General features: G+C 73.2%; 50 protein-coding genes and 1 pseudogene (1 of these 51 only partly in view). 32 read left to right on the top strand and 19 right to left on the bottom strand.

Features of this window, described 5'->3' with window-relative positions:
• Together hrpB and ACZ60W_RS20340 are read right to left on the bottom strand one after the other, a co-directional pair.
• Positions 1-967, bottom strand: the 5' portion of a protein-coding gene (hrpB, locus tag ACZ60W_RS20345) for an ATP-dependent helicase HrpB (RefSeq protein WP_469756719.1). It extends 1643 nt beyond the left edge of the window; only the first 967 of its 2610 coding nucleotides appear in the window; its start codon is at positions 965-967; the stop codon falls past the left edge of the window.
• 97 nt (positions 968-1064) lie between these two features.
• Complete coding sequence (locus ACZ60W_RS20340; protein WP_469756718.1) at positions 1065-1904, bottom strand: class I SAM-dependent methyltransferase; 840 nt, start codon at positions 1902-1904, stop codon at positions 1065-1067.
• A 343-nt stretch (positions 1905-2247) separates the two neighbouring features.
• On the opposite strand from ACZ60W_RS20340, the gene rpsA reads away from it, so the two are divergent.
• Entirely contained in the window at positions 2248-3759 is a 1512-nt protein-coding gene (gene rpsA / locus ACZ60W_RS20335) for a 30S ribosomal protein S1 (RefSeq protein ID WP_015032828.1), read from the top strand.
• 100 nt (positions 3760-3859) lie between these two features.
• On the opposite strand, the gene ACZ60W_RS20330 is transcribed toward rpsA, so the two are convergent.
• A complete protein-coding gene (locus tag ACZ60W_RS20330) occupies positions 3860-4807 on the bottom strand; it encodes a right-handed parallel beta-helix repeat-containing protein (protein WP_469756717.1) in 948 nt (315 codons plus the stop codon).
• A 232-nt stretch (positions 4808-5039) separates the two neighbouring features.
• Here ACZ60W_RS20330 and ACZ60W_RS20325 point away from each other — a divergent pair, with 232 nt between their 5' ends.
• The 3 genes from ACZ60W_RS20325 (at position 5040) to ACZ60W_RS20315 (ending at position 7062) form a co-directional block, all read left to right on the top strand.
• Positions 5040-5978: a PAC2 family protein gene (locus ACZ60W_RS20325; RefSeq protein WP_469756716.1), complete on the top strand. Its 939-nt coding sequence runs from the start codon at positions 5040-5042 to the stop codon at positions 5976-5978.
• Positions 5979-6009: 31 nt separating this feature from the next.
• A complete protein-coding gene (coaE, locus tag ACZ60W_RS20320; protein ID WP_469756715.1) occupies positions 6010-6624 on the top strand; it encodes a dephospho-CoA kinase in 615 nt (204 codons plus the stop codon).
• A gap of 69 nt (positions 6625-6693) precedes the next feature.
• Positions 6694-7062, top strand: coding sequence for a tetratricopeptide repeat protein (locus ACZ60W_RS20315; protein WP_190157040.1), 369 nt, complete (start codon positions 6694-6696; stop codon positions 7060-7062).
• Positions 7063-7105: 43 nt separating this feature from the next.
• On the opposite strand, the gene ACZ60W_RS20310 is transcribed toward ACZ60W_RS20315, so the two are convergent.
• Positions 7106-7375, bottom strand: a complete 270-nt coding sequence (locus tag ACZ60W_RS20310; RefSeq protein WP_469756714.1) for a DUF6343 family protein — start codon at positions 7373-7375, stop codon at positions 7106-7108.
• 129 nt (positions 7376-7504) lie between these two features.
• Complete coding sequence (locus ACZ60W_RS20305; protein WP_469756713.1) at positions 7505-7840, bottom strand: hypothetical protein; 336 nt, start codon at positions 7838-7840, stop codon at positions 7505-7507.
• A gap of 355 nt (positions 7841-8195) precedes the next feature.
• Here ACZ60W_RS20305 and ACZ60W_RS20300 point away from each other — a divergent pair, with 355 nt between their 5' ends.
• The 3 genes from ACZ60W_RS20300 (at position 8196) to ACZ60W_RS20290 (ending at position 13203) form a co-directional block, all read left to right on the top strand.
• A complete protein-coding gene (locus ACZ60W_RS20300) occupies positions 8196-11033 on the top strand; it encodes a DEAD/DEAH box helicase (protein WP_469756712.1) in 2838 nt (945 codons plus the stop codon).
• Positions 11030-12301, top strand: coding sequence for an SWIM zinc finger family protein (locus ACZ60W_RS20295; protein ID WP_469756711.1), 1272 nt, complete (start codon positions 11030-11032; stop codon positions 12299-12301). The genes ACZ60W_RS20300 and ACZ60W_RS20295 overlap by 4 nt, the downstream gene beginning before the upstream one ends.
• 128 nt (positions 12302-12429) lie before the next feature.
• The gene (locus ACZ60W_RS20290; protein WP_469756710.1) at positions 12430-13203 is read left to right on the top strand and encodes a chaplin; all 774 of its coding nucleotides are present in this window, start codon (positions 12430-12432) and stop codon (positions 13201-13203) included.
• Positions 13204-13250: 47 nt separating this feature from the next.
• On the opposite strand, the gene ACZ60W_RS20285 is transcribed toward ACZ60W_RS20290, so the two are convergent.
• The 3 genes from ACZ60W_RS20285 to ACZ60W_RS20275 all read right to left on the bottom strand — a co-directional run bounded on the left by ACZ60W_RS20285 (position 13251) and on the right by ACZ60W_RS20275 (position 15752).
• Positions 13251-13940, bottom strand: a complete 690-nt coding sequence (locus ACZ60W_RS20285) for a DUF2293 domain-containing protein (protein WP_469756709.1) — start codon at positions 13938-13940, stop codon at positions 13251-13253.
• 25 nt (positions 13941-13965) lie between these two features.
• On the bottom strand, positions 13966-14424 hold the full coding sequence (locus ACZ60W_RS20280; protein WP_469756708.1) for a hypothetical protein: 459 nt from the start codon (positions 14422-14424) through the stop codon (positions 13966-13968).
• Between the two features lie 116 nt (positions 14425-14540).
• Positions 14541-15752 carry a pyridoxal phosphate-dependent aminotransferase gene (locus ACZ60W_RS20275; protein WP_469756707.1) on the bottom strand — a complete coding sequence of 404 codons (1212 nt, stop codon included), beginning with the start codon at positions 15750-15752 and terminating at the stop codon, positions 14541-14543.
• A gap of 91 nt (positions 15753-15843) precedes the next feature.
• On the opposite strand from ACZ60W_RS20275, the gene ACZ60W_RS20270 reads away from it, so the two are divergent.
• Positions 15844-16482: a winged helix-turn-helix transcriptional regulator gene (locus ACZ60W_RS20270; protein ID WP_469756706.1), complete on the top strand. Its 639-nt coding sequence runs from the start codon at positions 15844-15846 to the stop codon at positions 16480-16482.
• A gap of 29 nt (positions 16483-16511) precedes the next feature.
• Here ACZ60W_RS20270 and ACZ60W_RS20265 read toward each other — a convergent pair whose 3' ends face one another.
• A complete protein-coding gene (locus ACZ60W_RS20265; protein ID WP_469756705.1) occupies positions 16512-16880 on the bottom strand; it encodes a MerR family transcriptional regulator in 369 nt (122 codons plus the stop codon).
• Positions 16881-16906: 26 nt separating this feature from the next.
• Positions 16907-17659 carry an SDR family NAD(P)-dependent oxidoreductase gene (locus ACZ60W_RS20260; protein WP_469756704.1) on the bottom strand — a complete coding sequence of 251 codons (753 nt, stop codon included), beginning with the start codon at positions 17657-17659 and terminating at the stop codon, positions 16907-16909.
• A 74-nt stretch (positions 17660-17733) separates the two neighbouring features.
• Here ACZ60W_RS20260 and ACZ60W_RS20255 point away from each other — a divergent pair, with 74 nt between their 5' ends.
• On the top strand, positions 17734-18384 hold the full coding sequence (locus ACZ60W_RS20255) for a nucleoside/nucleotide kinase family protein (protein ID WP_469756748.1): 651 nt from the start codon (positions 17734-17736) through the stop codon (positions 18382-18384).
• A 13-nt stretch (positions 18385-18397) separates the two neighbouring features.
• On the opposite strand, the gene ACZ60W_RS20250 is transcribed toward ACZ60W_RS20255, so the two are convergent.
• Together ACZ60W_RS20250 and ACZ60W_RS20245 are read right to left on the bottom strand one after the other, a co-directional pair.
• A complete protein-coding gene (locus ACZ60W_RS20250) occupies positions 18398-19360 on the bottom strand; it encodes a carbohydrate kinase family protein (protein WP_469756747.1) in 963 nt (320 codons plus the stop codon).
• Between the two features lie 5 nt (positions 19361-19365).
• Positions 19366-20382: a pseudouridine-5'-phosphate glycosidase gene (locus tag ACZ60W_RS20245; RefSeq protein WP_469756703.1), complete on the bottom strand. Its 1017-nt coding sequence runs from the start codon at positions 20380-20382 to the stop codon at positions 19366-19368.
• Positions 20383-20657: 275 nt separating this feature from the next.
• Between ACZ60W_RS20245 and ACZ60W_RS20240 the strand changes: the two genes are divergently transcribed.
• The 4 genes from ACZ60W_RS20240 to ACZ60W_RS20225 all read left to right on the top strand — a co-directional run bounded on the left by ACZ60W_RS20240 (position 20658) and on the right by ACZ60W_RS20225 (position 24930).
• Complete coding sequence (locus ACZ60W_RS20240; protein ID WP_469756702.1) at positions 20658-21014, top strand: cupin domain-containing protein; 357 nt, start codon at positions 20658-20660, stop codon at positions 21012-21014.
• A gap of 288 nt (positions 21015-21302) precedes the next feature.
• Positions 21303-22646 (top strand): discoidin domain-containing protein, encoded by a 1344-nt coding sequence (locus ACZ60W_RS20235; RefSeq protein WP_469756701.1) that lies wholly within the window; start codon positions 21303-21305, stop codon positions 22644-22646.
• Positions 22646-23938 carry an MFS transporter gene (locus ACZ60W_RS20230; protein ID WP_469756700.1) on the top strand — a complete coding sequence of 431 codons (1293 nt, stop codon included), beginning with the start codon at positions 22646-22648 and terminating at the stop codon, positions 23936-23938. Before ACZ60W_RS20235 ends, ACZ60W_RS20230 begins: the two co-directional genes overlap by 1 nt.
• A 5-nt stretch (positions 23939-23943) precedes the next feature.
• Positions 23944-24930 carry a hypothetical protein gene (locus ACZ60W_RS20225; RefSeq protein ID WP_469756699.1) on the top strand — a complete coding sequence of 329 codons (987 nt, stop codon included), beginning with the start codon at positions 23944-23946 and terminating at the stop codon, positions 24928-24930.
• A gap of 30 nt (positions 24931-24960) precedes the next feature.
• Here the strand turns inward: ACZ60W_RS20225 and ACZ60W_RS20220 are convergent, their stop codons facing one another.
• Together ACZ60W_RS20220 and ACZ60W_RS20215 are read right to left on the bottom strand one after the other, a co-directional pair.
• Positions 24961-26247 carry an MFS transporter gene (locus tag ACZ60W_RS20220; RefSeq protein WP_469756698.1) on the bottom strand — a complete coding sequence of 429 codons (1287 nt, stop codon included), beginning with the start codon at positions 26245-26247 and terminating at the stop codon, positions 24961-24963.
• Between the two features lie 79 nt (positions 26248-26326).
• Positions 26327-26893, bottom strand: coding sequence for a methylated-DNA--[protein]-cysteine S-methyltransferase (locus ACZ60W_RS20215; RefSeq protein WP_469756697.1), 567 nt, complete (start codon positions 26891-26893; stop codon positions 26327-26329).
• A 237-nt stretch (positions 26894-27130) separates the two neighbouring features.
• Between ACZ60W_RS20215 and ACZ60W_RS20210 the strand changes: the two genes are divergently transcribed.
• The 5 genes from ACZ60W_RS20210 (at position 27131) to ACZ60W_RS20190 (ending at position 34224) form a co-directional block, all read left to right on the top strand.
• Positions 27131-28030, top strand: coding sequence for an MHYT domain-containing protein (locus ACZ60W_RS20210; RefSeq protein WP_469756696.1), 900 nt, complete (start codon positions 27131-27133; stop codon positions 28028-28030).
• Positions 28031-28101: 71 nt separating this feature from the next.
• The gene (gene uvrB / locus ACZ60W_RS20205; protein ID WP_469756695.1) at positions 28102-30231 is read left to right on the top strand and encodes an excinuclease ABC subunit UvrB; all 2130 of its coding nucleotides are present in this window, start codon (positions 28102-28104) and stop codon (positions 30229-30231) included.
• Positions 30232-30373: 142 nt separating this feature from the next.
• Positions 30374-30952, top strand: a complete 579-nt coding sequence (locus ACZ60W_RS20200) for a TerD family protein (RefSeq protein ID WP_366302121.1) — start codon at positions 30374-30376, stop codon at positions 30950-30952.
• A 114-nt stretch (positions 30953-31066) separates the two neighbouring features.
• Entirely contained in the window at positions 31067-32983 is a 1917-nt protein-coding gene (locus ACZ60W_RS20195; RefSeq protein WP_469756694.1) for a TerD family protein, read from the top strand.
• Between the two features lie 233 nt (positions 32984-33216).
• Positions 33217-34224 (top strand): TerC family protein, encoded by a 1008-nt coding sequence (locus ACZ60W_RS20190; RefSeq protein ID WP_469756693.1) that lies wholly within the window; start codon positions 33217-33219, stop codon positions 34222-34224.
• 84 nt (positions 34225-34308) lie between these two features.
• On the opposite strand, the gene ACZ60W_RS20185 is transcribed toward ACZ60W_RS20190, so the two are convergent.
• The 3 genes from ACZ60W_RS20185 to ACZ60W_RS20175 form a co-directional block, all read right to left on the bottom strand.
• A complete protein-coding gene (locus ACZ60W_RS20185; protein WP_469756692.1) occupies positions 34309-35616 on the bottom strand; it encodes an MFS transporter in 1308 nt (435 codons plus the stop codon).
• Positions 35617-35737: 121 nt separating this feature from the next.
• Positions 35738-36394, bottom strand: coding sequence for an MBL fold metallo-hydrolase (locus ACZ60W_RS20180; protein WP_469756691.1), 657 nt, complete (start codon positions 36392-36394; stop codon positions 35738-35740).
• A 35-nt stretch (positions 36395-36429) separates the two neighbouring features.
• Positions 36430-37113: a maleylpyruvate isomerase family mycothiol-dependent enzyme gene (locus ACZ60W_RS20175; protein ID WP_469756690.1), complete on the bottom strand. Its 684-nt coding sequence runs from the start codon at positions 37111-37113 to the stop codon at positions 36430-36432.
• Between the two features lie 156 nt (positions 37114-37269).
• Between ACZ60W_RS20175 and uvrA the strand changes: the two genes are divergently transcribed.
• Both uvrA and ACZ60W_RS20165 read left to right on the top strand, forming a co-directional pair.
• Positions 37270-40314 carry an excinuclease ABC subunit UvrA gene (gene uvrA / locus ACZ60W_RS20170; protein WP_469756689.1) on the top strand — a complete coding sequence of 1015 codons (3045 nt, stop codon included), beginning with the start codon at positions 37270-37272 and terminating at the stop codon, positions 40312-40314.
• A gap of 136 nt (positions 40315-40450) precedes the next feature.
• Positions 40451-40897, top strand: coding sequence for a Rieske (2Fe-2S) protein (locus ACZ60W_RS20165; protein WP_469756688.1), 447 nt, complete (start codon positions 40451-40453; stop codon positions 40895-40897).
• Between the two features lie 57 nt (positions 40898-40954).
• On the opposite strand, the gene ACZ60W_RS20160 is transcribed toward ACZ60W_RS20165, so the two are convergent.
• Positions 40955-41884 carry a hypothetical protein gene (locus tag ACZ60W_RS20160; protein ID WP_469756687.1) on the bottom strand — a complete coding sequence of 310 codons (930 nt, stop codon included), beginning with the start codon at positions 41882-41884 and terminating at the stop codon, positions 40955-40957.
• Positions 41885-42118: 234 nt separating this feature from the next.
• On the opposite strand from ACZ60W_RS20160, the gene ACZ60W_RS20155 reads away from it, so the two are divergent.
• Both ACZ60W_RS20155 and ACZ60W_RS20150 read left to right on the top strand, forming a co-directional pair.
• The gene (locus tag ACZ60W_RS20155; protein ID WP_469756686.1) at positions 42119-42751 is read left to right on the top strand and encodes a papain-like cysteine protease family protein; all 633 of its coding nucleotides are present in this window, start codon (positions 42119-42121) and stop codon (positions 42749-42751) included.
• A gap of 5 nt (positions 42752-42756) precedes the next feature.
• Positions 42757-43524 carry a hypothetical protein gene (locus ACZ60W_RS20150; RefSeq protein ID WP_469756685.1) on the top strand — a complete coding sequence of 256 codons (768 nt, stop codon included), beginning with the start codon at positions 42757-42759 and terminating at the stop codon, positions 43522-43524.
• Positions 43525-44026: 502 nt separating this feature from the next.
• On the opposite strand, the gene ACZ60W_RS20145 is transcribed toward ACZ60W_RS20150, so the two are convergent.
• Positions 44027-44791, bottom strand: coding sequence for an SDR family NAD(P)-dependent oxidoreductase (locus ACZ60W_RS20145; RefSeq protein ID WP_469756684.1), 765 nt, complete (start codon positions 44789-44791; stop codon positions 44027-44029).
• Positions 44792-44849: 58 nt separating this feature from the next.
• Between ACZ60W_RS20145 and uvrC the strand changes: the two genes are divergently transcribed.
• The 10 genes and pseudogenes from uvrC to ACZ60W_RS20095 form a co-directional block, all read left to right on the top strand.
• Positions 44850-46835, top strand: coding sequence for an excinuclease ABC subunit UvrC (gene uvrC / locus ACZ60W_RS20140; protein WP_469756683.1), 1986 nt, complete (start codon positions 44850-44852; stop codon positions 46833-46835).
• Positions 46832-47809, top strand: a complete 978-nt coding sequence (gene rapZ / locus ACZ60W_RS20135; protein ID WP_469756682.1) for an RNase adapter RapZ — start codon at positions 46832-46834, stop codon at positions 47807-47809. Before uvrC ends, rapZ begins: the two co-directional genes overlap by 4 nt.
• Positions 47806-48831 carry a gluconeogenesis factor YvcK family protein gene (locus ACZ60W_RS20130; protein WP_469756681.1) on the top strand — a complete coding sequence of 342 codons (1026 nt, stop codon included), beginning with the start codon at positions 47806-47808 and terminating at the stop codon, positions 48829-48831. The genes rapZ and ACZ60W_RS20130 overlap by 4 nt, the downstream gene beginning before the upstream one ends.
• Positions 48822-49811, top strand: coding sequence for a DNA-binding protein WhiA (gene whiA, locus ACZ60W_RS20125; RefSeq protein ID WP_469756680.1), 990 nt, complete (start codon positions 48822-48824; stop codon positions 49809-49811). The genes ACZ60W_RS20130 and whiA overlap by 10 nt, the downstream gene beginning before the upstream one ends.
• A 164-nt stretch (positions 49812-49975) precedes the next feature.
• Entirely contained in the window at positions 49976-52927 is a 2952-nt protein-coding gene (locus tag ACZ60W_RS20120; protein WP_469756679.1) for a M14 family metallopeptidase, read from the top strand.
• A 218-nt stretch (positions 52928-53145) separates the two neighbouring features.
• Positions 53146-54156, top strand: a complete 1011-nt coding sequence (gene gap / locus ACZ60W_RS20115; protein ID WP_469756678.1) for a type I glyceraldehyde-3-phosphate dehydrogenase — start codon at positions 53146-53148, stop codon at positions 54154-54156.
• 104 nt (positions 54157-54260) lie between these two features.
• The gene (locus tag ACZ60W_RS20110; RefSeq protein WP_469756677.1) at positions 54261-55472 is read left to right on the top strand and encodes a phosphoglycerate kinase; all 1212 of its coding nucleotides are present in this window, start codon (positions 54261-54263) and stop codon (positions 55470-55472) included.
• A gap of 7 nt (positions 55473-55479) precedes the next feature.
• On the top strand, positions 55480-56256 hold the full coding sequence (gene tpiA / locus ACZ60W_RS20105) for a triose-phosphate isomerase (RefSeq protein ID WP_469756676.1): 777 nt from the start codon (positions 55480-55482) through the stop codon (positions 56254-56256).
• Between the two features lie 97 nt (positions 56257-56353).
• A complete protein-coding gene (secG, locus tag ACZ60W_RS20100) occupies positions 56354-56584 on the top strand; it encodes a preprotein translocase subunit SecG (RefSeq protein WP_376480544.1) in 231 nt (76 codons plus the stop codon).
• A gap of 77 nt (positions 56585-56661) precedes the next feature.
• Positions 56662-56742 (top strand): annotated as a pseudogene (locus ACZ60W_RS20095) (RNA polymerase-binding protein RbpA); the annotation flags it as partial.

The raw sequence follows: 56742 nt of genomic DNA, 5'->3' as shown, positions 1-56742 counted from the left end.
CGTGGTCCGTCCGGGGCTCGCGGGCCAGCCCCGAGTCCACGACGACCCGCACCCCCGGCACCGTCAGGCTGGACTCCGCCACCGACGTCGAGAGCACCACCCGCCGCCGCCCGCCGGGCTCGGTGCCCCGCAGCACCGCGTCCTGCACCGCCGCGGGGGCCCGGCCGTGCAGCTGGAGCACCTCGGCGTCCAGCCCGGCGAGCAGCCCCGCGGTCCGCGCGATCTCCCCGGTGCCGGGCAGGAAACAGAGGACGTCGCCCTCGTTCCGCTCCAGTGCCTCCCGCACGGTGGCCGCCACGTGGCGCAGCAGCGCCGGGTCCACCCACGTGCCGTGCGCGGGCCTGATCCCGGCGGGAGGCGCGGCGAACCGGACCTCGTACCCGTGTCCCGTGCCCTCGCTCCACACGACCGGCGCCGGCTCCCCGCCCTCCGCGGCCGTGAGCAGCCGCGCCCACGCCTCCGCGTCACCGGTCGCCGAGGCCGCGACCAGGCTCAGCTCCGGCCGCAGGGCCGCCCGCACGTCCACGAGGAAGGCCATGGCGGTGTCGGCGTCCAGATGCCTCTCGTGGCACTCGTCGAGCAGGATCACGTCCACGCCCGCCAGCTCCGGGTCGCGCTGCAGCCGCTGGAGCAGGATGCCGGTGGTGACGACCTCGATCCGGGTCGTCGGGCCGGTCCGCCGCTCGCCGCGCACCGAGAAGCCGACCGCGCCCCCGACCTCCTCGCCGAGCAGCCACGCCATCCGCCGGGCCGCCGCCCGCACCGCCATCCGGCGCGGCTCGGCCACCAGCACCCGGCGCTCCGGTCCGTCCCCTGTGAGCCCGGCCAGCGCCAGCGGCACCAGCGTCGTCTTGCCGGTGCCGGGCGGGGCGGACAGCACCGCCGTGCCGCGCTCCGCGAGCGCGGTGAGCAGCTCGGGGACGGCATGGCGGACGGGGAGACGGTCGAGTGCGTCGTATCGGATCACGCGTTCAGTCTCGTACGCGGAGAAGACGAGGTGGGCCCCGTCATCCACAGGGCCCACCGTTCGTACGACTGATATGACCGCCCGGTTCTACTCCGCTCTACTCCGCGCGCTCGCACACGAAGACGGCCGTGCCGGGGATCAGGTTCCCGCGCAGCGGCGACCAGCCGCCCCACTCCTGGGCGTTCCACGCCGGCCACTCCGGCTCCACGAGGTCCACCAGCCGGAACCCGCCGGCCACCACGTCGCGCACCCGGTCGCCGATCGTGCGGTGGTGCTCGACGTACACGGCCCTGCCCTGCTCGTCCTGCTCGACGTAGGGAGTGCGGTCGAAGTAGGACGCCGCCACGGAGAGGCCCTCCGGCCCCGGCTCGTCCGGGAACGCCCAGCGGATCGGGTGCGTCACCGAGAAGACCCACCGGCCGCCGGGCCGCAGCACCCGCCGCACCTCGCGGAAGACCCGCACCGGGTCGGCGACGAACGGCACCGCGCCGTACGCCGAGCAGGCCACGTCGAAGGAGCCGTCCCGGAACGGCAGCGCCCCCGCGTCCGCCTCCACCAGCGGCACGTCGCCCCCGATGCGCAGGGCGTGCTGGAGCTGGCGGTGGGAGAGGTCGAGCGCCACCGGACGGGCCCCCTGGCCGGCCAGCCACCGGGAGCACTGCGCGGCGCCCGCGCCGATCTCCAGGACGTCCAGCCCCTTCAGCGAGCCGGCCGGACCCAGCAGCGCGGCGTCGGCCTCGTCGAGCCCCTCGGGGCCCCAGACGAAGCGGTCGTCGCCGAGGAAGGCGCCGTGGTCGCTCTGGTACTCGTCGGCGTTCCGGTCCCACCATCCGCGGCTGGCCCGGCTGCTCTCCGCGTCCCCCGCGTCACGCCGGGTGGCCTCGGCCTCGTCCTCGCCCGCGTCGCCCGCGTCTTCGTGTTCGTACTCTTGGTTCATCTCGCCCGCCGATGTAGTTTGCGCTCAGTGCCGCGGTGCCGGCCGACGCCGCCGATGCGGCGTGGGAGGCATGAGTGGTGCCGGAATTGCGGTGTTGTGCCCCGGGTGCGCGCTTCGCGCATTGACCCTGTCCGGCTGCCCCCGTATGCTAAAGGTTGCGCTGCGGGCCTGCGCGCCTCAGACGGAGCAGGCCGCGCTCGCACCTGTTGTATGTCCCCTCGGTTTTCGAGGCTTCCCCCGTCAGGGAGGGTGCCTCATTGGCTGTCCGGCTTCTTGGTGCGATACGGGCTCTCGGCGTAGCAGTACCTACGACTTTCTGTCCGTAACCGGAGCCCTTTCCCACATGACGAGCAGCACCGAGACCACCGCCACCAGCACCACCCCGCAGGTTGCGGTCAACGACATCGGTAACGAGGAAGCCTTCCTCGCCGCGATCGACGAGACGATCAAGTACTTCAACGACGGCGACATCGTCGACGGCGTCATCGTGAAGGTCGACCGGGACGAGGTCCTGCTCGACATCGGTTACAAGACCGAAGGTGTCATCCCGAGCCGCGAGCTCTCGATCAAGCACGACGTCGACCCGAACGAGGTCGTCAAGGTCGGCGACGAGATCGAGGCCCTGGTTCTCCAGAAGGAGGACAAGGAAGGCCGCCTGATCCTCTCGAAGAAGCGTGCCCAGTACGAGCGCGCCTGGGGCACCATCGAGAAGATCAAGGAAGAGGACGGCATCGTCACCGGTACCGTCATCGAGGTCGTCAAGGGTGGTCTCATCCTCGACATCGGCCTCCGCGGCTTCCTCCCGGCCTCCCTGGTCGAGATGCGTCGCGTCCGCGACCTCCAGCCCTACGTGGGCAAGGAGCTCGAGGCGAAGATCATCGAGCTGGACAAGAACCGCAACAACGTGGTCCTGTCCCGCCGCGCCTGGCTCGAGCAGACCCAGTCCGAGGTCCGCCAGACCTTCCTCACGACCCTCCAGAAGGGTCAGGTCCGCTCCGGCGTCGTGTCCTCGATCGTCAACTTCGGTGCCTTCGTGGACCTGGGTGGCGTCGACGGCCTCGTGCACGTCTCCGAGCTGTCCTGGAAGCACATCGACCACCCCTCCGAGGTTGTCGAGGTCGGCCAGGAGGTCACCGTCGAGGTTCTCGACGTCGACATGGACCGCGAGCGTGTCTCCCTGTCGCTGAAGGCGACGCAGGAGGACCCGTGGCAGCAGTTCGCCCGGACCCACCAGATCGGTCAGGTCGTCCCGGGTAAGGTCACCAAGCTGGTTCCGTTCGGTGCGTTCGTCCGCGTGGACGAGGGCATCGAGGGTCTGGTCCACATCTCCGAGCTGGCCGAGCGCCACGTGGAGATCCCGGAGCAGGTCGTCCAGGTCAACGACGAGATCTTCGTCAAGGTCATCGACATCGACCTCGAGCGTCGTCGCATCAGCCTCTCGCTGAAGCAGGCCAACGAGTCCTTCGGTGCCGACCCGGCCTCGGTCGAGTTCGACCCGACCCTGTACGGCATGGCCGCGTCCTACGACGACCAGGGCAACTACATCTACCCCGAGGGCTTCGACCCCGAGACCAACGACTGGCTCGAGGGCTTCGAGACCCAGCGCGAGGCCTGGGAGACCCAGTACGCCGAGGCGCAGGCTCGCTTCGAGCAGCACCAGGCTCAGGTCATCAAGTCCCGCGAGGCCGACGAGGCCGCCGCTGCCGAGGGCGCTGCCGCCCCGGCCGCCGGCAACGCCGGTGCGGGCATCTCGGGTGGTTCGTACTCCTCGGAGTCGGACGACAACTCCGGCGCCCTGGCGTCGGACGAGGCGCTCGCCGCCCTGCGCGAGAAGCTGGCCGGCGGCCAGAGCTGAACAGGCTCTCCGCTGAGCGCTAGCCGCTAGCGAAACCGAGGCCCGTTCCCCTCCGGGGGAGCGGGCCTCGGTCGTTCTCCGGCCCGCCCGGTGCCGATGCTCAGGGCGTGACGGGGACGTTCGTCAGGCCGTTCCCGCCGGTCACCGTGTTCGAGGCGTACACCGTGGTCGGGCAGGCGGCGCTGCGGTTGGTCACGTTGATCGCGAGCCGCTGGGGGCCGGTGGCGCCCGTGAGGTCGGAGCGGTTGCCGCGGAAGACCGTGCCGCAGCCCCAGCCGCTCTGCTGGCTGTGGGTCTCGAAGCCGTTGTTCGTCGTGTTCACGCCGGTGTTGTCCGCCACGAGGACGCCGTTGCCCTTCACGTCCACCCACGAGTCGTCGTAGTTGGCGCCGGTCAGTCCGCGCCCGTCGAAGGTGTTGCCGACGATCCGCGCCCCCGTGGTGCCCTCCTTGATGTCGACGCTCTCGCCGCCGACGTCCGGTCCGATGACGTTGTTCAGGATCTGCGCGTCGTCGCTCCGGTCCGTGAGGGTGTTGGCGGTGCCGACGTACACGCCCTCTCCCATGCCCCGGCCGTCGTTGCCCGTGTCGTAGATCCGCGAGTTCCGCAGCACGCCGTTCCGGCTGGAGTTGCGGAAGTGCACGCCCTCCATGTCCAGGTCGTAGACGGTCACGCCGTCGATGACCACGTCGTTCGCGGCGTCCGCCATGATCCCCTTCTGGCCGCCGGTCACGGTGACCCCCGTGACCGTCCAGTACGAGGCGCCGTTCAGGTGGAGCCCGTAGCCGCCGCCGGCCTTCAGCACCGCGCGCGGGGAGCCGGTCAGGGTGATCCGGGCCGCCGCGGTGCCCGGCACGGTGGCCTTGAAGTTGCCGGTGTACGTGCCGTCCGCGAGATGGATCGTGTCGCCGGGGCGGGCCGCCGCGAGGGCCGCCTTCAGCTGGGCGGCGGTCGCCACCTCGACCGTGGCCGCCGCGGCCGGCGTGGTGACGAGGGGGACGGCGAGCAGGGCCGGCAGCAGGGGGAGGAGCAGCGTTCGAGTGCGCATGGGATGCCTTCCGGACGGGAACGAGGGGGAGTTCCTGTATGTGCACAGTGGTCGGGATACTGAACGCGCGGCTGTCCCGGAGACGGTAGGGAGCGGCCGTGGCCATGTCAAGGTCTGGACCAGTGGCCCCCGGGGGCGTCGCTCGGGAGACTCCGCGGGAAGATCGCCCGGCGCGGGAATGGCCGTGCCGGGCGAGACGTTCCCAGAGAGAACGCGAGGAGGAGCGGTAATCGTGCTTGATCCCCAGGATTTGTACGAATGGGACGCGAAGGGCCTGGCCGTCGTCGACGTGGCCCTGGCGCAGGAGTCGGCCGGGCTGGTCATGCTGTACCACTTCGACGGCTACATCGACGCGGGCGAGACCGGTGAGCAGATCGTCGACGGCCTGCTCGACACCCTTCCGCACCAGCTGGTGGCCCGCTTCGACCACGACCGGCTCGTGGACTACCGCGCGCGCCGGCCGCTGCTCACGTTCCGGCGCGACCGCTGGACCGCCTACGAGACGCCGTCCATCGAGGTCCGCCTCGTCCAGGACGCCACCGGCGCCCCCTTCCTCGTCCTCTCGGGCCCCGAGCCCGACGTGGAGTGGGAGCGGTTCGCCGCCGCCGTCGGCCAGGTCGTGGAGCGCCTCGGCGTCCGCCTCGCCGTCAACTTCCACGGCATCCCCATGGGCGTGCCGCACACCCGCCCGGTCGGCCTCACCCCGCACGGCAGCCGCACCGACCTCATGCCCGGACACCGCAGCCCCTTCGACGAGGCCCAGGTCCCCGGCAGCGCCGAGTCCCTCGTCGAGTACCGCCTCACCGAGGCCGGCCACGACACCCTCGGTGTCGCCGCGCACGTCCCGCACTACGTGGCCCGCTCCCCGTACCCGGACGCGGCCCTGACCGTCCTGGAGGCCGTCACCGCCGCCACCGGCCTCGTCCTGCCCGGCGTCGCGCACGCGCTGCGGACCGAGGCCCGCCGCACCCAGACCGAGATCGACCGGCAGATCGGGGAGGGCGACGAGGAGCTCGTCGCGCTCGTGCAGGGGCTTGAGCACCAGTACGACGCGGTGGCCGGCGCCGAGACCCGGGGCAGCCTGGTCGCCGAGCCGGTCGACCTGCCGTCCGCCGACGAGCTGGGCCGCGAGTTCGAACGCTTCCTCGCCGAGCGGGAGGGCGACGCATAGCCCCGCGGAGGCAGGCCCTAAGCTGCCGCTCATGCTGAAGGTGGGCCTGACCGGCGGGATCGGCGCCGGCAAGAGCGAAGTGTCGCGGCTGCTCGTCTCGTACGGAGCCGTGCTGATCGACGCGGACCGGATCGCCCGCGAGGTCGTCGAACCCGGCACCCCGGGCCTCGCTGCCGTCGTGGAGACCTTCGGGGACGGCGTCCTGACCGCGGAGGGCACGCTCGACCGGCCCAAGCTCGGGTCCATCGTGTTCGCCGACCCCGACCGGCTCGCCGCCCTCAACGCGATCGTCCACCCTCTCGTCGGGGCCCGGTCGGCCGAGCTGGAGAGCCGGGCCGCAACCGGCGACGTCGTCGTCCACGACGTCCCCCTGCTCACCGAGAACGGCCTCGCCCCCCTCTACGACCTGGTCGTGGTCGTCGACGCGGCGCCCGGCACCCAGCTGGACCGGCTGGTACGGCTCCGGGGCATGGCCGAGCCCGAGGCCAGGGCCCGGATGGCCGCCCAGGCCACCCGGGAGAACCGCCTGGCCGTCGCCGACCTCGTGATCGACAACGACGGGCCGCTCGACGCCCTGGAACCGCAGGTCCGCAGGGTCTGGGACGAGCTGGAGCGCCGCGCGGCGGCCCCCGCCCAGGACGGTTAGGCGCGGCCCGGGCGGAATGCGGTCACCGTGTCCGGTGTTCAACCACCGGACGAGGGGAAGGATGCCATCGTGGCCGACAGGAACCCGGAAACGCACGTCATCGACTTCCGCGCCGCCGAGCACCTCCTGGCCGCGCGGGATCCGCGCGGTGCCGTCAAGCTGCTGGACTCGGTGATCGCCGCCCATCCCGAGAACACGGCGGCGCGCCTGCTGCGCGCCCGGGCGTTCTTCGCGGCCGCCCAGCTCCGGCCGGCCCAGCTGGAGTTCGAGCTGGTCCTGGAGCGCGAGCCGGACAACGCGTTCGCCCACTTCGCCCTGGCCCGCACCTTCGAGCGCTCCGGACAGACCGCCCAGGCCACCCGGCACTTCCGCCTCGCCGCCGCCCTCGACCCCAAGCCCGAGTACCTCCAGGCCGCGGGGTTCGACACCAGGAACTGACCCGTTCGCGCCGAGAGGCGACGGGCCGCGAGCACAGCACGGCTCAGCGCTTCGGTGTGCCGTGATCGGGTTCGTACGGCGGGATGTTCCGGCCCGGCTGCCAGTGCGCGCCCTGGTGGAGATGGCGCGCCACCATCGTCAGGTCGACCGCGACCACCACGAACAGCACGCCACAGGCCGCGGCCCAGCCGGGGCGGTCCAGCAGGGCGAACACGGTCGTGCCGAAGGCGGCCCACAGCAGCCCCCACACGCTCAGCCAGAACCGCAGCCGCAAGGCGCTGCGCGCGGTCGCCGGCTCGTTGCCACTCCGCATGACACGTCACCCGTCCGGATTCCCGAGGGATACCCCCAGCATGTACCCGGATCAGGGGAAAGGGAACGGGGCGCCCGCCCTTACGGCGACGACCCGTTCCCCGGGAACGACCCGTTCCCCGGAGACGGCCTAGTGGACGACGGTGTAGCTGCGCCACGGCAGGGTGCCCGGCGCGATCTCGTCGCCCAGGGTGGTGGGCAGGTACGTGGGCATGGGGCCCTGGCAGTCGCGGGTGCGGTAGAGCACGATGTCGTTCAGGGTGTTGTTCTCGATCCTGCGCACCCCCGCAGGCGCCAGCCGGTGGCAGCCGTTGACCGACGGGCTGGTGATCTTCACCAGCACGTCCCGTTCCGTCTCGTACTCGAGGGTGCCCACGGCCGAGCGGCCGAGGCCCGAGCAGCCGGCGACGGCGAGAGTGAGCAGCACGGCCCCGGTGGCGGTCGTGAGACGCCGGCGAACGGACATGGCGGTTCCTCTTCTGTCGTGACGGGTCTGTCGTGACGGGTCTGTCGTGAGGGCTCCGGACGGCGGGTCCGGGCGTCGGGTCCGTCGTGGCGGGTCTGCGGGCCGGTTCGGACCGGCTTCTGTCGGGTCGGCTCGGGCGGGGACGGGTCGACCGGGGCGGGCGGAGGAGCCGCGGATCCGCGTGGACGCGGACACCTCGGGCCGACCCCGGTCAAGGCCACCCTGCCGCCCGCGGAACCCCCTGTCATCCGCTGCTGGGCCGCCCGGGGGAACGGCCTGGCGGCCGTTGTCAGACCCCACCCGTAAGGTCGGGAGTCCAGTCGGATCCGCGTCGCGGGGGGAGGAGGGCAGAGCCGTGACACACACCTGGGCGACCAGCGCCGCCGTCTTCCTGCCGGCCGCCCTACCCCGGGAGGGGCGGGTCGCCTTCTGGGCGCCGGACGGCGGGCCGCTGCCGGAGCCCCAGGGGAGCGGCGCGGAGCGGGTCGAGCTGACCGTCGCCCGGCGGCACGGCAGCGGGGCCCGGGGGCGTGCCGTGCCCGCGGTCACCCTCCCGGTGGAGACCGCTCTGCCCCACCTCGTCGCGGCCCGCCACCACCCCGCGGCGCACCCCGCCACCGCCGGCTGGGGCGCCGCCGCCCTGCACGCCCTGCACCTGACCGCCCGCGGACGGCTGCTGCCCGGCCTCACCGCGGACGACCTGGACGCCTGGCGGGCCGGGCCCCTGGACGCGGACGACATCGCCCATCTGCGGGCCGTCGCCGCCGCCCTGCCCTACGAGGCGTACGCGGTGCCCGTGCCCGGGCGCGGCGCGCTGCGGCTGCCCGAGCCCGAGGCCCTCGTTCGGGCCTTCCTCGACGCGGTCGCGGACACCCTGCCCCGCAGCCCCGCCGCCGCCCACGCGGTCGGGGCGCCGTTCGCGGCCCGCGCGCCCCAGCACCTGCCCCGCGCGCGTGCCTGGGCTGCCGAGGCCGCGGCCGGGATGGACGCGGGCGTGCGGGTCTCGCTCCGCCTGGACCTCTCGGGGTACGAGCTCTTCGACATCGACCGGGACGGGGACGGCGACGAGCGCCACGCCGCCGCCGCGGTCCTCCAGATCCACAGCCTCGCCGACCCGACCCTCGTCATCGACGCCACGGACCTGTGGGCGGGCGAGGGCGACGTGTTCGGCCCCCGGGCCCGCGTCGACGCCGTCCTGGCGCTGCGCCGCGCGGCCCGCGTCTGGCCGCCGCTCACCCGGCTCCTGGAGCGGGACGTGCCCGACGTCCTCGCCGTCACGGAGAACGAGCTGTACGAACTCCTCGGACCCGCCGCCGCCCGGCTCGCCGACGCGGGGGTCGCCGTCCACTGGCCGCGCGAACTCGCCCGTTCCCTCAGCGCCTCCGCCGTCGTCAGGCCCGCGCTCGCGGCGCCCGGCTCCGCGACGGACGGCACCTCCTTCTTCGACAGCGAGGAGCTGCTGCGGTTCAACTGGCAGCTCGCCCTCGACGGCGACCCGCTGACCGAGCGCGAGATGGACCTCCTGGCCGAGTCCCACCGGCCCATCGTGCGCCTGCGCGACCAGTGGGTCGTCATCGACCCCGCCCTCGTCCGCAAGGCGCGCAAGCGGGAACTGGGCCTCCTCTCACCGGTCGACGCCCTCTCCGCCGCCCTCACCGGCACCGCCGAGGTGGACGGCGAGACGGTGCCCGCCGTCCCCGTCGGGGCGCTCGCCGCCTTGCGCGACCGGCTCCTGTCCGGACCCGAGGACGTGCAGGCCCCGTCCGGCCTCACTGCCACCCTGCGCGACTACCAGCTGCGCGGCCTCGCCTGGCTGGACCTGATGACCTCCCTCGGACTCGGCGGCTGCCTCGCCGACGACATGGGCCTCGGCAAGACCGTCACGCTCATCGCCCTCCACCTGCGCCGCGCCCGCCGCGCCCCCACCCTCGTCGTCTGCCCGGCGTCCCTCCTGGGCAACTGGCAGCGGGAGGTGAGGAAGTTCGCCCCCGACGTGCCCGTCCGCAGGTTCCACGGGACGGAGCGCGACCTGACCGGCACCGAGGGCGGCTTCGTCCTCACCACCTACGGCACGCTGCGCACCAGCGCGGCCGAACTGTCGGGGCGGGAGTGGGGGATGGTCGTCGCCGACGAGGCGCAGCACGTCAAGAACCCGTTCTCCGCGACGGCCAGGGCGCTGCGCGAGATCCCCGCCCCCGCGCGGGTCGCCCTGACCGGCACCCCCGTGGAGAACAACCTCTCCGAGCTGTGGGCGCTCCTCGACTGGACCACCCCCGGACTGCTCGGTCCCCTCAAGGCGTTCCGCGCCCGCCACGCCAGGGCCGTCGAGAACCACGAGGAGATCGAGCACCAGGAGGCCGTGGAGCGGCTCGCCCGGCTCGTGCGGCCCTTCCTGCTGCGCCGGCGCAAGTCGGACCCCGGCATCGTGCCCGAGCTGCCGCCCAAGACGGAGTCCGACCACCCGGTCGCCCTCACCCGGGAACAGGCCTCGCTGTACGAGGCGGTGGTCCGCGAGACCATGGCGCAGATCGAGGAGGCCGAGGGCATGGCCCGCCGGGGCCTGGTCATGAAGCTGCTGACCTCCCTCAAGCAGATCTGCAACCACCCCGCCCAGTACCTCAAGGAGCAGGCTCCGCGCGGCACCGGCACCGCCCGCCTCGCCGGCCGCTCGGGGAAGCTCGCCCTCCTCGACGAACTCCTCGACACGATCCTCGCCGAGGACGGCTCCGTGCTCGTCTTCACCCAGTACGTGTCGATGGCGCGGCTTCTTGCCGACCACCTGGCCGCGCGCGGCATCCCGGCCCAACTCCTCCACGGCGGAACGCCGGTGGCCGAGCGGGAGCGGATGGTCGACCGCTTCCAGGCCGGCGAGGTCCCCGTCTTCCTGCTCTCCCTCAAGGCGGCGGGCACCGGCCTCAACCTCACCCGGGCCGGCCACGTCGTGCACTACGACCGCTGGTGGAACCCCGCCGTCGAGGAGCAGGCGACCGACCGGGCCTACCGCATCGGGCAGACCCAGCCGGTGCAGGTGCACCGGCTCGTCGCCGAGGGCACGGTCGAGGACGGCATCGCCGAGATGCTGCGCGCCAAGCAGGCCCTCGCGGACGCCGTCCTCGGCTCCGGCGAGGCGGCCCTGACCGAACTCACGGACCGCGAACTGGCCGACCTGGTGTCCCTGAGGAGGCCCGCGTGAACCACGCCAGGGGCGCGCGCGGAGCCGCCCCCCGTCACGACGACCGCCGTCGCAGCTTCCCGCCGGTCGCGCCTCGGGAGGCGCCCGACGGCCGGTTCGCCGCGACCTGGTGGGGAAACGCCTGGGTGGACGCCCTGGAGGACACCGCGCTCGACCCGGCCCGGCTCGCCCGCGGCAAGGCGTACGCCGGGCGCGGGCACGTCGACGCGATCACGGTCAGCCCCGGCCGGGTCGTCGCCTACGTCCACGGCACCCGGCCCCGCCCGTACCGCACCGAGATCCGGATGCGGACGCTCGGGGACGACGGCTGGGAGCGGTTCCTCGACAGGGCCGCCGCCCGCCCCGACCACATCGCGGCCCTCCTCGACAAGGACGTGCCGCACGCCCTGGAGGCGGTCACCGGACTGCTGCCGGCGCCGGGCGACCTCGTCCCCGACTGTTCCTGCCCCGACGACGGCTACCCCTGCAAGCACGCCGCCGCCCTCTGCTACCAGGCCGCCCGGCTCCTCGACGAGGACCCCTTCGTCCTCTTCCTGATGCGCGGCCGCGGCGAGCAGGAGCTCCTCGCCGAGCTCACCCGGCGCAACGCGGCGCTGTCGGCCGCCGAGACCTCCGCCGCCGCGCCGCCGATGCCGACGGTCCTCGCCCGCACCGCGTTCCCCCCGGCCGACAGGGCATGGCTGCCGCCGCTGCCGCCCGAGCTGCCCGTCCCGGACCGGCCGGGGCGGCCCGCCGTCTTCCCGCCGGACCCCCACGCACCCGATCCGCTCGCCCTCGAACTCCTCGCCACCGAGGCCGCCGCCCGCGCCCACGGCTTCCTCGCCACCGGCCACGACCCGGTGGCCGCGCTCACCCCCTGGCAGGACGCGGTCCGGCTGGCCGCCGCGCACCCCGGTTCCGGGCTGACCGCCTCGACCCGGGCGCTCTACCGCGACCTGGCGGACGCGCTGGACCGTACCCCCACCGACCTGGCGCGAGCCGTCGCCGCCTGGCGGCAGGGCGGAGCCGCGGGCCTCGTGGTCCTCGAAGAGCCCTGGGACCCGCCGGCCGGTCCGTTCGACCGCGCCCGACCGGCGCTGCTCGCCGCCGACTTCCCCGCCTTCCGTCCCTGGCGCAACCGGCTCTCCACCGAGTCCCTGCAGCTCCGGCTCGGCCGGGACGGCCTCTGGTACGGCTACGAGTCGGACGCCGGCCGCGAGGACTGGTGGCCCCGCGGAGCCCCTGACCCCGACCCGGTGGGAGCTCTCACCGACCTGCTGGGGCGATGATCCGACACTCGAACGATGTCCCACTCGATGGAGTGAAACCCGTCAACGGGCGGATCCGGCACACCCGTTTGTCGCGTTGATTCCGGTACGGGCACACGCCCGTGTACACCTCCGGAAGGCAGGAAGCCATGAGGCAGATTCGCCGAAGTGGTCTGGCCACACTGTTGGTCACGGGTGGGGCGCTCGCGCTCTCGGCGGGCGCCGCGCACGCCGACTCCGGCGCACAGGGCGCTGCGGTCGGCTCGCCGGGAGTCGGCTCCGGCAACGCGGTTCAGCTGCCGGTGCACGTGCCGGTCAACGCCTGCGGGAACACGGTCAACGTCGTCGGGCTGCTCAACCCGGCCTTCGGCAACAGCTGTGCCAACCGCTCCGCCCAGCCCGGTGGTCACGGCGCGGAGCAGGGTGGCGGCCGTGTCCACAAGGACGAGCCCGGCACCCCGCGCGGCGGTGAGCAGGCCGGCGGCTCGCACGGCGGCGGGGCCGGCTCCTCCAACGGCGGCGGGTCGCATGCCGAGACCGAGGCGGCCGGGTCCCCGGGCGTGCTCTCCGGGAACGGCCTCCAGCTGCCCGTCGACCTCCCCGTGAACCTCAGCGGCAACTCGGTCAACGTCGTCGGCGTGGGCAACCCGGTCTTCGGCAACACCTCGGTCAACGGCCCCGGCAAGCCGGAGCAGCCGGTCGAGGTCCCGACGCCGCGCCCGCAGACCCCCGTCAAGAACGTGCCGGTGCCGCAGGCCGAGACCGAGGCCCCGGCCCCCGCGCCGCAGGGCGAGACGAGCACGGCCGCGCTGGCCTCCACCGGCTCGGACGCCATCGGGTACGCCGCGCCCGCGAGTGCCGCGCTGCTCCTCGGTGGCGCCCTGCTGTACCGCCGGGCGCGTCGCGCCGGGGACGGGGCCTGAGGGTCCGTTCCCGGCGGGCCGGCCGCCGCGCGCTGACGCCCGAGCCGTCAGCCGTGCCGCCGGCCGTACGCTTCCCCTCCGCCGTGCCGCCAGGCCCGGAGCACCGCCTCGATGGCCGGTGCGACCCTCGTCCGGGCCTGGTGCCGGGGGACCCCCTGCATCAGGAGGGTGTCGTACGGGGTGTCGACGTGCCGGACGGAGGCGCGCACCGCGGCGGTGACGGCCCCGCGGTCGAGGGCGCGGCCGGCCGCCGTGCGCCCCACCCGTCCGCTGCCCTTCGCCGACGCGTGGACGGCGATCTCGTCCACCCGTTCGTCCGGGCAGGACGGGAAGAGCCGCTGGATCTCCGCCCGGAGGAGCGCGGTGACGCCGGCGTCGAGCGCCGCGCGCCGCACCGCGTCCCGGGCCCGCCGTCTGGCCCGCGCCTCGGCGTCCGCCAGGCAGGCGCGTTCCGCCCGGGCGAGGGCCGCCTCCTCGACGAGCAGGCCCTGGCGTTCGTACCGCGTGCGGCGCCGGTTGTGGCGGACGACCACGGCCCACAGGTCGCTGTGCTCGCGGGCGCGCCGGGTGAGCGCGGTGTCGCCGCGACGGAGGAAGACCAGGTGTCCGAGGTCGGCGCAGTCCAGGCAGACCGGGGCGTTGAACTCGACGATCATCCGCTCCAGGGGGCCCTGGTGGCATTCCGAGCAGCGGCGCCGCTTCAGCGGTTCGACGACGACGGGTGCGACGAGGTCCACGTCCGCACCTCCCTTCGGCCGGGTGTCAGCGGACGCCGGGCGCCGCGGCGGAGATGAACGTGGCGAGCGCTTCCTTCGCCTGCTCCGAGCGGCGGGCGCGGTCCGCCTCGTCGACCGCCTCGTGCATGCAGTGGGAGTCCACGAAGGCCGCCTCGGCCAGTCGGCGGACCTCCGGGTCGTCGCAGACGAGCTGGACGCGGAAGAGGGCCTGCCGGGCGGCGGTGCGCTGCCGGTAGGAGGCGTGCCGGGACTCCTCCGCCTCCTCCGAGCCGGGCCGTTGGACGGCCCGGAACCAGCGGTCGTTCTGGCTGTGCCGGTAGTCGACGACCGCGCCGGCGAAGGCGCTGTAGGTCGAGATCCGCTCCTGGCGGAGCTGTTCGGTGCGGGCGAGCGCGGCCGTGCGCTCGGTGGCCCGCCCCTGGAACCAGTGGGTGAAGAAGGCACCCAGCAGGGTTCCCGCCACGGCTATCAGCGCCGCATCCATGACCGGCCGTCCCTCCCGTTCCTCCCGGCCGCAGTGTCCGCCGGGTCCGAAGATCCCTCGATGCTCAGATCATGGCAGCCGGGAGGGCGGCGCGTCACCGTCGCGGGGGTGGTGCGTCACTGGCGGTAGCTGCTGAGGAAGCGGCCGATGCGGCTGATGGCGGCGTCCAGGTCGTCGGCGTACGGCAGGGTGAGGATGCGGAAGTGGTCCGGGCGGGGCCAGTTGAAGCCGGTGCCCTGGACGACCTGGATCTTCTCCCGCAGGAGCAGGTCGAGGACGAACTTCTCGTCGTCGTGGATCTTGTGCACGGCGGGGTCGAGGCGCGGGAAGGCGTACAGGGCGCCCTTGGGCTTCACGCAGGAGACGCCGGGGATCTCGTTGAGCTTCTCCCAGGCCCGGTCGCGCTGTTCGCGCAGCCGGCCGCCCGGGGCGGTCAGCTCGTCGATCGACTGCCGGCCGCCGAGTGCGGCCTGGATGGCGTACTGGGCGGGGGCGTTGGGGCAGAGCCGCATGGAGGCCAGCATGGTGAGGCCCTCCAGATAGCTCCGGGCGTGCTGCTTGGGGCCGCTGACGACGAGCCAGCCGGAGCGGAACCCCGCCACCCGGTAGGTCTTGGAGAGTCCGCCGAAGGTCAGGACGACCAGGTCGGGGGCGAGGGAGGCGGCCGGGTAGTGGACGGCCTCGTCGTACACGATCCGGTCGTAGATCTCGTCGGCGAACACCATGAGCCCGTGGCGCCGGGCGAGGTCGAGGATGCCCTCGACGATCTCCTTCGGATAGACCGCGCCGGTGGGGTTGTTGGGGTTGATGATGACGACGGCGCGGGTCCGGTCGGTGATCTTCGACGCCATGTCGTCGAGGTCCGGGTACCACTCGGCCGACTCGTCGCAGAGGTAGTGCACCGCCGTGCCGCCGGCGAGCGTGGTGGCCGCGGTCCAGAGGGGGAAGTCGGGGGCGGGGACGAGGATCTCGTCGCCGTCGTCCAGGAGGGCCTGAACGGCCATGGAGACGAGTTCCGACACCCCGTTGCCGAGGAACACGTCGTCGACGTCGACCTCGGGCACGCCCATGGCCTGGTAGCGCTGGGCGACGGCGCGGCGGGCGGAGAGGATGCCCCGCGAGTCGGTGTAGCCGTGGGCGCGGGGGAGCATCCGGATCATGTCCTGGACGATCTCCTCGGGCGCCTCGAAGCCGAAGAGCGCCGGGTTGCCGGTGTTGAGGCGCAGGACGCTGTGGCCCGCCTCCTCCAGCGCGTTGGCGTGCTCGATCACCGGGCCGCGGATCTCGTAGCAGACCTCGTTCAGCTTGCTCGACTGCCGGAACTCCATGTCCGACCTCCCCAGGTCCCCGGAATCAGTGATGCTTGGTTTTACCAAGTTCGAGCTTGGAAAGTCCAACAACATGTCTAGACTGCGTCGCATGCCACGTCAGCCACGCCGCCGCAGCTACGACCAGCACTGCGCCGCCGCGCGCGCCCTCGACCTCGTCGGCGACCGCTGGACCCTGCTCGTCGTCCGCGAACTCCTCGCCGGGCCGCGCCGCTACACCGACCTCCACGCCGATCTGCCCGGCGTCAGCACCGACATGCTCGCCGGCCGGCTCAAGGACATGGAGGGCGCCGACCTCGTCACCCGGCGCCGGCTCCCGCCGCCCGCCTCGTCGTCCGTCTACGAACTCACCCCCCGCGGCCGCGACCTGCTGCCCGTCCTGCGCGCCCTCGCCGCCTGGGGAACCCCCGAGCTGGGCGAACCGCGTCCCACCGACGCCGTCCGCGCCCACTGGTACGCCGTCCCGCTCCTCGGCGCGCTCGCCGGGCTGGGCGAAGGGGTCGTCCAGGTGACCCTGGACGAAGGCGAGTTCCACGTCCGGATCGGGGCCGACGGCGGCGCCGCGTACGGCGACGGCGTCTACGGCGAGGGGGGCGGCGAGCTGCCCGACGTCCGGCTGCGCACCGACGCCGCGACCTGCCGGGCCCTCGCCGGCGGTGAACTCACCCTGGCCGAGGCGGTGGAGACGGGACGCGCCGCCCTCGACCGGACCGCGCGGGCCGTCGGCTGACCGCGAGGGCGGTCCGTGGCGGGTCCGCCTCAGGCGCGGGGGGAAGCCGGGGCGGGCGCCGAGGCCAGGGCCTCCGCGAGGCGGTCGCGGGCCGCGGTCTGGGCCGCGATCCGCGCGTCGAGGACGGCGAGCCGGTCACGGGCGATCTCCAGCCCGCGGGCGGACGGCGGGGCGGCGGAGACGTCCCCGTCGAGACACGAGCGGAACGCCGACACGTCGTCCAGGGTGAGCCCGGCGTCGAGCAGGTACCGGATGTTCGCGACCCGCGCCGCGGCACCCTCCCCGTACACCCGGTAGCCGTTGGCCGCGCGCTCCGAAGCGATCAGCCCCGCCGCCTCGTAGTGCCGCAGCGCGCGGGCCGACACCCCGGTCCGCCGGGCCAGTTCACCGATGCGCAAGGACGCCACCTCCTCGCGCAGTCGTATCACGCGACCAGCGCGCCCCCGTCGACGGGCAGCACGGTGCCCGTCAGGAAGGACGCGTCGGGGGCGGCGAGCGCGGTGATCGCCCAGGCGACCTCCCCGGGCCTGCCGACCCGGCCCAGCGGCGTGTGCGCGACCTGCCAGGCCCGCAGCGCCCGCCGCCGCTCGGGGGAGAGCCCGGCGTGGTCCGCGATCGGGGTCTCGATCGCGCCGGGGGCGACCGCCACCACCCGCACGCCGTCCGGGGCGAGCTCCACCGCCCAGCAGCGGGTCAGCGTCTCCAGGGCGCTCTTGGTCGCCGGGTAGAGGGAGTTGGCGGGCCAGCCGCGCTGCCCGACGGTCGTCGAGACGTTCACGACCACGCCCCGGGAGGCCCTCAGCGCGGGGACGGCGGCCTGGGTGAGCAGGACGGGGGCGACGAGGTTGGTCTCCAGGAGCGGGGTCACGACGGAGCGGTCGAGGGTGCCGAGCGGGCCGCCGGCGGAGATCCCGGCGTTGTTGACCAGGACGTCCAGGCGCCCGTGGGAGGCGAGCGCCGCCCGCACGATCCGCTCGGGGGTCCCGTCCGCGGTGATGTCGGCGACGAACGGGTGGATCCCGGCGTGTCCCCCGGCGGCCTCGCGCAGTGGTTCCTCGCGGCGGCCGACGGCGACGACGGTCGCGCCCTGTCCGGCGAAGGCGCGCGCGGTGGCCCGGCCGATGCCGGTGCCCGCGCCGGTGACGACGACGACCCTGGTGGGTGTGGTGGTGTCCATGGGTGGGATGGTCGAACAGTGACGCCAGTGACAAGGTCAAGCGGAGACATGGAGCGGCGGGCAGGATGAGCGGGATGCGATACGAGGCGATCACCTGGGACCGGCTGGCCGAGGCCCTCGCGGACCACGTCGACGGGGCCGCCCCCGCCGACGGCGGCCCGTGGCTCAAGGTCGGCGTCGACGGGCCGCCCGCCGCGCCCGGGGACGAGCTCGCGGGGCTGCTCGCCGAGGCGCTGCGGGCGCGCGGGCGCTCCGTCCACGTCGCCGGGACCGGCGGGTTCCTGCGGCCGGCGTCCCTCCGGTACGAGTACGGCAAGCAGGACCCCGACGCGTACTACGGCGGCTGGACCGACACCGGGGCCCTGTGGCGCGAGGTGTTCGGCCCGCTCGAACCCGGCGGCACCGGACGCGTCCTGCCCGACCTGTGGGACCCCGTCAAGGACCGGGCGACGCGCAGCCCGTACGTCACGCTGCCGCCCGGCGGGGTGCTCGTCGTGCACGGGCCGTTCCTCCTCGGCCACTGGTTCCCGTTCGACCTCACCGTCCACCTGCGGCTGTCGCCCGCCGCGCTGGCCCGGCGCACCGAGGAGTCCTGGACCCTCCCCGCCTTCGCCCGCTACGAGGCGGAGGTCGACCCGGCCGGCACCGCCGACGCCGTCGTCCGCGCCGACGACCCGCGCCATCCGGCCTGGACGGGCCTCGACCGGGACGGCGCCGCGGACTGAGGCGCCGGCGCGCCTACGGCGGGGCATGGAACGGTCCGGCCGCGGGGGGTCTGCCGCCCACGCACGTCACCGCCTCCGCGCCCGCGCGGCAGCCGGCCCCGGCGGCCCGTGCCGGGTCCGCGCCGGCGAGCAGGGCCGCCAGGAAGGCCCCGGTGAACGCGTCGCCCGCCCCCGTCGAGTCGACGCGCCGAGCCGCGGGCACCGGCGGGGCCGCCACCCGGACGGAGACCGAGCCGTCCTCGGCGAGCAGGGCGCCCGCCGCTCCCAGGGTGACCACCACCAGCGGGAAGTTCCGGCTCAACTCCGCCGCGGCCTGGGCGGGTTCGGCGACGCCGGTGAGGGAGCGGGCCTCGTCGGCGTTGGGCAGCAGGATCTCCGCGCCTTCCGTCGCGGCCAGGAACCGGTCCGCGCCCAGCCGGTCGAGGAACCCCGACGAGGCCGGGTCGACGCTGACCGGGACGCCGGCCCGCCGGGCGTCGCGCAGGGCCCGCCGGGCCGTCTCGCGGCTCGGGTCGGCGAAGAACAGGTAGCCCGAGAGGTGCAGTCGGGCCACGCCGTCGAGCAGGTCGGCGGACCAGTCGGCGGGGGACAGGCGCAGCGCGGCGCCGCTGTCGGTGAGGAAGGTGCGCTCGGCGGAGGAGTCCACGAGCGCGATGACCGTGGCCGTCGCGGTGTCCGGGTCCGGCACGAGCAGGGGGCGCACCCCGGCCCGCCGCAGCGCCCGCTCGTGCCAGGCGGCCGCGTCCGTCCCCACCCGGCCGAGCAGCCGTACGTCGTCCCGGCCGGAACGCGCCGCCCAGCAGGCCGCGTTGGCCCCGGCGCCGCCCGGCAGGGTGCGGATCTCGGCCGCGGTGTCCGTGGCGGGCGCGAGTGGGGTGCGGTGCCGGGCGACCACGTCGGTGACCACGTCGCCGACGACGAGCAGCGCGCCGCCGGACGGTCCCGCGGCCGGGTGCGGCGGCGGCGCGTCCGCCAGGGGCGTCACCGACCGGCGGGGCCGTGCGCCCCCGTGCCGCCCAAGGCGCCGCCGCGCGCACCGCCGCCGAGCGAGGTGCCGGCGGCCGGGCCGCCCCCGGGCGCCGCCGTGCCGCGCTGCTCCCCGTACGCCGCCGCGACGGCCGCCGCCAGCCGCACGTTGCCCCGGACGGCCGCGAGGTTGGCCTCCAGGGAGGCCCCGTCGGTGTGCGCGGTGAGGTACTCCAGCAGGAACGGCGTGACGGCCTGGCCGGTGATCCCCTTCTCGCCCGCCGCCGTGAGGGCCTGGGTCAGGACCCGGTCGTGCAGGGCGGGGTCCAGCTGGTCCGCCTGAGGGACGGGGTTGGCGACGACGAGCGCGGCCGTGGGGCCGCCGAGCGCGTCCTGCGCGCGGAGGACGCGGGCCACCTCGCCGGGGGTGTGCAGGGTCCAGTCGACGGGCTCGCCGGAGGAGGAGAGGTAGAAGCCGGGGAAGTACCGCGTGCCGTAGCCGACGACCGTCACCCCGAGGGTCTCCAGCCGCTGGAGCGTCGCGGGCACGTCGAGGATGGACTTGACCCCGGCGCACACGACGGTGATCCCGACCCGGGCGAGGAGGCGCAGGTCGGCGGACTCGTCCTGGGTCTCGCTCCATCCGCGGTGCACTCCGCCGAGGCCGCCGGTCGCGAAGACCCGGATCCCGGCGGCGTGTGCCAGCCACGCCGTCGCCGACACCGTGGTGGCGCCCGTGACGCCGGTCGCCAGGGCCGGGGCCAGGTCGCGGTGGCCCAGCTTCCGGACGGCGGGATCCTCGGCGATCCGGGTCAGGGCCGTCGGGTCGAGGCCCACTCGCGCGGTGCCGTCGACCACCGCGACGGTGGCCGGGACGGCGCCGCCGGCCCGCACCAGCTCCTCCAGCTCCACCGCGACGGCGAGGTTGCGCGGGCGCGGCAGGCCGTGGGCGATGATCGTCGATTCCAGCGCGACGACGGGCCGGCCCTCGTGGAGCGCCTCCCGTACCTCTTCGGACACCTGTGTGGACATGTCCCATTCCTTGGCGCGGCCGCGGGCCCCGCAAACCTCGTCGGCGACCTCACGCCACGGCGGCGGGACCGGCCGCGGAATCCGTCACGCGGCGCCGGCGCCGGCCGCGGGGGAGGCCCGCGGGGCCCTTCGGAGGCCGCGCCGGAGGGGTGGTTCGGATTTCGTCGCCGTCGCCGGTCGGGGACGTCGTGCCTGGTGGGAGGCGAAGCGGAGGGGATTCCTCCAGGGGCTCCCGGCCGGTCGGAGGCCGCGCGGCCCCGCTACAGTCACCGGCCATGACGACTCATGACCTGCCCTCCTTCGCCGTCCACATCCCCGACGCCGAGCTCGAAGCGGAGCCGCTCGACCCCGGCCAGATCGTCTCCGGCACGCCCGAGGTGACGGGCAGGGTGCTGTGGGAGTCGGCCGACGGCAAGCAGCTGCGCGGCATCTGGCAGATCACCCCCGGCGTCGTCACCGACACCGAGGCCAACGAGCTCTTCGTGGTGGTCTCCGGCCGCGCGACGGTCGCCGTCGAGGGCGGCGAGACGCTGGAGATCGGGCCGGGCGACGCGTGCGTGCTCCGCGAGGGCGACCGCACGACCTGGACGGTGCACGAGACCCTCCGCAAGGCGTACCACATCAGTCTCTGAAGTCCCGGGGGGCGCCGGGGAGTTCAAGAGTCTGGTAGGAAACCTTCCTATCCGCTAGCATCCCCGGCGGCGGCTTGGCGCGGCGCCCGATCCCGGGGCGTGACGCGCTCAGCGAGAGCTCTGACCCGGCCGCCGAGCACCACCCCACCGCGTGGCGCCCGAATCGCCACCGGCCGGCCGCCCGTGCCCGCGTCCCCCCGCGGCACGGGCGCCCGGCCAGCGCGGCGGACCGTGGTGCACCGCACCGGTGTCCAGCTCTCGCCACCCCTCAGGTCAGGGAGCCCAGGTATGCGCCTGAACGCCTCCGCCCCACCGCACGGCACCACCACCCGCCGTCTGCCCCTCGTCCTCACCGCCGTCCTGCTGCTCGTCGGCGGCCTCCTCCTCGCCCTGCCCGACCGGGCCGGCGCGGCCGCCGACGTCCTCATCTCCCAGGGCAGGCCCGCCACCTCCTCCTCCGTCGAGGACTCCACCTTCGGACCGGAGAAGGCCTTCGACGGCGTCTCCACCACCCGCTGGGCCAGCACCGAGGGCGTCGACCCCCAGTGGATCAAGGTCGACCTCGGCCCCTCGTCGACGGTCTCCCGCGTCAAGCTCGTCTGGGAGGCGGCCTACGCCAAGGCCTACCGCGTCGAGATCTCCGCCGACAACACCACCTGGACCCGCCTCGCCACCGAGACCGCGGGCAACGGCGGCACCGACGACTGGACCGGCCTCACCGGCACCGGTCGCTACCTGCGCGTGTACGGGACCGCCCGCGGCACCTCGTACGGCTACTCGCTCTTCACGGCCGAGGTCTACGGCACCACCTCCACCACGCCCCCGCCCGGCGGCGCCTTCACCGTCGTCGCGGCCGGCGACATCGCCGCCCAGTGCACCGCCTCCAGCAGCTCCTGCGCCCACCCCAAGACCGCGGCCCTGGCCCAGCGCATCGCGCCGTCCTTCTACCTGACGATGGGCGACAACCAGTACGACGACGCCCTGCTCTCCGATTTCCGCGCCTACTACGACAAGAGCTGGGGCGCCTTCAAGGCGAAGACCCGGCCCGTCCCCGGCAACCACGAGACCTACGACCCGGCGGGACCGCTCGCCGGCTACAAGTCGTACTTCGGGGCGATCGCCTACCCGCAGGGCACCTCCTACTACAGCTACGACCAGGGCAACTGGCACTTCGTCGCCCTCGACTCCAACTCCTTCGACGACCCCGCGCAGATCCAGTGGCTGAAGGACGACCTCGCGCGCAACACCAAGGGCTGCGTCGCCGCCTACTTCCACCACCCGCTGTACTCCTCCGGCGGCCACGGCAACGACCCGGTCTCCAAGCCCGTCTGGCAGATCCTCTACGGCGCCAAGGCCGACCTCGTCCTCAACGGACACGACCACCACTACGAGCGGTTCGCCCCGCAGGACCCGAACGGCCGGGCCACCGCCGACGGCATGGTCGAGATCGTCGGAGGCATGGGCGGTGCCGAGCCCTACGACATCGAGACGGTCCAGCCGAACAGCCAGAAGAGGATCAGCGGCACGTACGGCGTGCTCAAGCTGGACCTCACCGACACCACCTACACCTGGCAGTACGTCGGCACCGACAACCAGGTGAAGGATTCCGGCCCGACCTACACCTGCCACTGATGTACCTCGCGACCACCGGTCGCCGCGACGCGCCGCCCGCCCCCTCGGGGGTCCGGCGGCGCGTCCCCGGCACCGTCCTCGCCCTCGGCGCGGTCAGCCTGGTCACCGACGTCTCCTCGGAGATGGTGACCGCCGTCCTGCCCCTGTACCTGGTCCTCGGACTCGGCCTCTCCCCCCTCCAGTTCGGCCTCCTCGACGGCCTCTCCACCGGAGCCACCGCGCTCGTCCGGCTCCTCGGCGGCGCCACCGCGGACCGCGGCGGCCGCCACAAGCAGGTAGCCGGAGCCGGCTACGCCCTCTCCGCCTGCTCCCGGCTCGGCCTCCTCCTCGCGGGCGGCGCGACCGGCTGGATCGCCGCCTCGCTCGCCGCCGACCGGCTCGGCAAGGGCGTGCGCACCGCCCCGCGCGACGCCCTCATCACCCTCCACAGCCCGCCGGAGGACCTGGGCCGCGCCTTCGGCACCCACCGCGCCATGGACACCACCGGGGCGCTGCTGGGCCCCCTGGCCGCGTTCGCCCTGCTGTCGGCCACGGCGGAGGCGTACGAGAGCGTCTTCGCCGTCAGCTTCTGCGTCGGCGCCTTCGGGGTCCTGCTGTGGCTCCTTGTGGTCCCCGGACGGCGGGCCGCCCCGCAGGCCCGCGGCGCGGCCGACGGCCCCACCGCGCCTCCCCGCGCGCGGGGAGGGCTCCTCACCGTGCTCCGCGCGCCCTCGTACCGGCGGATCGTGGTCTGCGCCGGCCTGCTCGGGGCCGCCACCATCGGCGACGCCTTCCTCTACCTGCTGCTCCAGCGGAGGCTCGACCTCGACCCGACCTGGTTCCCGTTCCTGCCCCTGGGCGCCGCCGCCGTCTACCTGCTGCTCGCCGTTCCCGCCGGGCGCCTCGCCGACCGCACCGGGCGCCGCGCGCCGCTCCTGTACGGCCACGGGGCCCTGCTCCTCGCCTACGGACTGCTCCTGGCCCCCGGACCCGACGGGGCCGTCCTCGTCGGGGTCCTGCTGCTCCTGGGGGTCTTCTACGCCACCACCGACGGCGTCCTGATGGCCCTGGCCGGCCCGTTCCTCCCCGCAGGCCGCCAGGCCGGCGGCCTCGCCCTCGTCCAGACCGCCCAGGCGCTCGCCCGGCTCGGCGCGGCCGTCGCCTTCGGGGCGGTCTGGACGGCGAGCGGACCCGGTACCGCCCTCGTCGCCGCGGTCGTCGCCCTGGCGGCGGCCCTGTGCGCCGCCGCCCGCCTGCTGCCCAAGGCCCCCGCGGCACCCGCCGCCGCCCCCACGGCCCTCCGAGAGGACTGACCCCCATGAACGCCCCGACCGTCACCCCCCTCTCCGCACGCGCGCGCGTGGGCATCCTCGTCCTCGCCCTCCTGCTGCTCGGCGGCGGCGCCACCGCCTACACCCTCCGGGCGGCCTCCGGCCGGGCCGAGGCCACCGGCACCGCCGCCCCCGGCTTCACCGTCACCGGCGGGGCGCTCTACGTCCGGGACACCGCGAGCGGACGCGTCGCGCGCGTGGACCCGTCCGCACCCGGCGGGCGGGTGGCCGGCGGACCCTCCTGCGACCGCTTCCACGCCGCCGGGCCCACGGCGCTCTGCCTCCAGCGGCGCCCGGGCGTGCCGGCCCGCTCCTACGTCCTGGTGCTCGACCGGAACCTGCGCGAGCTGCGCCGCATGTCCCTGCCGGGCATCCCCAGCCGGGCCCGCGTCTCGGCCTCGGGCCGGATGCTGTCCTGGACGATGTTCGCGACGGGGGACTCCTATGCCCGCTCGTCCTTCTCGACCCGCACGTCGATCCTCGACCTGCGCACCGGCTACCTGGTGAAGAACATCGAGCAGATCCCGCTCACCCTCGGCGGCCGCCGCCACCACGCCCCGGACGTCAACTACTGGGGCGTCACCTTCGCCGCCGACGACAACCGCTTCTACGCCACCGTGTCGACGGGCGGCCGCACCCACCTCGTCCAGGGCGACATGGCGGCATGGTCGGCGCGGGCCCTGCGGGAGAACACCGAATGTCCGTCGCTCTCCCCGGACGGCACCCGGATCGCCTTCAAGAAACGGGTCTCCGACGGGCCGCGCGAGCCGTGGCGGCTCTACGTCTACGACCTGCGCACCGGGCGTGAGCACCCCGTCGCCGAGCGGCGCGGCATCGACGACCAGGCGCTGTGGACGGACGGCGACACCCTCGCGTACGGCTACGGGGGTGCGGTCTGGTCGGTGCCGGCCGACGGCACGGGTGCCCCGCGCTCCCTGATGAGCGGTGCCTCGTCCCCGGCCGCGCCGCGCTGACGGGGCCGGGGGACGGGGGCGGGCGGCCGGTCAGGCCTTGCGGAGCGTGCCGCGCACCGCCAGCGCCGCCATCGGCAGCAGCAGACAGGCGGCGATCGCGTTCAGCGGGCCGTAGCCGGCCTGCGAGACGATCAGGCCGGCCGCGAGCCCGCCGAGACCGGCCGCGGTGTTCATGACGAAGTCGGAGAGCCCCTGGACCGCCGCCCGGGCCGCCTGCGGCACCGAGTCGGTGAGCAGCGCCGAACCGGAGACGAGCCCCGCCGACCAGCCGAGGCCGAGGACGAAGAGGCCCGCGGCGGTCCGGCCGTGGCTCGGCCCGGCCGTGCCCGCGACGAGGGCCGCGACGCCGAGGAGCCCGACCGCGAGCCCGATGACGGACAGCCGGCCGAGCCGGTCGGAGAGCCAGCCCATCACCGGGGAGAAGGCGTACATGCCCGCGATGTGCCCGCTGATGACGAGGCCGATCAGCTGGATGTCCGCGCCGTGGTGGGTGAGTGCCACCGGTGTCATCGACATGATCGACACCATCGCGGTGTGCGAGGCGGCGACCGTGACCAGGGCGAGGCGGGCCGTCGGCGACTCCCGCACCGCCCGCAGACCGGCCCGCAGCGACCGGCCCTCCGCGGCCTCGCCCGCCCCGGCGCCGCTCAGCGCGCGGGCGGTGAGGAGCGGGTCCGGGCGCAGCAGCAGCGCCACCAGGGCGGCCGCGACGACGAAGACCCCGGCGGCCCAGACGAACGGGCCCGCCGTGGCCGGGATGCCCAGGCCCGCGACGCTCCTGCCGGCCGGCGCGGCGATGTTCGGGCCGAGGACCGCGCCGATGGTCGTCGCCCACACCACGGTGGAGATGGACCGCGCCCTGCGGTCCGGTTCGGCCAGGTCGGCGGCGGCGAAGCGGGCCGCCAGGTTCGCCGAGGAACCGGCGCCGAAGCCGACGAGGCCCACGAGCAGCAGCGGGAAGCTGTCGACGACCGCCCCGAGCACCGCGACCCCGGCGCCGACGGCTCCGATGAGGTACGCCAGGACGAGCCCGGCCCGGCGCCCGCGCGAGGCCATCAGGGAGGCCAGGGGCATGGCGAGCAGGGCGGGGCCGGCCACGGTGGCCGTCGACGCGAGCCCGGACAGGGCCTCGGAGCCGCTGACGTCCCTGGCCAGGACGGCGGAGAGGGCGACGCCGGTGGCGATGCCGAGACCCCCGAGGATCTGGGTGCCGATCAGCACGGCCTGGATGCGGCGGCGCAGGGCCGGCAGTTCGCCCTCGGCGACGGGTATGTGCCCGGGCAGCGTGGAGTCAGGGGCATCGGAGGTGTGGGTCACTTACGTGAGTGTGCCAGCCGTCCCACCCGAGGGGAACGCCCCGGGCCACCGGCTCAGCGGCGCGGGGGCGGGCCCGCGCTCAGAACAGCGGTGCGGGCAGCACGCCCTCCAGGGCCAGCAGCTGCCGCTTGGTCTCCAGGCCGCCGCCGAAACCGCCGAGCCCGCCGTCGCTCTCCACCACGCGGTGGCACGGCACGACGACGGGCAGGGGGTTGGCGCCCATCGCGGCCCCGACCGCCTGCGCCGCGCCCGGCTGCCCCACGCGCCGGGCCAGCTCGCCGTATCCCACGACCGTGCCGTACGGGACGGTCGCCGCCAGCTCGCGCAGCACCTGCCGGTGGAACCCGGTCGTCAGGCTCCAGTCCAGGGGCAGGACGAGGTCGTCGGGCTCGCCCGCGAAGTACCGGTCGAGCCGGCGCAGCGGCTCGGCGAGCAGCCCCGAGGCGCGCTCCACCGGCTCCGCGCCGAGCTGTCCGGCCAGCCGTCCGAGCATCCGGGCCCGCCGCGCCGGATCGGCGTGGAACTCGACCCGTACGAGCCCCCGCGCGGTGGCGGCGAGGAAGAGCGGCCCGAGGGCGCTCTCCACGACCGTCCACTCCGCCGGGGCGTTCCCCGCCCCGCCCGCCGGCCCCGTTTCGATCTCCATGCGGTCCACGGTACGGCCGGGGACCGACAACGGGGGCCCGAAGGGCGCGGGCCGCCGGCGGCACGGGCACCGCCCTCCAAGATCACGGGCCGGTCTCGCTCAGGTCTCACCCACGGCAATTCCCCGGTCACGTGGTCGCCGGGCCCCCGGCGCGCCATAATCTCGCCCCGGTAGTACTACCCAGCGGTACCGACTGTTTTCGGACGACGTGGCACCAGGGGTGGAGGACAGACGCTCATGCAGGGCACGGTCGACGGATTCAGCTACGGGCTCGTCACGCCGGTGGCCGCCTTTCTCATGGCGTGCCTCGGCGGCGCCCTCGGGCTGAGGTGCACCACCAGATCGCTCCGCCACCGCGACAGCTTCAAGGCCGGCTGGCTCGCCCTCGGCGCCACCTCGATCGGCACCGGCATCTGGACGATGCACTTCATCGCGATGATGGGCTTCTCGGTCCAGCAGGCCCCCGTGAGCTACGACCGCCCCCTGACCTTCGCCAGCCTGGGCGTCGCCGTCCTCATGGTCGGTGTCGGCATCTTCATCGTCGGCTACCGCGGCGCCACCGCCCTCACCCTGGTCACCGGCGGCACGATCACCGGTCTCGGCGTGGCCACCATGCACTACCTCGGCATGGCCGGCATGCGCCTGCAGGGCCGCATCGAGTACGACACCCTCACCGTCGCGATCTCCGTGGTCATCGCCGTCGTGGCGGCCACGGCGGCCCTCTGGGCGGCCGCTTCGGTGCATGGGTTTCTGGCCAGTCTCGGTGCGAGCCTCGTGATGGGCGTCGCCGTCAGTGGTATGCACTACACCGCCATGGCCGCGGTCAGCGTCCACCTGCACGGGGCCGAGCCCCGCAGCGGCACCGGCGACACCGCCACCTCGCTCCTGCTGCCGATGCTGATCGGCCCCGCGGTCTTCCTCATCCTCGCCGCCGTCGTCGTCATGTTCGACCCGCTGCTCGTGATGGGAGACCCGGACTGGCAGCGGTCCGACGCCCGCGGCGTGAACCGCCCCGGGGTGCCCGCCCCGCGCCACGTGCCGTCCTACGGCGAGCCCGCCAACTGGACCGCCCGCCCCGCCGGACGCGCCGCGCGCCGGAGCGTCCCCCGCGGCGGCCACCGCTCCCAGGACTGGTGACGGGACACCCGACGGACGGCCGCCGGGCCGATCACCACCCGCCTGTCAGTGCCGGGTCGTACGGTGGATCCATGCGGCCCGTTTCCAAGATCGAACGTTCGGTGGCGCCCTTCGAGGTCGTCAGCCCCTTCCAGCCCAGCGGCGACCAGCCCGCGGCCATCGCCGACCTCGAGCGGCGCATCCGCGCGGGCGAGAAGGACGTCGTGCTCCTCGGCGCCACCGGCACCGGCAAGTCGGCGACCACCGCCTGGATGATCGAGAAGCTCCAGCGCCCCACCCTGGTCATGGCGCCGAACAAGACGCTGGCCGCCCAGCTGGCGAACGAGTTCCGCGAGCTCCTGCCGAACAACGCGGTGGAGTACTTCGTCTCGTACTACGACTACTACCAGCCCGAGGCGTACGTCCCGCAGTCGGACACCTACATCGAGAAGGACTCCTCCATCAACGAGGAGGTGGAGCGGCTGCGCCACTCCGCGACGAACTCCCTGCTCACCCGCAGGGACGTCATCGTCGTCGCCTCCGTCTCCTGCATCTACGGCCTCGGCACGCCCCAGGAGTACGTGGACCGCATGGTCCCGCTGAAGGTCGGCGAGGAGCTCGACCGGGACCAGCTGCTGCGCCGCTTCGTCGACATCCAGTACACCCGGAACGACCTGGCCTTCACCCGCGGCACCTTCCGCGTCCGCGGCGACACCATCGAGATCTTCCCGGTGTACGAGGAGCTCGCCGTCCGCATCGAGATGTTCGGCGACGAGATCGAGGCCCTCTCCACCCTCCACCCGCTCACCGGCGAGGTCATCAGCGAGGACCGCGAGCTCTACGTCTTCCCCGCCAGCCACTACGTCGCGGGTCCCGAGCGCATGGAGCGCGCGGTCAACGACATCGAGCGCGAGCTGGAGGTCCGCCTCGCCGAGCTGGACAAGCAGGGCAAGCACCTGGAGTCCCAGCGCCTGCGGATGCGCACCACGTACGACATCGAGATGATGCGGCAGATCGGCTCCTGCTCCGGCATCGAGAACTACTCGATGCACTTCGACGGCCGCGACCCCGGCTCCGCGCCCAACACGCTCATCGACTACTTCCCCGAGGACTTCCTCCTCGTCATCGACGAGTCGCACGTCACCGTGCCCCAGATCGGCGCGATGTACGAGGGGGACGCCTCCCGCAAGCGGACCCTGGTCGACCACGGCTTCCGGCTCCCCTCCGCCCTCGACAACCGCCCGCTGAAGTGGGAGGAGTTCCAGGAGCGGATCGGCCAGACCGTCTACCTCTCCGCGACGCCGGGGACGTACGAGCTGTCGCGCGGCGACGGCTTCGTCGAGCAGATCATCCGCCCCACCGGCCTCGTCGACCCCGAGGTCGTCGTCAAGCCCACCGAGGGCCAGATCGACGACCTGGTCCACGAGATCCGGCTGCGCACCGAGAAGGACGAGCGGGTCCTCGTCACCACCCTCACCAAGAAGATGGCCGAGGACCTCACCGACTACTTCCTGGAGCTCGGCATCCAGGTGCGCTACCTGCACAGCGACGTCGACACCCTGCGCCGCATCGAGCTGCTGCGCGAACTGCGGGCCGGCGAGTACGACGTCCTCGTCGGCATCAACCTCCTCCGGGAGGGCCTCGACCTGCCCGAGGTGTCCCTCGTCGCCATCCTCGACGCCGACAAGCAGGGCTTCCTCCGCTCCGGCACCTCCCTCATCCAGACGATCGGCCGCGCCGCCCGAAACGTCTCGGGCCAGGTGCACATGTACGCGGACCGGGTCACCCCGGCGATGGAGCAGGCCATCGACGAGACGAACCGGCGCCGCGAGAAGCAGATCGCGTACAACACGGAGCACGGCATCGACCCGCAGCCGCTCCGCAAGAAGATCAACGACATCGTCGCGACCATCGCGCGCGAGGAGATCGACACCGAGGAGCTCCTCGGCAGCGGATACCGCCAGGCGAAGGAGGGCAAGGGCGCCAAGGCCCCCGTCCCCTCGCTCGCCGCCCACGCGCCCAAGGGCCGGGGCAAGGCCGGCTCCACGGTCCAGCTGGGGGACCGCCCGGCCACCGAACTGGCCTCGATCATCGAGGAGATGACCGACCGGATGCGCGCCGCGGCCGCGGAACTGCAGTTCGAGGTGGCCGCCCGGCTGCGGGACGAAGTGGGAGAGCTGAAGAAGGAGTTGCGCCAGATGAAGGAGGCGGGACTCGCCTGACCGGACGGCGGTCCGGTGTGTTGCAAGACCGACACAAAACCGGACCGCCCCTCCGCGGTGTCGGTGGCGCTGCGTAGGGTGCTCGACAACCGCACGCACCGGAACAGCGGTCGCGGGGAACGCCAACGAGAGGGGCAATCGCGTGTCGGTCAACATGACCAAGGGTCAGGCCATCAGCCTGGAGAAGAGGGGCGGGGGCAGCCTCACGCAGGTGCGGATGGGCCTCGGATGGCAGGCCGCGCCGCGCCGCGGTCTCTTCGGTTCGCGCACCCGGGAGATCGACCTCGACGCCTCGGCCGTCCTCTTCGCCGACAAGCAGCCGGTCGACGTGGTCTTCTTCCGCCACCTGGTCAGCGACGACGGCTCGGTCAAGCACACCGGCGACAACCTCGTCGGCGGCGCGGGCCAGGGCGGCGACGACGAGGCGATCCTCGTCGACCTGGAGCGGGTCCCGGTCCACATCGACCAGATCGTCTTCACGGTGAACTCCTTCACCGGCCAGACGTTCCAGGAGGTGCAGAACGCGTTCTGCCGCATCGTCGACGAGACGAACGGGCAGGAGCTCGCGCGCTACACCCTCGACGGCGGCGGCAACTACACCGCGCAGATCATGGCGAAGGTCCACCGGGTCGGCTCCGGCTGGCAGATGACCGCCCTGGGCAACCCGGCCAACGGCCGCACCTTCCAGGACCTGATGCCGGCGATCCTGCCGCACCTGTAGTCACGGCGCGCAGGCACCCACAGCTCCCGGAGGCACCAGGCCGCCGGGAGCTGTCCCACATGATCCGAACAATCCGCGTGGTCCGCACCGGGAAACGCTGAGGGGACAGAGTCGATGACGGCCGAGCTGGTCCGGGGACAGAACCACCCCCTGCCCGACACCCGACTGGAGATCCGGGTGTCGGCCGGTCACCCCGTCGTCGCCGGCGCCACCCTCGGCGACGAGAACGGCCGGGTCCCCGGTGCGGAGTGGGTCGCCCACCCCGGCACGCCCTCGCTCCCCGGCGTCGACGTCCCGGTGCGGTGCGCCGCCGACCACCGCCTCACCGTCGACCTGGCGGCGGTCTCCGACGCCGTCCACCGGGTCTCCGTGCTCCTCGCGCTGCCGGCGGGCACCGGAGCCACCCGCTTCGGGGGCCTCGCCGCGCCCTTCGTCGCCGTCGTCGCCGCCGGAGGCGAGGCGGACGTCGCCAGCTACACGATCACCGGACTCGACACGGAGTCCGCCGTCGTGGCCCTGGAGCTGTACCGCCGCCAGGGCGCCTGGAAGGTCCGCGCCATGGGCCAGGGGTACGAGGGCGGACTCGCCGCCCTCCTCGGGGACCAGGGCCTCGACCGTCCCGCCGACCTCGCCGCGTCCATCCTGGCGGCCGCCTCCCCGGAGCCCGCCGCCGTCCCGGAACCGGCCGTCGCCGAGCCGCCGCTGCGCGTCCCCGAGCCGGAGCGGGTCGGGTCCGCGCCGACCGCCGCACCGGACCCGCACCCCGTCCCGCCGCCGCCGGCGCCCCCGGCCACCCCCACGACGGGCGCGCCGACGCCCGCCACGGGCACCGGCCCGATCAGCTACGCCCACCCCCGCCGACGGCCGTCCGAGGCGCCTGAGCCCCGTCAGGCCCCGCCGGTGCCCGTCGCCGGGGACGCCTCGGGCTGGTCGATGGACGAGCGCCTCTACAACCAGGTCTGGGGGATGTTCGAGGACCTGGCCCGTACGGCCGCCGCCTACCGCAGCGCCTGCGACTTCGCGGAGTCCCGGCTCGACCGCGAGCTGGACCAGTCGCTCTCCGACTACCGCTCCCGCGTCGGCGGCGCCAACGACGCGGCGCGTGCCACCGCCCGCGGCCGCCACGACGAGCTCGTGCGGCGGGCCCAGGAGGTCCTGGACCGGGACCTCGCCCAGCTCGCGGCCGAGTCCGAGGTCGTCGAACCGGCCCTGCCGCCCGCGTACGCCCGCTGGGACAGCCCCGTCTGGCACGCCTACCGCGTCCCGGCCGAGGAGCCGATGGCGGTCCGCCTGGGCGACCTCCACCTGCCCGAGCGCACGGACCTGCGGATCCCGATGCTCGTCCGGCTCCCGCTGGAGCGCGGGCTCTGGGTGGACAGCGGACGGGGGAACTCCGAGGCCGCCGGCCTGCTCGACGAGGTGGAGCTGCGGCGGCTCGCCCTGGACAGCGCGGTGGCACACGCCGCCCGGCTGCTGGCCGCCCACCCGGCCGGCGAGTTCAGCGTCCACGTCCTCGACGCGGCGGGCGCGGGCACGGCGGCGCTCGCCCCGCTCGTGGACACGGGCGTCCTGGCCGCCCCGCCGGCCCGGGGTGCCTCCGGTGTCTCCGCCGTCCTCGAACAGCTCACCGAGCGGGTCGACCTGCTCCAGATGGCGTCGCGGGCCGGTGCCGCCGACGCCCTCCCGCCCGGTCTCGACACGGCCCGGCAGCTGCTGGTCGTCCACGACTTCCCGCACGGCTTCGACGACCGGGCGGTCACCCGGCTGCGCTACCTCGCCGACGAGGGCCCGTCGGTCGGCGTGCACCTGCTGATGGTCGCCGACCGCGCCGACGCCGCCGCGTACGGTCCGCTGCTCGACCCGCTGTGGCGCTCGCTGCTGAGGCTCACCCCCGTCGCCGACGACCACCTCGCCGACCCGTGGGTCGGCCACGCCTGGTCGTACGAACCCCCGGTGCTTCCCCCGGGCGGCTCGGTCCTCCGCCAGGTCCTGGCCCAGGTGGCCGCAGCTCGCCATGGAAAGCGGTTCTGACCTGGGCTTTTGGGGGCTCTTTACCCTGCTCTTTACCTTCTCTTGGTCATTCGGGTACTCTCTTTCCTGCGGAGGGGAGTACTCCCCATTGCGCGGCGTACCCGTCAATACGGACGGATCCCCCCGGGGTCCGATCCCGGGGCGTCGGCCCGGCGGCGGTGTCCGCGGCTCGGGTGGAAGAGACCTCCGGCAGCGACGACGCTGATCAGTAGCCGTACGACGCCGGAGGCGCAGTGGACGTTTCAATGACCATGTGGGTGCTGACCGTTCTCGGTCTGTGTGCCCTGATCGGTGCCGACTTCTTCATCGGGCGCAAGCCCCATGACGTGTCGGTCAAGGAAGCGGGAATCTGGACGATCGTCTGGATCGTCCTCGCCGGACTCTTCGGGCTCGGCCTGTGGTACTTCGGCAACAGCCAGGCGGCGGGGGAGTTCTTCGCCGGCTACATCACGGAGAAGTCGCTCAGTGTCGACAACCTCTTCGTCTTCGTCCTGATCATGGCGAAGTTCGCGGTGCCCTCCCACCTCCAGCAGCGCGTGCTGCTGGTGGGCGTGGTGATCGCGCTGGTGCTGCGCACCGTCTTCATCCTCGCGGGTGCCGCGGTCATCGCGAACTTCTCCTGGATCTTCTACATCTTCGGCGCGTTCCTGATCTACACCGCGTGGAAGCTCATCCAGGAGGCGCGCGCCGACGAGGAGGAGGACGACTGGGAGGAGAACCGCCTCCTCAAGATGGCCGAGAAGCGGTTCGGCGTCGCCGACCGGTACCACGGCACCAAGCTCTTCATCCGGGTCAACGGCAAGCGCGTGATGACGCCGCTGATGGTCGTCATGCTCGCCATCGGCACCACCGACATCCTCTTCGCCCTCGACTCCATCCCGGCGATCTTCGGCCTCACCCAGGACCCGTACATCGTCTTCACGGCCAACGCCTTCGCCCTGATGGGTCTGCGACAGCTGTACTTCCTGATCGGCGGCCTGCTCAAGAAGCTGGTCCACCTCAGCTACGGCCTGTCGGTGATCCTCGGCTTCATCGGCGTGAAGCTGGTGCTGCACGCCCTGCACGAGTCCGGGGTGCACGTCCCGGAGATCTCCATCCCGTTCTCCCTCGCCTTCATCTGCGGCGTCCTGGTGATCACCACGATCACCAGCCTGATCGCCTCCAAGCGGCAGGCGGACCGGGAGGCCGCGGAGAGCCTGGCCGACGCCGACGGCACCGAGAAGGACAGCATCGGAGCCTGACGCGGCACGCCCGGCGACGGCCGGCCACGGGACCCCTCCCGCGGCCGGCCGTCGCCGTCCCGCCTGCGGCGGTCACCGCCGCCGTCATACCGCCGCCGTCTCCTCCGCGGCCTCCTCCGCCGCGTCCGAGCGCTCCCCGGAGCGCCCCGGCAGGGTCTCCGGCAGCAGGGCGAAGCAGCCCAGACTCACCAGGGCGACCAGCGTCAGATAGGCCGCCACGCCCCAGGGCGGGCCCGCGCCGCCGTCGGAGAGCGCGGTGGCGACGAGAGGGGTCAGGGCGCCGCCGAGGACGCCGGCGAGGTTGTAGCCCACCGCCGCGCCCGTACAGCGGACCCGTGGCTCGTACAGCTCCGGGAGGTACGCGGCGACCACGGCGAACATGGTGATGAAGGCCAGCAGCGCGCCCAGGAAGCCGAGGAACATCAGCAGCGGCTCCGCCGTGTGCAGCAGCGCCACCATCGGGAACATCCACAGCGCCGACCCCGCGCAACCCGCCAGACACAGCGGGCGCCGGCCCCAGCGGTCGGCGAGCAGCGCCACGAACGGGGTGGTCGCCCCCTTGATCGCCACCGCCGCCATCACACAGGTCAGCATCACCGTGCTGCTCACCCCGAGTCGCTCGGTGCCGTAGGCCAGTGCCCAGGTGGAGACCGTGTAGAAGACGGCGTACCCGACCGCGAGCGCGCCGGCGGTCAGCAGCACCAGACGCCAGTGGTCGCGCGCCACCTCGGCCAGCGGGGCGCCCGCCCGCCGCCCGGTCGCGGACAGTTCCTCGAACTGCGGCGTCTCCGCCAGCGAGCGGCGCAGCAGCAGCCCGGCCGCCGCGAGCAGCCCGGCGGCCCAGAACGGCACCCGCCAGCCCCAGGAGCGGAAATCCGCGTCGCTCAGCCCGGCCGTGAGAGCCAGCATCACGCCGTTCGCCAGGAGGAAGCCGATCGAGGGGCCGATCTGCGGGAAGCTGGCCCACAGCGCGCGCCGGCGCTCCGGGGCGTGCTCGGCCGTCAGCAGGACCGCTCCGCCCCACTCGCCGCCGAGGCCCAGGCCCTGGAGGAAGCGGAGCACCAGCAGCAGCACCGGGGCGGCGATGCCGAGCGTCGCGTACGGGGGGACGCAGCCGACCGCGACGGTGGCGCAGCCCGTCAGGAGCAGCGAGGCGAAGAGGACCGGCCGCCGCCCGTACCGGTCGCCGACGTGGCCGAAGAGGACCGATCCCAGGGGCCTGGCGAGGAAGCCCGCGGCGAAGGTGCCGAAGGCTGCCAGGGTGCCCGCGAGCGGGGAGAACGTCGGGAAGAACAGCGGTCCCAGGACGAGGGCCGCGGCGGTTCCGTAGACGAAGAAGTCGAAGAACTCGATGGCCGTGCCGACGAGCGAGGCGGCGGCGAGCCGCCCCATCGACGGGGTGCAGGGTGGCGACGGAGCGTGACGTTGGCGCATGTGGCGCCAACTACCCCGCCGCCGTCCGGGTTACGGGGGGCGTGCGGAAGCGCGCAGCTCCGGAGGTGCGCGCCGGGCGTCACCAGCCGCGCTCGCGCCATTCCGCGAGGTGGGGGCGCTCGTCACCGAGCGTGGTGTCCTTGCCGTGCCCCGGGTAGATCCAGGACTCGTCCGGCAGGACCGCGAAGAGCTTGGTCTCCACGTCGTGGAGGAGGCTCGCGAACGCCTCGGGGTCCTTCCGGGTGTTGCCGACCCCGCCCGGGAAGAGGCAGTCGCCGGTGAAGACGTGCGGGTGGCCGTGCGGGTCGTCGTAGACCAGGGCGATCGAGCCCGGGGTGTGCCCGACCAGGTGGCGGGCGGTCAGCTCGACCCGTCCGACCCGGACGGTGTCGCCGTCCTCGACGGGCACGTCGGTCGCGACCGGGATGCCCTCCGCGTCGTACGCGCCCGCGTACGTCCGGGCGCCGGTCGCCGCGACCACGTCCGCGAGCGCCTGCCAGTGGTCGCCGTGCCGGTGGGTGGTGACGACGGCGGCGATGCCGTCGTCACCGATCAGCGTCAGGAGCGTGTCCGCGTCGTCGGCCGCGTCGATCAGGAGCTGCTCGCCGGTCGCCCGGCAGCGCAGCAGATACGCGTTGTTGTCCATCGGGCCGACCGCGACCTTCGAGATCATCAGGTCGGTCAGCTCGTGCACGTCCGCAGCCCCGCCGACCTTCACCACTCCGCTGTACGTCATGGCCTCAGCCTAGCTTCGCCCGCGGAGGGGAGCGGCTACAGCGGGGGCAGCTCCGGGAGCGGTCCGCCCTCGGTGGCGAGGCCCGATCCGTCGCGGCGCCCGGCGAGCCAGCCGAGCAGGTCGGCGGCCGGACCCGTGACGGTGACGGCGCCCGAGGTGCCGCCGGTCTTCCACGTCCCGCCGCCGTCGGCCCGCAGGACGGTCGCCGGGACGCTCTCCAGGCCGGTGAAGCGCTCGGCGAGGAAGTCGATCTCGCGGGAGGTGAACTCCTCGGGAAGGTCTTCCAGCTCGTAGCCGACGTCCAGGTCGACGTGGTGGAGGGCCACCTCCACCCAGCGGCGGAAGGGGATGCGGGAGGCGCTGTCCGTGACGCCGTTGCGGAGCTCCACGGTGCGGCTCCAGTCCGCGGGCTCGGCGCCCGTGGCCGCGAAGCGGTCGGCGCTCTCGCGCAGGTCGGCGAGGTGGACGTCGAGCGGGCGCGCGGCGTCGCGCGCGATGTCGGCGTCGCGGGTCGCGGCGTCGGCGTACATGGGGAGGCCCCGGAGGACGTTCACCAGGGCGTCGGCGTTGCGGGCGACGTGGGCGAGGACGTGGCCGCGGGTCCAGCCCGGAAGCCGTGACGGCTCGGCCGCCGCCGCGTTGTCCCAGGAGGCGGCCGCGGCCAGCAGCCGGTCGGTCGCCTCGCGGACGGAGGCAAGGTCGCGTTCGTGGTCGATCATGGCGCAGACCCTAGCGCCGCCACTCATTCGGGTGAAGCGGTCTCGGAGCGGCCGGAAATCGAATGTGCGTGCTATAGGCTCGATGGAAGCATCCGGCATCCTTGGTTGTTGGGTGTGTCAGGCACATCCGCTCTCTGAAGAAAGGTGCGGACCGGCGTGGCCGACCGTCTCATCGTCCGTGGCGCTCGCGAGCACAACCTCAAGAACGTCTCGCTCGACCTCCCGCGTGACTCCCTCATCGTCTTCACCGGGCTCTCGGGATCGGGCAAGTCCTCCCTCGCGTTCGACACGATCTTCGCCGAGGGGCAGCGCCGCTACGTCGAGTCGCTCTCCTCCTACGCCCGGCAGTTCCTCGGTCAGATGGACAAGCCGGACGTGGACTTCATCGAAGGTCTGTCGCCCGCCGTCTCCATCGACCAGAAGTCGACCTCGCGCAACCCGCGCTCGACGGTCGGCACCATCACGGAGGTCTACGACTACCTCCGCCTGCTCTTCGCCCGCATCGGCAAGCCGCACTGTCCCGAGTGCCGCCGCCCGATCTCGCGCCAGTCGCCGCAGGCCATCGTCGACAAGGTCCTGGAGCTGCCCGAGGGCAGCCGCTTCCAGGTCCTCTCGCCGCTCGTGCGCGAGCGCAAGGGCGAGTTCGTCGACCTGTTCGCCGACCTCCAGACCAAGGGCTACAGCCGTGCCCGGGTCGACGGCCAGACCGTACAGCTGAGCGAGCCGCCGACGCTGAAGAAGCAGGAAAAGCACACGATCGAGGTCGTCGTCGACCGCCTCACCGTCAAGGACAGCGCCAAGCGCCGGCTCACCGACTCCGTCGAGACCGCGCTCGGACTCTCCGGCGGCATGGTCGTGCTCGACTTCGTCGACCTCCCCGAGGACGACCCCGAGCGCGAGCGGATGTACTCGGAGCACCTCTACTGCCCGTACGACGACCTCTCCTTCGAGGAGCTGGAGCCGCGCTCCTTCTCCTTCAACTCGCCCTTCGGTGCCTGCCCCGACTGCACCGGCATCGGCACGCGCATGGAGGTCGACCCCGAGCTGGTCGTCCCCGACGAGGACAAGTCCCTCGACGAGGGCGCCATCCACCCCTGGTCGCACGGCCACACCAAGGAGTACTTCGGCCGGCTCATCGGCGGTCTCTCGCAGGCCCTCGGCTTCCGCACGGACATCCCGTACGCGGGCCTGCCGCAGCGCGCCAAGAAGGCCCTGATGCACGGGCACAAGACCCAGGTCGAGGTCCGCTACCGCAACCGGTACGGGCGCGAGCGGGCCTACACCACCCCGGCCTTCGAAGGCGCCGTCTCCTTCGTCAAGCGGCGCCACAGCGAGGCCGAGAGCGACTCCAGCCGCGAGCGCTTCGAGGGCTACATGCGCGAGGTGCCCTGCCCCACCTGCCAGGGCACCCGCCTCAAGCCGATCGTCCTCGCGGTCACGGTCATGGACCGCTCCATCGCCGAGGTCTCCGCGATGTCCATCAGCGACTGCGCCGAGTTCCTCGCCCGGCTCACGCTGAACGCCCGCGACAAGAAGATCGCCGAGCGGGTCCTCAAGGAGGTCAACGAGCGGCTGCGCTTCCTCGTCGACGTCGGCCTCGACTACCTCTCGCTCAACCGCGCCGCGGGCACCCTCTCCGGCGGCGAGGCCCAGCGCATCCGGCTCGCCACCCAGATCGGCTCCGGCCTGGTCGGCGTGCTGTACGTGCTGGACGAGCCCTCCATCGGCCTCCACCAGCGCGACAACCACCGGCTGATCGAGACCCTGGTCCGGCTCCGCGACATGGGCAACACCCTCATCGTCGTCGAGCACGACGAGGACACCATCAAGGTCGCGGACTGGGTCGTCGACATCGGCCCCGGCGCCGGCGAGCACGGCGGCAAGGTGGTCCACTCCGGCTCCCTGAAGGAGCTCCTCGCCAACGAGGAGTCGATGACCGGGCAGTACCTGTCCGGCCGCCGCGCGATCGCCACGCCGGACATCCGCCGCCCGGTGGACCCCGGCCGCCGGCTCACCGTGCACGGCGCCCGCGAGAACAACCTGCAGGACATCGACGTCTCGTTCCCGCTGGGCGTGCTCACCGCCGTCACCGGCGTCTCCGGCTCGGGCAAGTCGACCCTGGTCAACGACATCCTCTACACCCACCTGGCGCGCGAGCTCAACGGCGCCCGGTCGGTGCCCGGCCGGCACACGCGGGTGGACGGCGACGACCTCGTCGACAAGGTCGTGCACGTCGACCAGTCCCCGATCGGCCGCACCCCGCGGTCGAACCCGGCGACCTACACCGGCGTCTTCGACCACGTCCGCAAGCTCTTCGCCGAGACGATGGAGGCCAAGGTCCGGGGCTACCTGCCCGGCCGGTTCTCCTTCAACGTGAAGGGCGGCCGCTGCGAGAACTGCTCCGGCGACGGCACGATCAAGATCGAGATGAACTTCCTCCCGGACGTCTACGTCCCGTGCGAGGTCTGCCACGGCGACCGGTACAACCGGGAGACCCTGGAGGTCCACTACAAGGGCAAGTCCATCGCCGAGGTCCTGGACATGCCGATCGAGGAGGCCCTGGACTTCTTCGAGGCCGTCCCGACCATCGCCCGCCACCTGCGCACCCTCAACGAGGTCGGCCTCGGCTACGTCCGCCTCGGCCAGTCGGCGCCGACGCTCTCCGGCGGCGAGGCGCAGCGCGTCAAGCTCGCCTCCGAGCTCCAGAAGCGCTCGACCGGCCGCACGGTCTACGTCCTGGACGAGCCGACCACGGGTCTGCACTTCGAGGACATCTCGAAGCTGATCAAGGTCCTCTCCGGCCTGGTCGACAAGGGCAACTCGGTGATCGTCATCGAGCACAACCTCGACGTCATCAAGACCGCCGACTGGGTCATCGACATGGGACCCGAGGGCGGCAGCGGCGGCGGTCTGGTGATCGCCGAGGGCACACCGGAGGAGGTCGCCTCGGTCCCGGCGAGCCACACCGGCAAGTTCCTCCGCGAGATCCTCGGCGCCGACCGGATCAGCGACGCCGGCGTGACCGTCCCCGCGGCCCGCCGGACGAAGAAGGCCGCGGCGAAGAAGGCACCCGCCCAGAAGACCGCCGCCACCGCGAAGAAGACGGCCGCCAAGACGGCGACGTCCAAGACGGCCGCCACGAAGGCGGCGGCCGTCAAGGCCACCGCCAAGAAGACGGCGACCCGGGCCCGCAAGGCCTGAGCACACGACGAGGGCCCCCGGCGACGGGGGCCCTCGCCGCACCCCGGGCCCGAAAGAAGGCCCGCCGGACCCCGCCGGTATCGTCGGTTCGGTCCCCCCTGGGGCGTCTTGTCCCCGACCTCACCGTGGAGCGCTCATGTCCGGCCAGTCCAGCCGCCGCACCGTCCTGAAAGGCGCCGCCCTCGCCGGTGCCGCCGGGCTGGGAGTCGCCGCCTGCTCCACCGACTCCAAGCTGGGCCACGCCCAGGTCCCGACCCCGACCGCCCCGGTCCCGCTCGGCGCCCCGGACGCGATCCCGGTCGGCGGCTCCAAGCTCTACCGCGAGCAGCGGCTCGTGGTGAGCTGCCCCGCCAAGGGCCAGTACAAGGCGTTCAGCGCCCAGTGCACCCACGCCGGCTGCGTCCTCGACAAGGTCGAGGACAACGAGGGCAACTGCCCCTGCCACGGCAGCCGCTTCGACGTCACCACGGGCAAGGCCCTCCGAGGCCCCGCCACCGTCCCGCTCCCCGAGGTCCCCGTCCGCGTCGAGAACGGCACCCTGGTCGCCGGCCCCGAGACGGCGGGCACCGCCCCGGCCGCCTGAGGCCCCGGCACCGGGGACCCCGCGCGGCGGCGGCCCGGGAGCGACCTCCCGGCGGCGCTACTCCCAGTCCCAGTCGATCCCCAGGATCCCCGGACGCACACCCTGCTCCACGAGGTGCACCGTGCGGTGCCGGCCGCTCAGGGTCAGCTCCGCACGGCCCCCGCGCGGAGCCCCCGCCGAAGCCTGCGCGAACCGCCGGCAGCGCACCGGCAGCGCCGCCTCGTCGAAGCGGACCTGGAGCGCGTACTGCCCGCCGGCGAAGCTGAACCCGCGCACGTACTCCCCGCTCGGCCCCGCCGTACCGTCCTCGAAGCCGTACGAGAACAGGTGCGTGTCCCCGGCCCGCAGCCGCGCGTCGAAGAGCAGTTCCACCACCAGCACACCGGTCCCGCCGTGCCACCGCACCCGCCCCGTCCGGCAGTTCTCCACCGCGCGCACCGTCACCCGGGACGGATCGCAGCCCGGGTCCCCGTGGTGGATCGCGAGATAGCGGTCGACGCCGTCCCGGTGCGCCCGCACCACGTGCTGCGACTCGCGCCCCACCAGTTCGCGCGCCGCCCCGATCCGCACCCGCTCGTGGTGGCCCACCGTGTGCAGCCCGCCGTCCACCGGGCACTCCAGCTCCGCGAGCAGCTCCTCGACCGAGCCCGACGCCTCCACGAGCGAGCGGTACGAGCGGGCCGCCGGCCGCTCCACGTCGGACCGGCCCGCCGCGTCCCCCGACAGGAGCCGCAGCAGCGAGTTCCCCGGCAGCTGGAGCACCTCCTCCAGGACCCGGACGGCCCTGAGGGACTCCGGCCGCTGCGGGCGGCGGGCCCCCTGCTGCCAGTAGCTCAGACTCGTCACCCCGACCCGGACGCCCCGGTGCGCGAGATGGTGCTGGACCCGCTGGAGCGGCAGTCCGCGCACCGCGAGCGCCGTGCGCAGCGCCAGATGGAAGGGACCGGTGTGCAGCAGCTGCGCCAGATCGGCCTCGGTGTGGCTCACGAGGACTCCTCAGTGAACGTTCACGACGGGAGCGGGGACCGTCGCGCCGCGTGGGGTGGGCGGGCAGGTGGGCCGAGGGCGTCCGTTCACACCCGGGTCACACCGTTCACAGTCCGATGTCACCCCGCATTGAAGCGTGTTGACCGGATCAGGACAACGGAAGATGCTCCTGACCAGCGTCCGGACGCGCTCCTCCACCCCCACATCCCCACCCCCCGCCCTGGGAGGAACGCGATGCGCAGCAGAAGACTGTCCCTCGCGGCTCTCGCCGCAGCCGCCCTCTTCCTCGTCCCCGCCACCTCGGCCTCCGCCGCCCCCGCCACCTCGGCCCCCGTCACCTCGGCCCCCGTCACCTCCGCCTCCGCCGGCGAGGGCGCGTCCGCCCTCGCCTCCAAGCGCCTGAACATCACCATGCAGGCGCAGCAGAAGACCAACTGGTGCTGGGCCGCGAGCGGCAACACCATCGCCACCTGGTTCGGCCGGAACTACAGCCAGAACCAGTTCTGCAACGCCGCCTTCAACCGCCAGCAGGGCTACGACTGCCCCAACTGGCAGGCCACGCTCGCCAACGTCCAGACCGGCCTGAGCTGGGCCGGCGTACGCCCCGGCTCGTACGTCGACGGCTGGCTCCGCTACTCCACCGTCCAGACGGAGATCAACGCCGACCGGCCCGTCGAGACCCGGATCCAGTGGTCGAGCGGAGGCGGCCACATGCACGTCCTGTACGGCTACGACGACTCCGGCAGCTGGGTCTACTGGGGCGACCCCTGGCCCTCCAGCGACCGGTACAACTGGGCCTCGCACGCCTGGTACGTCGACAACGGCTCGTTCTCCTGGACCCACTCGCTCTACCGGATCGGAGCGTGACCACGATGAACGCACGCGTCACGGCCGCCGGCCTCCTCACCGCCGCCCTCCTCGCCCTCGGAGCCGCCCCGGCCACCGCCGCCGGGGGCCCGCCGCCCGCGCCCACCGCGGAACAGGCCGCCTCCGCGCCGGGGACCCTGGACACCCTGGCCCGGTTCTTCGCCCGCGACGGCGCCCTCGCCCGCTCCGCCGCCGCCCCGCGCGTCGACGGCGGGTCCGTCCCCGTCAGCCTCCTCTCCCCGGACTTCGTCGCCGGAAAGCCCGGCGCGCCCGTCGCCCGCGTAGAGTTCCGCGCCAGCCGTGCCGTCGCCGCCGACGGGCAGACGGCCTCCCTCTGGACCGTCCGGCAGCCGGACGGCTGGCAGGTGGTCAACATCGCCACCGGCGACGACGAGATCCGCTACGCGGAACAGGGCGCCCGTCTCCTCCCCGGCGGCCTCGTCTTCCGCGAGCCCCAGATCGACGCCTGGTACGTCCAGAAGGGCGCCAGGGTGCTGCCGCTCGACGAGGACGCGGTACGTGCCGTCGGCCGCGGCGGCACGACCCTCTCCGCCTACCGCGACCGGGTCACGCGCGCGTACGCCGACAAACTGCCCGGCTCCGCCTACGCGAGGAAGGGCGCCGCGGGCGGGTACGGCTCCGCGCCGTCCGCCCCGTCCGTGCCGGAGTCCTCCTCCTCCGCCGTCACCGCGGCGGGCGCGGGTGCCGTCGTCGCCGTCGCCCTCGGCGCCGCCGTCGCGATACGCCGCCGCCGGGGCTCCCACCCGGCCTGACCGACCGCCCGCCACGGCGCCGCCCCCACCGGCCACCGTGGCGGGCCTCCTTCTGCCCCCTCACCGCCGCCCCACGGGACCGGCGCCGACGTGCCCCCGTCGTGGGCAACTGTTCCGCGGGGGCGGTGCCCGCCCCTGGGACGGGCCGGTGCCACCTTCGTTGTGGGCATTCGTTCCGCTGGGGCGGAACGGGTGGGCTCAACGGAACGGCGCCCCCTGCCGGGCCTAGGCTTCCGCGCCTGGGCCCGCACCCCGTTGTGCGGCGCACAGCTGGTGCGGGTCCAGGCACAAGGGGCGGAGGCGCCGCCAAGGGCGCCGTCCCGTGTGCCCACCCTCCCCCAAGCTCTCGGCTTCGCTCGAGCAGGGGGGACCCCCATCGCCCCAGCGGGACGATTGCCCACACCGGGGGTGCGGCCAGCCTCAGCCGGGCGCCCCGGCTCCGGGGCGGGTCACACGGGGGGCGGGGCAGGTTCCGGCCCCCGGCTCGGGCCGCGCGGGCGGGTCAGTGGGCGAGGTAGCCGCCGTCGACGGGGAGGACGGCGCCGGTGACGAAGGAGGCGTCGTCGGAGGCGAGGAAGAGAATCGCGGAGGCGACCTCGTCGGGCGTGCCGAACCGCGCCATGGGGTGCCCGCGGAGGGCCCCGGCGAGGTACTCGGGCCCGCCGGGCTCGTGGCGGGCGGCGGCGACGCGTTCGGTCTCGATGGTGCCGGGGGCGACGGCGTTGACCCGGATCCCGTGCTGCGCCCATTCGACGGCGAGGTGTTTGGTCAGGCCGGAGGCGACGAACTTGGCGGGGCCGTAGACGGCCTGCCGGGCCTGGCCTGCGACGCCGGAGACGGAGGAGGTGCAGACGATGGCGCCGCCGCCCGAGACGAGCATGGCCTCGATCGCGTATTTGCAGGTCAGGAACATGCCACGGCCGTCGACGGCCATGACCTCGTCGAAGTCGGACGCCTCGGCCTCGGTCACGGAGAGCAGCGGGATGACGCCGGCGTTGGCGACGAGGACGTCGATCCGGCCGAAGCGGTCGACGGCGGTGCCGATCATGCGCCGGGCGTCGTCCGCGCGGGAGACGTCGCCGGTCACCGGGACGACGCCCGTCAGGGTCGCGAGGCGGTCGGCGTCGCGGTCGGCGGCCACCACGCGGGCCCCTTCGCGGAGGAACCGTTTCGTCGTCGCCCGCCCGATGCCGCTCGCCGCGCCCGTGATCACGCACACCCGGTCCGCGAGCCGTCCCGGGGCCGTTTCCGCCTCATGATTCGCCATGCCCGGCCAACGAGCGCGGGCGGCCGGAGTGTCGGTGTGCGCCAGTAGGGTGGGGACCATGGCAGACCCCTCGAGCTACCGCCCCAAGCCGGGTCAGATCCCCGACTCCCCGGGGGTCTACAAGTTCCGCGACGAGCACCGCCGGGTGATCTACGTCGGCAAGGCGAAGTCGCTGCGGCAGCGGCTGGCGAACTACTTCCAGCCGCTGACGAGCCTGCACCCGCGCACGGCGACGATGGTCACGACGGCCGCGTCGGTGGAGTGGACGGTGGTCTCGACGGAGGTCGAGGCGCTGCAGCTGGAGTACACCTGGATCAAGGAGTTCGATCCCCGGTTCAACGTCAAGTACCGGGACGACAAGAGCTATCCGTACCTGGCGGTGACCCTCGACGAGGAGTTCCCGCGGGTCCAGGTGATGCGCGGCCACAAGAAGAAGGGCGTGCGGTACTTCGGGCCGTACGCGCACGCGTGGGCGATCCGCGAGACCGTCGACCTGATGCTGCGGGTCTTCCCGGTCCGCACCTGCTCGGCGGGTGTCTTCCGAAACGCGGCGTCGGCCGGCCGGCCCTGTCTCCTCGGCTACATCGGCAAGTGCTCGGCGCCGTGCGTCGGCCGGGTCTCGCCCGAGGAGCACCGCGAACTGGCCGAGGAGTTCTGCGACTTCATGGCGGGCCGGACGGGCACGTACCTGCGGCGGCTCGAGAAGCAGATGACGATCGCGGCCGAGGACATGGAGTACGAGAAGGCGGCCCGGCTGCGGGACGACATAGAGGCGCTGCGGCGGGCGATGGAGAAGAGCGCCGTCGTCCTCGGCGACGCCACCGACGCCGACCTGATCGCCCTCGCCGAGGACGAGCTGGAGGCCGCCGTCCAGATCTTCCACGTCCGCGGCGGGCGCGTGCGCGGCCAGCGGGGCTGGGTGACCGACAAGGTCGAGGCGGTGGACACGGCGGGGCTCGTCGAGCACGCGCTCCAGCAGCTGTACGGCGAGGAGACCGGCGAGACGGTCCCCAAGGAGGTCCTGGTCCCGGCGCTGCCGGAGGACACCGGGGCGGTCACCGCCTGGCTGACCGGCCGCCGCGGGTCCAACGTCTCGCTGCGCGTCCCGCAGCGCGGCGACAAGAAGGACCTGATGGAGACGGTCGCGCGCAACGCCCAGCAGGCGCTCGTCCTGCACAAGACCAAGCGGGCCAGCGACCTGACCACGCGCTCCCGGGCGCTGGAGGAGATCGCCGAGGCGCTGGACCTGGACTCGGCGCCGCTGCGCATCGAGTGCTTCGACATCTCGCACCTCCAGGGCGAGGACGTCGTGGCGTCGATGGTCGTCTTCGAGGACGGTCTGCCCCGCAAGAGCGAGTACCGCCGCTTCCAGATCAAGGGCTTCGAGGGGCAGGACGACGTCCGCTCCATGCACGAGGTGATCGGCCGCCGCTTCAAGCGCTACCTCGCCGAGAAGGACCGGACGGGGGAGTGGGGCGCCACCGACGGGGAGGTCCCGGCGGAGGACCCGCAGGACGACGGCCGGCCCAAGCGCTTCGCGTACCCGCCGCAGCTCGTCGTGGTCGACGGCGGGCAGCCGCAGGTCGCCGCGGCCCGCCGGGCCCTGGACGAGCTGGGCATCGACGACATCGCGGTCTGCGGGCTCGCCAAGCGGCTGGAGGAGGTGTGGCTGCCCGGCGAGGACGACCCGGTGGTCCTGCCGCGCTCCAGCGAGGGCCTCTACCTCCTCCAGCGGGTGCGTGACACTGCTCACGACTTCGCCATCCGCTATCAGCGCTCCAAGCGCACGAAACGCATCCGTACCAGCCCCCTCGACGCCGTCGCCGGACTCGGCGAAACCCGGAAACAGGCGTTGATCAAGCATTTCGGCTCGGTGAAGCGGCTCCGGCAGGCGACAATCGAGCAGATCTGCGAGGTTCCCGGCATGGGCCGGAAGACCGCGGAGGCGGTCGTCGTGGCCCTCGCGGCGGCGGCTCCGGCCGCGCCCGCCGTGAACACGGCGACAGGAGAGATCATGGAAGACGACGGGGGCGGCACGGCATGACCGCGCACGAGCAGGACCCGAACGAAGAGCAAGGCCGGCACGACCGAGAAGACGGAGCAGGACACGTGAGTACGGGCACGAAGGAGACCCCCGGCGACAGCGGCGCCGAGGCGGCCATTCCCGAGCTGGTGATCATCTCCGGCATGTCCGGGGCCGGCCGGTCCACCGCGGCGAAGTGCCTGGAGGACCTCGGCTGGTTCGTCGTGGACAACCTGCCGCCCGCGCTGATCCCCACCATGGTGGAGCTCGGCGCCCGCTCCCAGGGCAACGTCGCCCGGATCGCCGTCGTCGTGGACGTCCGCGGCCGGCAGTTCTTCGACAACCTCAGGGAGTCCCTCGCCGACCTCGACGCCAAGCAGGTCACCCGCCGGATCGTCTTCCTGGAGTCGTCCGACGAGGCCCTCGTCCGGCGCTTCGAGTCGGTCCGCCGGCCGCACCCGCTCCAGGGCGACGGCCGCATCACCGACGGCATCGCCGCCGAGCGCGACCTCCTGCGCGAGCTGCGCGGCGACGCCGACCTGGTGATCGACACCTCCAGTCTCAACGTCCACGAGCTGCGGGCCAAGATGGACGCCCAGTTCGCCGGCGACGAGGAGCCCGAGCTGCGGGCCACCGTCATGTCCTTCGGCTTCAAGTACGGACTGCCCGTGGACGCCGACCTCGTCGTCGACATGCGCTTCCTGCCGAACCCCCACTGGGTTCCCGAGCTGCGTCCCTTCACCGGCCTCAACGAGGAGGTGTCGAACTACGTCTACAACCAGCCCGGCGCCAAGGAGTTCCTGGACCGCTACACGGAGCTGCTCCAGCTGATCGCCGCCGGGTACCGCCGCGAGGGCAAGCGGTACGTCACGGTCGCCGTGGGCTGCACGGGCGGCAAGCACCGCTCCGTGGCCACCGCCGAGCGCCTCGCCGCCCGTCTCGCCGCCGAAGGCGTCGAGACCGTCGTCGTCCACCGGGACATGGGGCGCGAGTGAAGCCGTACCGCCGGCGTGCCTCCACCCTCACGGTGCGGCGCACGCTCCGCAGGCGCGGTGCCCAGCCCAAGGTCGTCGCGCTGGGCGGCGGCATGGGCCTCTCGGCCTCCCTCGCCTCGCTCCGCCGGATCACCGGCGACCTGACCGCCGTCGTCACCGTCGCCGACGACGGGGGCTCCAGCGGCCGGCTCCGCGAGGAGCTCGGCGTGCTGCCCCCGGGCGATCTCCGCAAGGCGCTCGCCGCGCTCTGCGGGGACGACGACTGGGGCCAGACCTGGGCCCGGGTCATCCAGCACCGCTTCCAGTCGAAGGGCGAGATCAACGGCCACGCCGTCGGCAACCTGCTGATCGTCGCCCTCTGGGAGCAGCTCGGCGACCCCGTGCAAGCCCTGGACCTGGTGGGGAGGCTGCTCGGCGCCCAGGGCCGGGTGCTGCCCATGTCCGCCGTGCCGCTGGAGCTCCAGGCCCTGGTCAAGGGGCACGACCCGGAGCGGCCCGACGACGTGGACACCGTCGCCGGGCAGGCGACCGTGGCGCTCACCCCGGGCGAGGTGCAGTCGGTGCACCTCGTGCCGAACGACCCGCCGGCCGTGCCCGAGGCGGTCGCCGCGGTGCTCGACGCGGACTGGGTGGTCCTGGGCCCGGGTTCCTGGTTCTCCTCGGTGATCCCGCACCTCCTCGTCCCCGAACTCCTCGACGCCCTGGCCGAGACGAAGGCCCGGAAGGTCCTCTCGCTGAACCTCGCGCCGCAGCCCGGAGAAACAGAGGGCTTCTCCCCGCAGCGTCATTTGGAGGTTTTGGGACGACACGCCCCTAAACTCGCCCTGGACGTGGTGCTCGCCGACGAGGCGGCCGTGCCCGACCGCGAGTCCCTCGCCGACGCCGCCAAGCGGCTCGGCGCCGCGGTCGAGCTGGCGCCGGTGGCCGGGCCCGACGGCTCCGCGAAGCATGACCCGGAGCTGTTGGCCGCCGCGTACGACCGTATTTTTCGGATGCATGGAAGGATCGGCCCATGGCGATGACGGCAGCGGTGAAGGACGAGATCTCCCGGCTCCCCGTCACCCGGACCTGCTGCAGGAAGGCAGAGGTCTCGTCGATCCTGCGGTTCGCGGGCGGGCTGCACCTGGTGAGCGGCCGCATCGTGATCGAGGCGGAGCTGGACACGGCGATGGCGGCCCGCCGCCTCAAGCGGGACATCCTGGAGATCTTCGGACACAGCTCCGAGCTGATCGTGATGGCCCCCGGCGGACTGCGGCGCGGCTCGCGCTTCGTGGTGCGCGTGGTGGCCGGCGGCGACCAGCTGGCCCGCCAGACGGGTCTGGTGGACGGCCGGGGCCGTCCCATCCGGGGCCTGCCGCCGCAGGTGGTCTCCGGCGCGACCTGTGACGCGGAGGCGGCCTGGCGCGGCGCCTTCCTCGCCCACGGCTCGCTGACGGAGCCCGGCCGGTCCTCCTCCCTGGAGGTCACCTGCCCGGGGCCGGAGGCGGCCCTCGCCCTGGTCGGGGCGGCCCGCCGGCTCTCCATCGCGGCCAAGGCCCGCGAGGTGCGGGGGGTGGACCGGGTCGTCGTCCGCGACGGCGACGCGATCGGCGCCCTGCTGACCCGGCTCGGCGCGCACGAGTCGGTGCTCGCCTGGGAGGAGCGGCGGATGCGGCGCGAGGTCCGCGCCACCGCCAACCGCCTGGCCAACTTCGACGACGCCAACCTGCGCCGCTCGGCCCGCGCGGCGGTCGCCGCCGGGGCCCGGGTGCAGCGCGCGCTGGAGATCCTCGCCGAGGAGGTGCCCGAACACCTGGCCGCGGCCGGCCGGCTCCGCATGGAGCACAAGCAGGCATCGCTGGAGGAGCTCGGCGCGCTCGCCGACCCGCCGCTGACCAAGGACGCGGTGGCCGGCCGGATCCGCCGGCTGCTCGCGATGGCCGACAAGCGGGCGCAGGACCTGGGGATTCCCGGGACCGAGTCCAACCTCACCGAGGAGCTCGACGACACCCTGGTCGGCTGACCGGACCCCCGTCCGGACGGAATCGCGAACTCCACGCTGCCGGTGCCTTTCTGAGGCACCGGCAGCTTTTTCGTACACCCCGCGAGGCACCCTTGACAGGCCCATGGGCGCCCATGAGCCTGGCGTCTGTTCACCTTCGTGGCAGACAACAGCAAGGGGGGCTCATGGGACGCAGAGCGAGATCGATCCTCGCCGCGGCTTCACTGCTGATCGCGGGAGTGGCGGCGGCACCCGTCGCCGGAGCGCAGCCGAACGACCGGGACGGCGGTGACGCCCTCTCCGTGTGGCGCGCCACGGTGAGCAAGGAGCAGGTACCGCTGCTCCTCGACGCCGGTGCCGACGCCCACGAACTGACCGAGCAGGTGCCCGCGAAGGGCTCCGCCACGGTCGAGCTCTTCCTCACCGGCCGCCAGGCCGGGCAGCTGCGCGGCCAGGGCGTCGAGCTCGCCGAGCACAGCCTGACGGCCCAGGCCGAGAAGCGGGTCGCGGCCGCCGGGGACGGCGTCTTCCGCCCGTACGGCGGCCCGGACGGCCTCAAGCAGGAGATCCTGGACACCGCCCGGGCCAACCCCGGCCTCACCAAGGTCGTCTCCCTCGGCAAGACCCTCAAGGGCCAGGACATCCTCGCGCTCAAGGTCAGCAAGGGCGCGCAGCGCGCGAAGGACGGCTCCAAGCCGGCCACGCTGTACATGTCCAACCAGCACGCGCGCGAGTGGATCACCCCCGAGATGACCCGGCGGCTGCTCCACCTCTACCTCGACGGCTACGGCAAGGACGAGCGGATCACCCGGATCGTCGACTCGACCGAACTGTGGTTCGTGCTCTCCGCCAACCCGGACGGCTACGACTACACGCACGCCGACCCCGCCAACCGGCAGTGGCGCAAGAACCTGCGCGACAACGACGGCGACGGGCGGATCGGCCCCGGCGACGGCGTCGACCTGAACCGCAACTTCGCCTACAAGTGGGGCTACGACAACGAGGGTTCGTCGCCCGACCCGGCGGACGAGACCTTCCGCGGCAAGACGGCGATGTCGGAGCCCGAGACCAGGGCCTTGGACGCCTTCCAGAAGCGCATCGGCTTCGCGTACGGCATCAACTACCACTCCGCCGCCCAGCTCCTCCTCTACGGCGTGGGCTGGCAGGTCGCCACCGACACCCCCGACGACGTGGCCCTGAAGGCCCTCGCCGGCACCCCGCAGAACTCGGCCGTGCCCGGCTACCGCCCCCAGGTCTCCTCGGAGCTGTACATCACCAACGGCGAGGCGGACGGACACGCCGCCAACGTCAACGGGATGCAGATGTTCACCCCGGAGATGTCGACCTGCGCCACCGCCTCCCGGGTCGACCCGAACGACGCCTGGAACCCGGCCGACTGCGCCTCCGTGTTCACCTTCCCGGACGACGAGAAGCTGATCCAGGCCGAGTTCGCCAAGAACATCCCCTTCGCGCTCGCGGTCGCCGAGACCGCCGCCCATCCGGACCGGCCCGTCTCCCCGGTCGGCATCGAAGCCCCCGACCTCACCCCGAAGACCTTCACCTCCTCCTACGCCCGCGGCGGAGGGCAGGAGGTCGCCGTCACCGCGCGCAGGTCCCTGCGCGACAAGACCCTGAAGTACCGGATCAACGGCGGCCGCACCCACAGCGAGGGGCTCCACGCCTGGAAGGGCGGCGAGACGTTCGGCGGCGAGGACAACCTCTACTTCGACGAGTACCGCGCCGAGGTCGAGGGCGCGCGCCCTGGCGACTCCGTCGAGGTCTGGTTCACCGCCCGCACCCGGGAGGGCCGGGCCACCTCCTCCGCCCCCTTCACCTACCGGGTGGCCGCGCGTCCGCGCGGCGACGTGCTCGTCCTGGCCGACGAGGGCGGGACGACCGCGGCCCTGCACTCCGCCGCGTACGTGAAGGCGCTCGCCGCCAACGGCCGCGGTTCCGCCGTCTGGGACGTCGCGACCCAGGGCACCCCGGACGCCCTCGGCGTCCTCTCCCACTTCCGCACCGTCGTCTGGTACACCGGCGCCGAGCGGCCCTCGGGGGCCACCCAGCTCGCCGTCCGCGACTACCTCAACGAGGGCGGCAAGCTGATCAACGCCGGTGAGAAGTCCGGCGGTCTCACCCAGATCGGCCGGGCCGAGTCCAACGACTTCGCCCAGTACTACCTCGGCGCCTACCACCGCGCGGGCCTCAAGAACCCGCCGGCCTTCGCGGGCAGCGGCTCCTTCGCCGGCTCCGCGGCCGGTCTGGCCGCCGCCGCCGACAACCCGCTGGACGACGCGGGCGCGTACACGGTCACCTCGGACACCCTGAAGCCGAAGCAGTTCCCGCAGTTCGCGAGCAGTGCCTCGGCCGGCGACTACCCGGGCATCCGCACGCCCTTCGAGCCCGCCGAGGGCTCCTCCTTCGCCGCGGTCAAGCACACCGACGGCACCTGGGCCCGGCTCAGCCGGACCGTCGACCTGACCGCCGTGACGGCCGCGCAGCAGCCGCGCCTCGGCTTCCAGGTCAGCTACGACACCGAGCCCGGCTACGACAACCTCGTCGTCGAGGCCCACACCGTCGGCCAGGACGACTGGACGACCCTGCCCGACCTGGGCGGCGGCACCTCCAGCGAGCCTCCGGCCGACTGCGGCGAGGGCTACTACGTCCGCGACCACCCCTTCCTCGCCCACTACCTGACCGTCGGCGAGGACGGCTGCACGGCGAGCGGGACCACCGGCTCCTGGAACGCCTTCACCGGCCCGTCCAACGGCTGGCGCCAGGCCGCCGTCGACCTGAGCGCCTGGGCGGGCAAGCGGGTCGAGCTGTCGATCTCGTACGTCTCCGACCCCGGTACGGGCGAGACGGGCGCCTTCGTCGACGACACCCGGTTCACCACCGTCTCCACCAGCGAGGCCGAGGGCTTCGAGACCTCCCTCGGCGTCTGGTCCACGCCGGGCGCCCCGGCCGGCAGCCCCGGCAACGGCTCGGACTGGACGCGCTCCGGCGCGCTCTTCCACTCGCAGGCCGCGGTCACCACGCGGGACACCGTCCTCCTCGGCTTCGGCCTGGAGCACGTGCCCGGCGAGGCGGAGCGGGGACGGCTCGTCGGCCGCGCCCTCGCGGTGCTCCGCCGCTGACGCAGAGTAGTGGGGACAAAGGTCCCATGACGGTCCGTACCCGTTGGTAGGTACGGGCCGTCGGCCATTTTCCCTCACTTTCCGGGCTCGTACGGCTGCGCTCGATGTCACTGCCCGGCGCCCGGGGGGGTAGGGTCGTAAGCGGTCGGGGACATCCCAAAAAACAAAAATCTCGCCGGCGTCGAGCACACCGGCGTACCTAACGAGGAGATCGGTTCGTGACGATCCGCGTAGGCATCAACGGCTTTGGCCGCATCGGCCGGAACTACTTCCGCGCGCTCCTTGAGCAGGGTGCTGACATCGAGATCGTGGCTGTCAACGACCTGGGCGACACCGCGACCACGGCCCACCTGCTGAAGTACGACACCATCCTGGGACGCCTCAAGGCCGAGGTCACCCACACCGCCGACACCATCACCGTCGACGGTCACACCATCAAGGTGCTCTCCGAGCGCGACCCGGCCGACATCCCGTGGGGCGAGCTGGGCGTCGACATCGTCATCGAGTCGACCGGCATCTTCACGAAGAAGGCCGACGCCGCGAAGCACCTCGCCGGCGGCGCCAAGAAGGTCCTCATCTCGGCTCCGGCCACCGACGAGGACATCACCATCGTCATGGGTGTCAACCAGGACAAGTACGACGCCGCTCGGCACGACGTCATCTCGAACGCGTCCTGCACCACCAACTGTGTCGCGCCGATGGCGAAGGTCCTCGACGAGAACTTCGGCATCGTCAAGGGCCTGATGACCACGGTCCACGCGTACACCAACGACCAGCGCATCCTGGACTTCCCGCACAAGGACCTGCGCCGCGCCCGCGCCGCCGCGGAGAACATCATCCCGACCACGACGGGTGCCGCGAAGGCCACCGCCCTGGTCCTCCCGCAGCTCAAGGGCAAGCTGGACGGCATCGCCATGCGCGTCCCGGTCCCCACCGGCTCCGCCACGGACCTGGTCGTGACCCTCGACCGCGAGGTCACCAAGGACGAGGTCAACGCCGCGTTCAAGAAGGCCGCCGACGACGGCGACCTGAAGGGCTACCTGTTCTACACCGAGGACCCGATCGTGTCCTCGGACATCGTGAGTGACCCGGCCTCCTGCACCTTCGACGCCTCCCTGACCATGGTCCAGGACGGCAAGACGGTGAAGATCCTGGGTTGGTACGACAACGAGTGGGGCTACTCCAACCGTCTCGTCGACCTCACCGTCTTCGTCGGCGGCCAGCTCTAGTATCTAGGGCGGGCTTTCGATGTGAGCAGGGCTCGGGCAGCGCAACGCCGCGCTGTGCGAGCCCTGTTTGTGTGCTCCACCGCGTACCAAGGAGTCAGTGACAGATGAAGACGATCGACGAGCTTCTCGCCGAAGGCGTCTCCGGCAAGCGGGTGTTCGTCCGCGCCGACCTCAACGTGCCGCTCGACGGCACCACCATCACCGACGACGGCCGCATCCGCGCCGTCGTCCCCACGGTCAAGGCGCTCGCCGACGCCGGCGCCCGCGTCGTCGTCGCCTCGCACCTGGGCCGCCCCAAGGGCGCCCCGGACCCGGCGTTCTCCCTCGCGCCGGCCGCGGCCCGCCTGGGCGAGCTGCTCGGCGCCGACGTGGCCTTCGCGACCGACACGGTCGGCGACTCCGCCACCGCCACCGTGGCCGGCCTCGCCGACGGCGGCGTCGCCGTCATCGAGAACCTGCGGTTCAACGCCGGCGAGACGTCCAAGGACGACGCCGAGCGCGGCGCCTTCGCGGACGCCCTCGCCGCCCTCGCCGACGTGTACGTCGGCGACGGCTTCGGTGCCGTGCACCGCAAGCACGCCTCGGTCTTCGACCTCCCGGCGCGCCTCCCGCACGCCGCGGGCTACCTCATCGCCACCGAGGTCGGCGTCCTGAAGAAGCTCACGGACGACGTCCGGCGCCCCTACGTCGTCGCGCTCGGCGGCGCCAAGGTCTCCGACAAGCTCGGTGTGATCGACCACCTCCTGGAGAAGGCCGACCGCATCCTCATCGGCGGCGGCATGGCGTACACCTTCCTCAAGGCCCAGGGCCACGAGGTCGGCATCTCCCTCCTCCAGGAGGACCAGATCCCGGCGGTCCAGGAGTACCTGAAGCGGGCCGACGCGCGCGGGGTGGAGTTCGTCCTCCCCGTCGACGTCCTGGTCTCGTCCGAGTTCCCGGACCTGAAGACCAAGGCCCCGGCCCACCCGACCACGGTCGCCGCGGACGCCATCCCGGCCGACCAGGAGGGCCTGGACATCGGTCCGGAGACCCGTAAGCTCTACGCCTCGAAGCTCGCCGACGCCGGAACCGTCTTCTGGAACGGTCCGATGGGCGTCTTCGAGCACCCCGACTACGCCGAGGGCACCAGGGCCGTCGCCCAGGCGCTCGTCGACTCCCCGGCCTTCACGGTCGTCGGCGGTGGCGACTCCGCCGCGGCCGTCCGCATCCTGGGCTTCGACGAGAAGGCATTCGGACACATCTCGACCGGCGGCGGCGCCTCCCTCGAATACCTCGAGGGCAAGAAGCTCCCCGGCCTCGTCGCACTGGAGGACTGACCGCTTTATGAGCACCCGCACCCCGCTGATGGCGGGCAACTGGAAGATGAACCTCAACCACCTCGAGGCCATCGCCCACGCCCAGAAGCTCGCCTTCGCCCTGACCGACAAGGACTACGACGCCTGTGAGGTCGCGGTCCTGGTCCCCTTCACCGACCTGCGGTCCGTCCAGACCCTGGTCGACGGCGACAAGCTGAAGATCAAGTACGGCGCCCAGGACATCTCGGCGCACGACTCCGGTGCCTACACCGGCGAGATCTCGGGCCTGATGCTGTCCAAGCTGAAGGCCGCCTACGTGGCCGTCGGCCACTCCGAGCGCCGCCAGTACCACGCGGAGAGCGACGAGATCTGCAACGCGAAGGTGAAGGCCGCCTTCAAGCACGGCGTGACCCCGATCCTCTGCGTCGGCGAGGGCCTCGACGTCCGCAAGGCCGGCGAGCAGGTCGCGTACACCCTCGCCCAGCTCGACGGCGGTCTGAAGGACGTCCCGGCCGAGCAGGCCGAGACGATCGTGATCGCGTACGAGCCGGTGTGGGCCATCGGCACCGGCGAGGTCGCCACCCCCGAGGACGCCCAGGAGGTCTGCGGGGCGATCCGCGGCCGTCTCGCGGAGCTGTACTCGCAGGAGCTGGCCGACAAGGTCCGCATCCAGTACGGCGGCTCCGTCAAGTCCGGGAACGTCGCCGCGATCATGGCGCAGCCGGACGTCGACGGCGCCCTGGTGGGCGGCGCGGCGCTGGACGCCGACGAGTTCGTCAAGATCGTTCGCTTCCGCGACCAGTGAGTATGCGGTAGCGGAGTTACGTCGTACCCTTGCGGGGGTCGGGCAGGTGCCCGGCCCCCGTCCGTATAAGTCCGAGGAAGTTGGTCCAGCCGTGGTTATGGGGTTCTCGATCGCCCTGATCATCTTCAGCGCGCTGCTGATGCTGCTCGTGCTGATGCACAAGGGGAAGGGTGGCGGCCTCTCCGACATGTTCGGTGGCGGAATGCAGTCCTCCGTGGGTGGCTCCTCGGTCGCCGAGCGCAACCTGGACCGGATCACCGTCGTGGTCGGTCTGCTCTGGTTCGCCTGCATTGTGGTACTCGGTCTCCTGATGAAGTTGGACGGGTAACTCCAATCACTGGACGCGCGTTGGGCCTTACGTAGACTGGGGCATCTTCGAGCACCATCACGCAGGGAGTTACGACCGTGGCAAGTGGCAACGCGATCCGGGGAAGCCGGGTCGGAGCGGGGCCGATGGGCGAGGCCGAGCGAGGCGAATCGGCACCG

The organism is Streptomyces sp. NPDC104202 (assembly GCF_055584185.1).
This window is presented reverse-complemented; position numbering and strand designations above follow the sequence as displayed.

Bases quoted from the DNA above. Each gene is read 5' to 3' on its own strand.
- ACZ60W_RS20275 (WP_469756707.1), bottom strand. From the start codon at position 15,752: ATGGAGTTCCGGCAGTCGAGCAAGCTGAACGAGGTCTGCTACGAGATC.
- ACZ60W_RS20215 (WP_469756697.1), bottom strand. From the start codon at position 26,893: ATGGAGATCGAAACGGGGCCGGCGGGCGGGGCGGGGAACGCCCCGGCG.
- coaE (WP_469756715.1), top strand. From the start codon at position 6,010: ATGCTGAAGGTGGGCCTGACCGGCGGGATCGGCGCCGGCAAGAGCGAA.
- ACZ60W_RS20225 (WP_469756699.1), top strand. From the start codon at position 23,944: ATGAACGCCCCGACCGTCACCCCCCTCTCCGCACGCGCGCGCGTGGGC.
- ACZ60W_RS20165 (WP_469756688.1), top strand. From the start codon at position 40,451: ATGTCCGGCCAGTCCAGCCGCCGCACCGTCCTGAAAGGCGCCGCCCTC.
- rpsA (WP_015032828.1), top strand. From the start codon at position 2,248: ATGACGAGCAGCACCGAGACCACCGCCACCAGCACCACCCCGCAGGTT.
- ACZ60W_RS20245 (WP_469756703.1), bottom strand. From the start codon at position 20,382: ATGTCCACACAGGTGTCCGAAGAGGTACGGGAGGCGCTCCACGAGGGC.
- secG (WP_376480544.1), top strand. From the start codon at position 56,354: ATGGGGTTCTCGATCGCCCTGATCATCTTCAGCGCGCTGCTGATGCTG.
- uvrB (WP_469756695.1), top strand. From the start codon at position 28,102: ATGCGGCCCGTTTCCAAGATCGAACGTTCGGTGGCGCCCTTCGAGGTC.
- tpiA (WP_469756676.1), top strand. From the start codon at position 55,480: ATGAGCACCCGCACCCCGCTGATGGCGGGCAACTGGAAGATGAACCTC.
- ACZ60W_RS20110 (WP_469756677.1), top strand. From the start codon at position 54,261: ATGAAGACGATCGACGAGCTTCTCGCCGAAGGCGTCTCCGGCAAGCGG.
- ACZ60W_RS20290 (WP_469756710.1), top strand. From the start codon at position 12,430: ATGAGGCAGATTCGCCGAAGTGGTCTGGCCACACTGTTGGTCACGGGT.
- ACZ60W_RS20180 (WP_469756691.1), bottom strand. From the start codon at position 36,394: ATGACGTACAGCGGAGTGGTGAAGGTCGGCGGGGCTGCGGACGTGCAC.
- ACZ60W_RS20235 (WP_469756701.1), top strand. From the start codon at position 21,303: ATGCGCCTGAACGCCTCCGCCCCACCGCACGGCACCACCACCCGCCGT.
- uvrC (WP_469756683.1), top strand. From the start codon at position 44,850: ATGGCAGACCCCTCGAGCTACCGCCCCAAGCCGGGTCAGATCCCCGAC.
- ACZ60W_RS20280 (WP_469756708.1), bottom strand. From the start codon at position 14,424: ATGGATGCGGCGCTGATAGCCGTGGCGGGAACCCTGCTGGGTGCCTTC.
- ACZ60W_RS20195 (WP_469756694.1), top strand. From the start codon at position 31,067: ATGACGGCCGAGCTGGTCCGGGGACAGAACCACCCCCTGCCCGACACC.
- ACZ60W_RS20240 (WP_469756702.1), top strand. From the start codon at position 20,658: ATGACGACTCATGACCTGCCCTCCTTCGCCGTCCACATCCCCGACGCC.
- ACZ60W_RS20175 (WP_469756690.1), bottom strand. From the start codon at position 37,113: ATGATCGACCACGAACGCGACCTTGCCTCCGTCCGCGAGGCGACCGAC.
- ACZ60W_RS20270 (WP_469756706.1), top strand. From the start codon at position 15,844: ATGCCACGTCAGCCACGCCGCCGCAGCTACGACCAGCACTGCGCCGCC.
- ACZ60W_RS20145 (WP_469756684.1), bottom strand. From the start codon at position 44,791: ATGGCGAATCATGAGGCGGAAACGGCCCCGGGACGGCTCGCGGACCGG.
- ACZ60W_RS20210 (WP_469756696.1), top strand. From the start codon at position 27,131: ATGCAGGGCACGGTCGACGGATTCAGCTACGGGCTCGTCACGCCGGTG.
- ACZ60W_RS20260 (WP_469756704.1), bottom strand. From the start codon at position 17,659: ATGGACACCACCACACCCACCAGGGTCGTCGTCGTCACCGGCGCGGGC.
- ACZ60W_RS20230 (WP_469756700.1), top strand. From the start codon at position 22,646: ATGTACCTCGCGACCACCGGTCGCCGCGACGCGCCGCCCGCCCCCTCG.
- ACZ60W_RS20330 (WP_469756717.1), bottom strand. From the start codon at position 4,807: ATGCGCACTCGAACGCTGCTCCTCCCCCTGCTGCCGGCCCTGCTCGCC.
- ACZ60W_RS20340 (WP_469756718.1), bottom strand. From the start codon at position 1,904: ATGAACCAAGAGTACGAACACGAAGACGCGGGCGACGCGGGCGAGGAC.
- ACZ60W_RS20185 (WP_469756692.1), bottom strand. From the start codon at position 35,616: ATGGGGCGGCTCGCCGCCGCCTCGCTCGTCGGCACGGCCATCGAGTTC.
- rapZ (WP_469756682.1), top strand. From the start codon at position 46,832: ATGACCGCGCACGAGCAGGACCCGAACGAAGAGCAAGGCCGGCACGAC.
- ACZ60W_RS20255 (WP_469756748.1), top strand. From the start codon at position 17,734: ATGCGATACGAGGCGATCACCTGGGACCGGCTGGCCGAGGCCCTCGCG.
- ACZ60W_RS20120 (WP_469756679.1), top strand. From the start codon at position 49,976: ATGGGACGCAGAGCGAGATCGATCCTCGCCGCGGCTTCACTGCTGATC.
- whiA (WP_469756680.1), top strand. From the start codon at position 48,822: ATGGCGATGACGGCAGCGGTGAAGGACGAGATCTCCCGGCTCCCCGTC.
- ACZ60W_RS20155 (WP_469756686.1), top strand. From the start codon at position 42,119: ATGCGCAGCAGAAGACTGTCCCTCGCGGCTCTCGCCGCAGCCGCCCTC.
- ACZ60W_RS20310 (WP_469756714.1), bottom strand. From the start codon at position 7,375: ATGCGGAGTGGCAACGAGCCGGCGACCGCGCGCAGCGCCTTGCGGCTG.
- ACZ60W_RS20150 (WP_469756685.1), top strand. From the start codon at position 42,757: ATGAACGCACGCGTCACGGCCGCCGGCCTCCTCACCGCCGCCCTCCTC.
- ACZ60W_RS20305 (WP_469756713.1), bottom strand. From the start codon at position 7,840: ATGTCCGTTCGCCGGCGTCTCACGACCGCCACCGGGGCCGTGCTGCTC.